This is a genomic window from Psychromonas algarum, from assembly GCF_004376845.1.
In the GTDB taxonomy this organism is placed as follows: domain Bacteria; phylum Pseudomonadota; class Gammaproteobacteria; order Enterobacterales; family Psychromonadaceae; genus Psychromonas.
Genome location: NZ_SNUW01000002.1, coordinates 288,358 through 346,028, shown reverse-complemented (window position 1 = coordinate 346,028; position 57,671 = coordinate 288,358). Strand labels below are relative to the sequence as shown.

Here is a 57,671-nt window from a genome sequence, read left to right as displayed (position 1 = left end):
GTTCACCAGTGATCGATGCACTTACTCAGCAATTAATTACAGCCGATACCCGTGAAAAGTTAGTTAATACAACAAAAGCGTTAGACCGTGTTTTATTATCTGAGCATATTGTTATTCCACAGTGGTATTTGCCTGCTTATCGTATTGCTTATTGGAATAAATTTTCGCACCCTAAAATTGCACCTTATTATAATTTAGGCCTGGATACTTGGTGGTTTAAAGAATTAACAGGGGTAGCTAAACAGGAAGAGAAAAAATAATGCATCAATATATCTTAAAAAGGTTACTGCTGATTATTCCTACTTTGCTGGGCATTATGACCTTGAACTTCTTTATTGTGCAGGTTGCTCCTGGCGGTCCTGTTGAACAAGCAATTGCTAAATATCAAGGTATTGAAGCTGATGCTACATCACGTGTTGCTGCGGGTACTAATAGTGAAATAAAACAAGGCAGTAATCATAATAGTAAATACCGAGGAGCGCAGGGCGTTGATCCTGAATATATAGCTGCACTTGAAAAATTATATGGTTTTGATAAACCCTTACATGAACGTTATTTTTCAATGTTATGGCGTTATATTCATTTTGATTTTGGAAACAGTTTTTATCGTGATAAAAGTGTTCTTAATTTAATTTATGAAAAGATGCCGGTTTCAATTTCTTTGGGTTTATGGACAACACTATTAGCTTATTTAATTTCTATTCCATTAGGTATTAAAAAAGCAACGGCGCATGGTAGTCAGTTTGATATTTGGACAAGCACAGTGGTTACCATTGCTTACGCCATTCCAGCCTTTATTTTTGCCATTATGCTAGTTGTGTTATTTGCTGGTGGTTCCTATTTTAGTTGGTTCCCGTTACGTGGTTTAACTTCCGATAATTTTGAGCAATTATCCTTATTTGGACAAATAAAAGATTATTTTTGGCATTTGGCTTTACCTATTTTTGCAAACGTTTTAGCGAGTTTTGCTACTTTAACCATGCTTACTAAAAACTCTTTCTTAGATGAAATTAATAAACAGTATGTGATCACTGCTCGCGCTAAAGGGTGTTCTAAAGCTCGTGTGCTATATGGGCATATTTTCCGAAATGCTATGTTATTAGTGTTGGCTGGATTACCTGCTGCTTTAATTGGTATTTTCTTTACTGGCTCAATGTTAATTGAAGTTATTTTTTCATTAGATGGTTTAGGCTTATTAGGTTTTGAGTCAGTAATTAATCGAGATTATCCGGTTATTTTTGGCACGCTTTATATCTTCACATTAGTTGGTTTGATACTTAAGTTGATCAGTGATGTAACTTATACCTTGATTGACCCACGTATTACTTTTGAGGGGCAATAATGTCGTTATTACTTACTTGGCAACGTATTAAAAAAAATCCAAGCAACCTACAACGATGGGGGCAGTTTAAAGCTAATAAACGAGGTTATTATTCGTTATGGGTTTTTAGTGTTTTATTTTTATTAAGCTTATTTGCGGAAGTATGGGTGAATGATAAGCCGATCATGGTGTCATATAAATCGAATTGGTATTTTCCCATTGTGCAAGATATCCCAGAGCAACAATTAGGGGGAGACTTTGATATCACTACGGACTATCGAGATCCTTATATGGCGGAGCAGATCAATAAAGAAGGGTGGATGATTTGGCCATTGATCCCATTTTATTATGATTCTATTAATTATGAATTAACTAGTGCAGCACCTTCAGCTCCCGATGCTTTAAATTGGTTAGGAACAGACGACCAAGGGAGAGATGTTGTAGCACGTTTGATCTATGGATTTAGAATTTCTGTTATTTTTGCTTTGACATTAACCTTAGTGAGTTCAGTTATTGGCGTGATTGTTGGCGCGATACAAGGGTATTATGGCGGCAAAATAGATTTAATTGGGCAGCGCATTTTAGAAATATGGGAAGGGCTTCCAATGTTATTTATGCTGATTATTTTAGCGAGCTTTGTGGAGCCTACCTTTACATGGTTATTAGGATTGATGATCCTCTTTAGTTGGCCTAGTTTAGTGAGTGTCGTACGCGCAGAATTCTTGCGTGGTCGTCATCTTGATTATGTTAAAGCAGCAAAAGCATTAGGGGTGAAAGATAGCAAAATTATGTTTAAGCATATTTTACCCAATGCCATGATTGCCACATTAACTTTTATGCCTTATTTATTTACAGGTGCATTAACCACATTAACCTCGCTCGACTTTTTAGGGTTTGGTTTACCACTTGGTTCTGCTTCTTTAGGTGAAATGGTTTCTCAAGGGAAAGATAACTTACATGCGCCTTGGTTAGCGATTACTGCTTTTATCTCTCTATCGAGTATCTTAGTGCTATTAGTATTTATTGGTGAAGCTGCCCGTGATGCCTTTGATCCGAGGAAAACATTATGAGCAAACAAACATGCTTATTGGAAGTTGATAATTTAGCGGTCAGTTTTTCAGATAAAAATATTTTATCGGGCATTACTTTTAATTTAGAACAAGGTCAAACGTTAGCCATTGTAGGTGAAAGTGGCTCAGGTAAATCATTAACGGCTTTATCTATTTTACAATTATTACCTTATCCCCATGCACATCACCCTGCAGGTGAAATTGCCTTTCAAGGTCAAGCGCTAATGGGGCAGCCAGAAAATGTGTTAGAAGCGGTTAGAGGTAATAAAATTAGCATGATTTTTCAAGAGCCTATGACCTCATTAAACCCGTTACATAGCATTGAAAAACAGATTGCAGAAACCTTATTATTGCATAAAGGATTAACAGGAAAAGCGGCCCATTTACGTATTCTTGAATTATTAGAGTTAGTAGGAATTGAAAATCCGCAGACACGTTTAAAAGCTTATCCTCATGAACTGTCAGGTGGGCAGCGTCAGCGAGTGATGATAGCGATGGCGTTAGCTAATGAACCTGATTTACTCATTGCAGATGAACCGACAACTGCATTAGATGCAACGATTCAAAAGCAAATTTTAAAATTACTAAAATCATTACAGCAACGTTTGAACATGGGAATTTTATTAATTACCCATGACCTCAATATTGTGCGCCAATTTGCAGATCATGTACTTGTTATGTGCCAAGGTGAACAAGTTGAGTATCAAACTACAGAATGTGTATTTGATGTGCCTCAACACGAATATACAAAAAAACTATTACAGGCGATCCCAACGGGCGAGATGCCGGTATTACTTGACCCAAAAGTGATCCTTGAAGCGTATAATATGAACGTGAGTTTCCCACTTAAAAAGAATTTTTGGGGTAAAACAATAGAGTCATTACAAGTTGTTAAGGATGTTTCGTTACAAATACATGAAGGTGAAACGCTCGCAATCGTCGGGGAAAGTGGTTCGGGTAAAACAACTTTAGCTCAAGCATTATTACAACTTAATAAAAATACTGGGCAAGTCGTTTATTTGGGGCAATCAATTCAAGCTTTAGAAAAGCCACAGCTACAAATGATACGCCAACAATTACAAATTGTATTTCAAGACCCGTATGCTAGTTTAAGTCCTCGTATGTCAGTACAAGATATTGTGGCAGAAGGAGTACATGTTTTTAATCAGCAGCAAAAATTAAGTGACCATGAAATTGCAGTGCAAGTGGCAGACGTTTTAGAAAAAGTGGGGTTAGATAAAAGCGCTGCTGAACGTTACCCACATCAATTTTCAGGTGGACAACGCCAACGAATAGCTATCGCAAGAGCATTAATCTTAAAACCAAAGTTGATTGTATTAGATGAACCAACATCAGCATTGGATAGAAGCATTCAAAAACAAATTATTGAATTATTAAAAGCATTACAAAAAGAGTTTTCACTAAGTTACCTGTTTATTAGCCATGATTTATCTGTTGTCAGGGCATTAAGTCATCGTGTATTGGTTATGAAATCAGGCGAAATAGTTGAGCAAGGAAATACTTCCGAAATATTTGAAAATGCTCAACATTTATATACACAGGAATTGCTTTCATCAACTACCCTATAAGAGGTTAGTTTGGTCTATTTGTTATTTTATTGAGAGATTATGAAAAAATTAATTTTAGCTTGTTTATTAGTATCAACCTCGAACTTAGTTAGTGCATTAAATTTGGATGTTCAGCGTGATATTTTTGCTAAAACATTATCATTACAAGAGCATTATCAATGGGTGGATGCTAATCACGAACTTGCTCGTATTCCTGATTATCCATTAACTTATTTAGCTGAATATAATTATTTAACTGCCCATCTTAATACACTCAATGATGAGACTATTTTAGGTTTTATAGAGTCACATAAAGGAACTGCTGCTAGTGATGATTTACAGCGTGCTTACCTATTTCATTTAGCAGAACAAAAAAGATGGCAGCAATTCTTAGTTGCTTACCCTAAATTACCAAATAATAGAACTTTACAGTGTCATTATTTACAGGCTTCGATTAAGAGCGGGCAAGCTCAGAAAGTATGGGCAGATGCTAAGAGAATATGGTTAAACAGTACTTCTTTACCAGATGCATGTGATGATGTTTATTCTTTTTATCAAGATCAAAATATTTTAACTCAAGCTGATATTTGGCAACGCTTCCACTTAGCTTATGAAAAAAACAGATCCGGATTAATGCGTTTTTTAATGACTAAGATGACAGATAAAAATGCCGCGTTAGCTTCTCAATTATATGATTTAAATAAAAAACCGGAAAACCTATTAAGTAGTCAATTGTTCACATCTCGTGATGCTGCAAGCTTTAGCTTTTTAGTGCCAACAATAAAACGTTTAGCAAGAAAAGATTTTGCGCAAGCAATGCAAGCTTATACACATTTTGAAAAAACAATGCCTTTCACTTTTACTGAAAATGTGCAAATAAAAATTAAACTTGCAACGATTATTGTGCAACAAGATAAAAGTGAATATTTGCCATGGTTAGATAAACAATTACCTTCGCTTGGTAATGTTTCATTGATTGAGCAACGTATTCGCTATGCCATTAAACGTGATGATTGGGATAATACGGCATATTGGTTAACGCAGTTACCAGACGAGAAACGTCATTCAACCTCTTGGTTATATTGGCAGGCTCGCGTATTAGAAAATTCAGGCGATTTAACTCAAGCAAGAGCCCTTTACCAACAAGTTGCTAAAAAACGCAGTTATCATGGTTTTATGGCTGCGCAAAAGCTAGGAATTAATTTTCCTTTGAATGCCGATATTGTTAAAGAAGAGCAGGGTAGTTTACGTTATTTGCATAAAGACTTGACGTTAATAGAGGAATTATTATTCCATAAGTTAAATTACCAAGCGAAAAGACAATGGAACCGTTTACTGAATAAACAATCTCTAGGGTTACAGCAGCAATTAGGTTTATATGCTTATGATCGAGGTTGGGCGTATTTGTCTGTTCTTGCGAGCATTAATTCTAAAAGTTGGGATGCTTTAAATATCCGTTTCCCTGATGCAAAACCAGAACTTTTTGTAGATGCGGCTGAAAAATATGATTTAGAAGAAACTTATATCTATGCAATAACTCGTAGAGAAAGCAGTTTTGATGAGCATGCTAGATCTCCTGTGGGTGCCAGTGGTTACATGCAGTTGATGCCAAGAACCGCAAAGGAAACGGCTAAGAAAATTGGGTTAGAGGAGTATAATGAAGTGTCTCAACTTGAGCAGGGAGAAGTTAATGTTCAGTTAGGTACCGCTTATTTTGATGGTTTATTGAAACGTTATAATGGTAATCGAATATTAGCGACAGCAGCTTACAATGCCGGCCCTACACGTGTTGATCAATGGTTTAGAGCAAATAAAGAAAATGGAGAACAGGGCATTGCGATGGACAGTTGGGTTGAAAGTATTCCTTACCGAGAAACCCGTGCTTATGTAAAAAACATATTAGTGTATAACGTTATTTACCAACATATATTAGATAAACCATTAAAATTCGTCAAAGATCAGGAGTTACTGGGGAGTTATTAATCGTTATGCTAGCTCTATAAGTGAGCCTCAATTAACCTCAAATTAATCCTTACACCGGACAATGCATTACTGTCTCCAACAGTGTGCATTGTCTGTTATCCCGTCACTTGTTTTTACGCTATTTTGATCAATGAATAGTGTTTTGCATGCATTTTCATCAGCATTTTGACTGCTGTTTGTTTTTACGGTTGCTTTCATTAAATAAGTACTTGCCGAGGCACTCTCAATACTAAAACTATAATATTGATGGTCAGAAGGTAAACCTGCAACGCTAATGTTATTAATATAACTTGCATGCATAATACGGTAACTGCTTTGCTCTATTTGCGCTTTGATTAACACATTTTGTGCATCTGCTCGTCGTGTTTCTATGATGAGAGTTTGGTAAGATGGATAAGCAATACCGGAGATTATTGCTAATATAGCTAGAACAATTAATAACTCGATTAAAGTAAATCCTTGAATTTTTATCATTTTATTCTCCTAATACTTAACAGTGTTTCAGAGAAGTTTAGGAAAATTTTTGTATAAGTAGAAAAATTAAGCGCTGTTTACTCTATTATTGCCATAATATGAGAATACGTTACTTGGAAGTAAAGCTAATCAAATAGTTTGTGTACAACGGCCAGTGTACCGTCAATTTTTTTACAGTTACTAGGGGTAATAAAAACAGTATCATCACCAGCAATTGTTCCCAAAATCCCTTCGGCCTTACCCATTGAATCTAATAAACGAGCAATAAGTTGAGCAGCACCAGGGCTAGTGCGAATAACAATTAAGCTTTCATTTCTGTCAATATCAACCACCAAGTTTTTCAGAGGGCTTGTAGTGGTTGGAATACCTAATTCTGCAGGTAAACAATATACCATTTCACCGGTGGCATTACGTGTTCGTACTGCACCAGATTTACTTAACATGCGTGAGACTTTTGATTGGTTGATCTGGTTAAATCCTGCATCAATTAATGCATCGACAATTTCACTTTGTGAGCTGAGGTGTTCTTTTTTTAGAAGGCTTTTAAAGAAATCCATTAGTTCAGAAGTCTGTCGCATGTGTTAATCCCGTTTATGCATTATTGTTAGCCTTATATATTAATCGAAATTGACCAAAGGTTAATAGATTAAATGCACTTTTTTTGCATATTTATTCGTTTTTATCAAATGATTGCATATAAATTGATCTCAGATACTCTCTTTAACGCACTTCTGTTAAACTTAGTGGGAAATTAACAATAGCAGGAACAACGATCATGACTTCTTTTTTGCGAAATATCGCGTTTATATTCATCATGTTTTCAAGTATTTCAAATGCTCAAGTGTTTGAGCGTTTACCTGTTAAATTTGTAACTGAAGCTAATTATTACCCTTTTGAATTCTTTTCTAAAAGTAAAAAAATTGAAGGTTTTGATATTGATATTGCTAAAGCAATTTGTGATCAAGTCAATTTGCAATGTAGTTTTGAACACCATCGTTTTGATGGGTTATTGCAGACCTTACAATTTGGTCGTTATGATGCAGCAATTGCCGCGTTAGATATTACAAAAGAGCGTCTTAAAGTTGTTGATTTTAGTGATAGTTATTATAAAACTGCCCCTGTATTTATTAGTAAAGAAGGGTTGCAAGGGGAGTTTTCATTAGCGGGGAAATTTATTGGTGTTCAGAGTAATTCTTCAAATCAAAACTACCTGAGCTTATCCTCGAAAGGGAAAAGTTATATTGTGCCTTATTTTTCATCTCAAGCTGCATTAGAAGATTTAAAGCAACATAAAATAGATGCTGTGTTTGCTGATTTTGCTGTCGTAAATAATTTTTTAAGTAAACAATCACCAGATACTAAATTGGTTATTACACACACTGAAGCGGTATTTGTTACTGAGTTCTCAAAAGGTTATGGCATTGCTGTGAAAAAAGGTAATAATAATTTACGTGAACGTTTAAATATAGGATTAAAATTAATTATTGAAAATGGTACTTATAAAAACATTTATCAACAGTATTTTCCATCATATGAATGATTTCAGCTCATAACTAACTTTCCATAAAAATAAAAGCGTCTTCTTTTCTGCATTGATCACAATTATTTAACATTTCCTATACATGCGTATTTATTCACTTTAGAATGTGACAGGTTAGTCTAATTATTCAGACGTTTTATTTCATTGGAGAAAAATATGAAAGTAGCTGTTCTTGGTGCTGCAGGCGGTATTGGTCAAGCATTATCATTATTATTAAAAACTCAATTACCAGCTGGTTCTGAGTTAGCACTATATGACGTTGCGCCAGTTGTTCCTGGTGTTGCTGTTGATTTATCACACATCCCAACTGCTGTTAAAGTAGAAGGTTTTGGTGCAGATGCGTTAGACAAAGCATTAACAGGTGCTGATATTGTTATTATTCCTGCAGGTATGCCACGTAAGCCTGGTATGGATCGTGCTGATTTATTCGCAGTAAATGCTGGTATCATCAAAACATTAGCAGAAGGTATCGTTGCTAACTGTCCTAAAGCATTAGTTGGTGTTATCACGAACCCTGTAAATGGCACTGTGCCAATCGTTGCAGAGGTATTCAAAAAAGCAGGTACTTACGATAAAAACCGTGTATTCGGTGTAACAACGCTTGATGTTATTCGTAGTGAAGCATTTGTTGCTGAACTTAAAGGCTTAGATGTTGCAACTGTAAAAGTGCCTGTAATTGGTGGCCACTCAGGTACTACAATTTTACCACTTCTTTCACAAGTTGAAGGAGTTACTTTCACTGAAGAAGAAGTTGCTGCATTAACTCCGCGTATCCAAAATGCAGGTACTGAAGTTGTAAATGCTAAAGCGGGTGGCGGCAGTGCTACTTTATCTATGGGGGCGGCAGCGGCTCGTTTTTGTTTATCTTTAGTGAAAGGTTTACAAGGCGAAGAAGTTGTAGATTACGCTTACGTAGATGTTGCTGATGGCGATGCTGCTTACTTTGCACATCCTGTACGTTTAGGTGCTAACGGTGTTGTTGAAATTTTATCGTACGGTAAATTATCTGCTTTTGAAGAAAAAGCGAAAAATGACATGTTAGAAACGCTTAATAAAGATATTCAAGAAGGTGTTGATTTCATCAACGCATAACCTGAATAATTTTGTGCTAATGAATTAAGCACATCCAGATAATAATGAATATAGAGGTCAGTTTACTGGCCTTTTTTGTGTCTATTATTAAGCATATAGCTATTTACTGGTTAAAGTAACTTACTTCTTTGTTATAAATTTTGTAAATAGAACAACTATTTATCTTAATTTGGCTTCGGATTGAATTACTTTTTCTGCTCAAAATTTAGATCGCATACTTAATGTAATTGGTATTATGGATATTATTTAGACTATATAAATAAATGTCATAATAAATGTGCTTAAAATCTTTTCTATTATATTAGTTATTCTTTATAGTATTTGCTTCTACTGCTTAACCTGAGATTGATATGGATTATCTTCCTATTTTTACCAAATTAAATAATCGTCACTGCCTTGTTGTAGGTGGGGGAGATATTGCTGTACGTAAAGTACATTTATTATTAAAAGCAGGGGCTACAATTACAGTTTGTGCACCTGAAATCTGCGATTCATTATTAGAGAAAGCCGAAAATAATCAGCTAACTGTTATTAATGATACTTTTTCTGATCAGTTAATCGAAGGCAAATGGTTAGTGATTGCAGCAACTAATCAGCGTCATATTAATGAACATGTTGCTCAATTAGCTGAACAAAAACAGATCCTCGTTAATGTGGTTGATGAGCCTGGGTTATGTAGTTTTATTATGCCATCAATTGTTGATCGCTCTCCTATTATCGTAGCCATTTCGAGCGGCGGCAAAGCGCCTGTTTTAGCGCGTTTAATCCGCGAGCGTTTAGAAGCATTATTACCTATGCATTTAGGACGTTTAGCACAAATTTCAGGTGAATTTAGGCATAGAGTTAAATCGGTGATCAGCAAAGAGTCTCTCCGTCGCCGCTATTGGGAAAAACTATTTGGCAATGGTGATTTAGCAAGCTTATTGCAAAAAGGGCAGATCCAACAAGCACAACAATTTATGGAAGATAATTTGACCGAAGATGTTGCTAAAGGTGATGTCGCATTAGTTGGTGCAGGCCCTGGTGATCCTTCTTTATTAACGTTAAAAGCGTTACAACTTATGCAGCAAGCTGATGTTGTTTTATATGATCGATTAGTTTCTCGAGAAATATTAGATCTTGTTCGACGTGATGCTGATTTAATTTCTGTTGGTAAAAAAGCTGGTAAACATGAGGTTGAGCAATCACGTACTAATCAAATGTTGGTTGAGTATGCAAAACAAGGCAAGAAAGTAGTACGTTTAAAAGGTGGTGATTCCTTTATTTTTGGCCGAGGTGGTGAAGAATTAGAAGAACTCGTAGAAGCAGGCATTGCATTTCAGGTTGTACCTGGAATAACAGCCGCATCAGGTTGTAGCGCTTATGCAGGTATCCCACTTACTCATCGTGATTATGCGCAATCTGTTACCTTTGTAACAGGGCACAGAAAAGAAAATGGACAACCATTAGATTGGAAAGCACTCGCGATACCGCATCAAACATTAGTTGTTTATATGGGCTTGTTACAAGCGCAAGAACTTGAAACTAAATTATTAATGCATGGACGTGATGGCAAAACGCCTGTTGCTTTAATTAATAAAGGGACGCGTCAGGAGCAACAAGTGATTACTGGTTGTTTATCTGAATTATCAAAATTAGGCGGTGGCTTAGAAGGAGCTACATTAATTATTGTTGGTGAGGTTGTTGAATTAGCGGATAAACTCGCATGGTTTAATCCAGATAAGAATCAAAAATTATCACGTGACCCATTTCTTGTTAATTTATCATAATTTTTATTAATACATAAATAATAAAGCCTGATTTTAAATCAGGCTTTATGGTTTTTACTAGTAGTGATTTAAATGTAATGCATTGTGATATAACCGTTCATAATGCTTAGCTGAATCAGACCAATAAAAGTGTGATTGCATCGCTTGTCTCTTTAATCGTAACATCTCTTCTGGTTGCTCAATGTAGAGTAATAATACGCGACGTAATAAGTTTAATAATTGGTTAGGATTTGCATCATAAAACATAAAGCCATTTGCATTGTCTGGGTCTTGGTCATAATCAATTACCGTGTCTTTTAAACCGCCTACGGCACGTACTATAGGTAAAGTACCATACGCTAAGCTATATAGCTGATTAAGGCCACAAGGTTCGAATATTGAAGGCATCATAAAAAAATCAGATCCCGCTTCGACAAGGTGTGATAATTGATTGCTATAGGTATTAACAAACTTAAACTTATCACTGTAATGAGCCGCTAATGCTGTTAAATGGCCTGTGATCCCAGGATCGCCTGAGCCAATAATAACAAGCTGTACGTTGTGTTTTAAGAAGCGTTCTAAAATAGGTAAGATTAAACCAAATCCTTTTTGATCTGTTAAACGGCATACCATACCAAACATAGGTATATCTGATGCAGCTAGACCGACTTCTTCCTGCAATGCTTTTTTACATTTTTCTTTGCCAGATAAGTCATTTTCATCAAAGTGAAAGGGGATGAGCTTATCTGTTTTAGGGCTCCAATCATTATAATCACAGCCATTTAATATCCCTTCAAAGTCATGAATACGTTCAATAAAATGCTCTGACATACCATGTGAACCTAATGTAGTTAATAACTCACTTGCATAATTAGGGCTAACGGTATTAATTTTATCTGAGTAAATCACACCTACTTTTAAGTAATTGATATAACTATAATTCTCTAGTACGCGATGATCCATGCATGAACTTACCTCAGGGATTAAATTTAATTGAGACTTTTCAAATATGCCTTGATAAGCAGAGTTATGACTAGTGAGTACTGTTTTGGTTTGTGCAAATTGTGGGGTTGAATGGAAACGTGTTTTTAATAAATATGGCACTAGACCCGTATGCCAATCATTACAATGAATAATATCAGGAGCGAAATCTTCTGCTAATGCGGTCTGCAGAGCAGCTAAGCTGAAAAATGCAAAGCGTTCACCGTTATCAGCATAAGCATTATTTTCTTCACCGTATAATCCAGCTCGGTCAAAATAGTGTGCATTATCAATCGTTAATACTTTGATACCTTGTAGCTCTAATTTTTGCACTGAAAAGTGAATATCAGGACGAGAGCAATCGGTATGTAAAGTAAGCTGATGTACTTTTTGAGCTTCTTCTCTGTGTGCAATAGTTCGATAAAAAGGGGTAATAATAATAACTTCATGGCCTAAACGTTGAAGTTCAATCGGTAGAGCTTTAGCAACATCAGCAAGTCCTCCAGTTTTAGAAAAACCTTCAACTTCCGATGATATAAAGAGAATTTTTAATTTACGCGGATCCAATGAGAACTCCTTCGACACTATATCGTGTATCCATAATAATGCGGTGTATAAAGTAAGGCTGTATGTAAAGTGAGTATAATATAAAGTAATGATACTCAGTAGATGAAGATAGTACTAAAAAGCCGCGCATAGCGCAGCTTTACATTTTTTAGATGATTAAAAGCCGATTTTAGCGCCTTTAGGGATAACAACTATGCCTTCGTCGGAAACGGTAAAACGTTTCTTATCGTCTTCCAGGTTAACACCTATTTGTACACCATCTGCAATTTCTACGTCTTTATCGATGATTGTTTTAGTAATAACACAGTTTTTACCTATGCTGATATCACCTAAGAAAACAGATTCTAATACATTAGAATTTTCTCCAACAAAACAGTTAAAGCCAAGCACTGATTTTTTGATCGTTGCGGCGGTGATCTGGCAACCATCAGAAATTAATGACTGACGTATGGTACAAGTTGTATCACCATTATTTTGGAAATTAGCTGCCGGTAATGCAGGATAATAAGTATGCATTGGCCAAGCTCGATTATAAAAATCAATCGGCGGTGTTTCTTTTACTAAATCCATATTAGCTTCCCAATAAGATTCAATCGTACCTACATCACGCCAGTAGGTTTCACCGCTTTCTTTAGGAATTGTATTAGTGGTGAAGTCATATACAAAGACTTTTCCACCAGGAACAAGGTGTGGAATAATATCTTTGCCAAAATCATGACTAGAATTTTCATCGGCAGCATCACGAATTAGCTCTGCTTGTAGTGCCTTTGAGTTAAAAACATAGTTACCCATTGACGCTAAAACATAATCAGGATCACCCGGGATGGTTTTTGCATCTTCTACAGCTGGTTTTTCAGCAAAACCGATCATACGTCCTTCTTCATCAACTTCGATAATACCAAAATGAAAAGCTTGCTCTTTAGGTAAGCGAATTGCTGATACCGTTAAAACTGCATTCTTCTCGTTATGGAATCGAATTTTTTGACGAATATCCATTTTGTAAATATGGTCACTACCAAAAACACAAACAATTTTAGCGGGGTCTGATTCGATAAATTGTATGTTTTGATAAATAGCATCAGCTGTACCGCTGTACCAATGTTTACCTGTACGCATTTGTGCAGGAATTGCATCGATAAACGTATCGGTAAAGCTGTTCAGCTCCCACGCCATACGTAAGTGCTCATTAAGTGATTGAGATTTAAATTGCGTTAATACATAAATACGCAATAAATCAGAGTTAACAAAGTTATTAAGCACACAATCAATTAAACGATAACTTCCTCCAAAAGGAACTGAAGGTTTAGTACGTGATTGAGTTAAAGGGTAAAGACGTGAGCCTTCGCCACCAGCTAAAACCATTGAGAGAACTTTTGGCATGATAAAAACCTATATTTTATATAATGTAAAAAATCACTGTTTTAATTAGCAATTATTTAAAACCTACACGGCTACCTTTTGCTATAACAACAATGCCATTTTCTGATACGGTAAAGTGCTTACGATCTTCTTCTAAATCTTCACCAATAATAGTACCTGGGGCAATCTCAACATTTTTATCTAAGATAACGTTAGTTAATCGTGCTCCTTCACCTATTTTAGCTTTGCCTAAAAAGACGCAGCCTTTGATATGTGAGCCTGAGCCTAAGCGACTTCTGAATCCTAAAACTGAATTTTCAATCGTTGCACCATTAATATATGAACCTGCGCCAATGTGAGATTTAGAAACATGAGTTTCCGTATCACCTTGGTCATGAAACGTTGCTGGCGGCAATGGTGGATGATAAGTATGTAAAGGCCAGTTTTTGTTATATAACGAGATCGCTTGATCGTCACTTAGCAGATCCATATGAGCTTCCCAATAGGAATCTATGGTACCTACATCTCGCCAATAGGCATGTTCAGGCTCACCTTCAATTTTATTATCACTGAAGTTATAAACGTGTACTTTACCTTGAGGAAATAACTTCGGAATAATATCTTTACCAAAGTCGTGGCTTGATCCTTCTGTTACTGCATCAATATCAAGTTCTTTTATTAAAATATCTGATTTAAAAATATAATTTCCCATTGAGGCAAGTACGTGATCAGGGTCCCCGGGAATTGTTTTTGCTTCTTCAATTGATGGTTTTTCTGCAAATCCTATCATGCGGCCTGCTTCATCTATTTCTATGATGCCAAAATGATAAGCGTGCTGTTTTTGTACTCGAATCGCTGCAACAGTTAAGTCACTACCAGTGTTTTTATGGTGATCAACCATTTGCTGAACATCCATTTTATAAATATGGTCGCTGCCAAAAATGCATACATGATCAGCTCCGCTTTTAGTGATAAAGCGAGAGTTTTGATAAATGGCATCAGCAGTACCAGAGTACCAATTTTTATTTACTCGTTGTTGTGCAGGAACCGCTTCGATGAAACGATCTGAAATACTTGAAAGTCGCCATGCACGACGAAGATGAATATTTAACGACTGAGATTTAAATTGCGTCAGCACATAAATCTTCATTAAATCAGCATTTACAAAATTATTTAATGCAAAATCTACTAATCGATAGTTACCACCAAAAGGCATAGCTGGTTTAGTTCTGGTTTGAGTTAGTGGGTATAAACGTGAGCCTTCGCCCCCAGCAAGAATCATAGCTAGAATGCCAGCCATAAGTGTCTCCATATATTTAGGAAAGGGAAGTTATGTCTTTTGACATAACACCTGTGCAACTAATCTAAATGTAGCCTGAAGACACTAACAAAAATAGTGAGGGAATAAAATGTGACTTTGATTATTATTTGATACAGCTCAATACTTTAAACTTATTGTTTTGTACATTTTCTATAAAACTTTTGTACGTTGATATCAAAAGCGGCTCATAACGTAAAAATTTATTGGCTACAATTGTTAATGAACCCTTTTTCTTTAAATGTTTAAATGATTGATTTATAAAGGTTTCTGCTGCTTCGTAGTTGGTTTTTTGACCCGAGTGAAAAGGTGGGTTTGAAAGTAATAAATCATATTCTTTTTGTACGTTTGAAAAAACGTCTGAAGCAAACACATTGGCATTTAAAGCGTTTTTCTCCAATGTTAGTTTGGCACTGGCTAATGCGTAAACATTTACATCAATTAAATCTAATGACAATTGAGGGTTCTTCTTTAGTAAATAACATGAGAGTACGCCTGCCCCACAGCCAAAATCCAACCCATCTCCTGTTAACTCATTAGGTAGATTATTGAGTAATAATTCACTTCCTTTGTCTAATTCACCAAAGCTAAATACACCTGGCAAAGAGCAAATTGTGAGTGATATCCCATTTAGGTTTAGCTGGTAATCTTTGATCCATTGCTGTTGATCAAAAGTGGCCACCGTTTTACTCAGTTGTCCGTAAATAATGCTGCAGTGTCGTGCTGAGTCAATTGCATTACTATGTTCGGCATAAGGTTTTAATAAATTACCAACACTTTTTATTCCGCACTTTTTTTCACCCACTAAAATTATGTCTGCATTTTCTTTTAAATACGGGGTTAGGTTGGCAAGTAAATATTCAATTTCATTTTTTGCTTTAGGAATATAAATTAATAGCAGATCAAACTTTTCTTGATCCTCTTTTGGCTGATAATTATCAGTAAAATGGATATCTGAAGTTGTTAGTTTATTTTTTAGTTTGTCATAATAGCGATAATCGTTAAAACAAAAACAGCTTGATGATGCTATTGTTTGTAATTGAATTGGGTAATCGTCATCTATATTGCCAGCAACTAATATAGACTTACCTGAAAATAATGACTCGTTACGTTGTAAAACTTGGCTTGGATTTGAGAAAGCTTGACTAGATGCCATTATTAATTCCTATTACAGCTTATTATTAAAAGCTTTAAATTATGGTGTTGTGTATGAGTAGAGCAGCATTATATTGTTATTTTAATGATTACTCACCTACTCAGGGAAAATAGTTTGTCACAAGGATGTTATGAAGTTTACTAATAAATTTACTTTTATTACTAGTGCGATAGTACTCACGTGTATTGTCTTGATACTTGCTGGTGGTGTGGTGAGTTTGCGCGCATTGGCATTTAAATATCATCAACAACGTATTGATAGCGTGATTCATATTATTGAAAGTCAGATAGAGAAACAAACGAAGGTAACCGAATTTGATCATTGGCTACCGGATGTTTTAGATGCATCAGGTATTGTCCGCTTAGAGGTAATACATAACGATGTGACTGTTTATAAAAGTTATTATGAAAGTCGTCAGTATTACCCCTCGGATAGTTTGCTACGTTATTCCCATGAATTAGAGCACTATCCTGGTGTTGAATTGGTTTTACATACTCGACAGCCATTTTCAGATATTAAGTTTACTTTCTGGCCTTTAGCTGGCGTGAGTATTGCCATTTTTTTAAGTTTAAGTTTGTTATGGTTTGCTTTACGTTGGATTAAACGTTCTTTTCATGGCGCTGAATTATTAGAGCGCCGTGCTCGTTATTTATTACAAAATAACCCAACTGCCCGTTTTGCTCAGCAAGGTGAGTGGCCTAAAGCTGTAAGTAAAGCATTAGATGTATTATCCGAAAGGCTAGAAAATAGCCGTAAAGAGCGCAGTGTGTTTGATACTCATATCCGTGGACAAGCATTTTTAGATGAAGGCACAGGTTTGGGTAACCGGCTTGCTTTTGAAAATAGACTAGATGCCGTTGCTATGGATGAAAACTTTTCATCAAATACACTGATGCTGATCAGCTTAACTGAACTGAGTAATGTTAAGTATCAATTTGGTGTTGCTGAAGAAGAAAAGATGATTCAACAGATGGTGGATATATTGCGCAACTTCTGTGAACGCTACAATGATAGCTTTTATGGACGCACTCAAAAATCTGAATTTGTTATTATCTTGCCGCAAATGTCTTACGCTGAAACGGAAGTTGCCGCTAAGCAATTAACTAAGTTACTTTATCAATTGCAATTGCCTGAGGAATCGTTAATTGAAAACTTTTTCCATGTGGGAGTTGTTAACTTTCCTTTTGGCTCCAAACCAATGCATATTATTGATGATGTGAATCGTTCTTTATTAGTTGCAGAGCACCAAAAAGTAAGTGGTTGGCATTTATCAGATGAAGATCTAAAACATACTGTGATTATTAAAGGCACTGTGCGCTGGCGTGCATTGTTAACTGATGTTCTAGAAAAGCAAGCACTGCTCATATATCGACAACATGTAATACAGCGTGATGCTATGACTATTTTATATTCAGAGTTATGGCCTCGCATTAAAGGTTATCAGCAAGAAATTATAGCTGCTGGAACTTTTATGCCAATGGCTGAAAAATGTGGTTTGAGTGATCAAATAGATCGTCAAATGTTAGAGAAAATATTAGCTTTATTAATCATGCGAGGTGAGGTTTCTGAACCTATTGCGGTTAATTTAGGATCTCATTTATTAATGAATAAAGAAAACCATAAATGGTTTATGTTTGAATTAATGCAACAGAGTCGACAAATTCGTCATAATTTAGTGATTGAAGTTTCTGAGCATCTCATCGAAAAAGATTATTTTTCATTGCGTTCTGCTTTGATCGCCTTACAAAAAATAGGCTGTAAAATAGCGATTGATAATGTAGGGAAGTCAGTTGTTAATACAGAATATATTTTAGATTTTAATATTGATTATTTAAAATTACATGCCAGTTTAATACGTGATATTCATATGCGGAAAACCAACCAAGTGGCGATACAAAGTTTAATGGCAAGTTGCTTAAATAGTCATGCAAAAGTCATTGCAGTTGGTATTGAGACTGATTTGGAGTGGGATTGTTTGTTGCAACTGGGGATTTATGCAGGGCAAGGCTCTATATTTTCTACACCACAACAAATGAATATCTAATAGCAAATTTTTAGCTTTTAAAAACCGTATTTATTTTTTAGCTAATACGGTTTTAAGTGAAATGTTTTTCATGGTTAATATTTTTTCTGTTCTTTTAAACCTGCTAAACCTTGTAAACCACCCGTGTGTAATGCAACGATATTAGCACCTGTAACAAAGTAATCTTGTTCAATTAATTGCCATAATGCATAAAGCATTTTCCCCGTGTAAATAGGTTCAATGGGGACTTTTGTTTGCTGTGTAAATTGAATACAAAAATCAGACAAATCTGCAGATACTTTTGCATATCCTCCTTCGTGAAATTGAGTATGTAAATGCCAATTGAGTTGTTTTGATTGAGGTACAAAGTCAGAGACAATCGGCGCTAAATACTGTGCATCTTTTAATACAGCAATACCGTGAACTTGTGTTGTAGGCGAATATTTTAATGCTCCACTAACCAGTCCAGATAGTGTTCCTGCGCTACCTGTTGCAGTAAAAATGTGATCAATTTTTTCACTGCTTTGTGTTATTAATTCAGCTATAACTTCTTCTACTCCAGGGATGGCAAGATAATTACTTCCTCCCTCAGGGATTATAAAAGTATTAGGAAATTGTAATTGTAAATTTTCAAGGAAGTCACTTTGTGTTTTTAGTCGATAAGTTTTCCTATCAACAAAGTTTAATTGCATGCCCCATTTTTTAGCTTGAGATAATGTTGGGTTTTTTATGTAGTGCTCCTCACCTCGAATAATACCTCTTGCTTTAAATTTCAAATGATACGCAGCGGCAGAAAGTGCGTGAATATGATTAGAATAAGCTCCACCAAAACTGAGTAACTGGTCAATGTTATTCGCTTCTGCATGTAGTAAGTTGTATTTTAGTTTTCGCCATTTATTACCTGAAATTTCGGGATGTAATAAATCATCTCGTTTGATAGATAAAGTGAGATTTCTAGCGGTTAATAATGGATGAGTAATTTTTTGTAATGGACTATGGCTTATATTTTCATTTAAAAATTTTTCTATAAAACCCATCAAATTCTCCTATATATCTCAAAAAAAATATATTGTTTTCTGTATAATAATTTTATTAAATTGACTATTCTATCCATAGCTTAAACTATTGTTATAGTCTTGATATATAAATTATTATTGGCACTTTATAAGGCATTATCGCTTTTATGTTTAAAAATATTTTTCCTGGTCGTATAAAAAGTACTATTAGCATCTATTTAGGGATGCATAAAGTGGCTATTTGTGAAGAAAAAAATGGTCAAGTAACGCTTATTGCAGGTGAGTTTATTCAGTCTGATGCTGAATGGCCAGCCGTGATTAAAAAAATGGTGGCTAAGTATGCTCTAAAACATGTGAACGTGTCTGTTGTGATTGCCAAAAATTTCTATCAAACTTTTGATATTGATAAACCTCAATTAGAGGAAAAAGAATTATTAGCGACCTTGCCTTTTACAATTAAAGATTTGGTGTCTGAAAGTGTTTTTGATCTTGTTGTCGATTATTTTGATAAACCACAACAAGTGCGTAAAAATCCACAAATTACCATTGTATGCTTACCAAAGTCACGTGTAATTGCTATTCGCGAAATATTAAGCAATAACGATTTAATACTCAAGCGTGTGACTACTGAAGAAATGGCAGCTTGCCAATTATTTGAAAATAGTGATGAAGCAAATATTTTGCTTTCTCAGCAAGGAAACGAATTACTTTTATCTGTCGTTAAAAATAGCCAATTATACTTTTCGTTGCGTATTCGTGGTTATAACGAATATTTGCCTATGATATTAGAAAATGTTGAAAGCCAGCTTGTTGAGGGACTGAGTTTGGAAATTCAACGTGCGTTAGATTACATAAACTCACAATTGGGTATACAAACTATTGGTTGTTTATATTTAGCATTGCAATGCCCTGATATTCAGCTGTTATCTGAAAAATTAGGGAGTTATCTTGATAAAACTGTTCAACCGTTTGATGAGCAATATGATTATCACTTTCTCTTTGCTTATGGTGGTTTTAATAAGGGATTAGCAGAATGAAAACAACACTTAATCTCTACCACGAAAGTTGCCGAGAGAGAAAACTAAACTTTAACTTTGCCCAGTTTATTGTATTGCTTATTGTTTGTATTTTGTTAGTAGGTCTTATTAAAGGTGTATTAGTAAATGAAGCGCATGAAATGGCAGAAAAGAAAACTGCTGCCGATGCTAAATTACTTGCAAAGAAACATGAATTATCGCAATTGTTAGTACAGCTACAAGCAAATAGAGTACCTGAAGAAAAACTAAGAAAGAAAGAACATTTGAGCAAGCAAGTTGCTGATAAACAGCGTTTAGTTACGAATTTGAATCAAATAGATTTAGGGTTGGTTGTTAGTTTTTCTGAATTAATGTTAGGACTATCTAAGGCTGATACAGAACAAATTAGTCTTTCTGAGTTTTCAATTGTTAACGGTAAGCTAAATATTAAAGGACAAGCATCGTATAGTGATTCAGTGCCTCGTTGGCTAACTCGTGTTCAAGCAACAACTGAATTACATATGGTGTCATTTACAACTGTTGATATTACCCAACAGAAAAATATCTTTCTATTTGAGTTAAGTAATATTGGCTTAAATAAAAAAACCAAGGATAGGAAATAATGAGAAGCTTTGATATTAAAGCGTTAGATAATCAATTTAAACAACTTACTCAACGAGAAAGAGTGAGTTGTTTTGCTGCATTATTAATTTGTACCTTGGCTGTTATTTATTTTTGGATGCTTGACCCTGCCGCGATTGCAACCACAAAAGCAGAAAAACAGCTTCAATCAACTTATACACAGCAATCTGCTGTTGATAATGAAATAGGGCAAGTCAAGTTGCGTTTGCAAGACGATCCTATTAAAAGAACAGATCAAGAGATAGTCGCGTTACAACAAACATTAACTTCTTTAAATGGGCAACTAAGCGAACGTTTAGGGAAATTTATTGCTGCTGATAAAATGGCTGAAGCACTTTCTCGGGTGTTAGCAAAAACGCCTGGTATTAAAATTAATTATTTAACTTCACTACCAGTTCAGTTATTTGATACTGATCCAGATGCAGCCGATAAGGATAAATCGGCACCGTTTTATAAACATAGTTTAGAGTTGCAGTTGACCGGTAATTATAGTGCTGTATATCAGTACTTATACAATTTAGAGAGCCTGCAAGATGAGTTTTTTTGGTATTCTTTAAAGTATGAAGTGACTAAATACCCATTAGCGAGTATCACTTTGCAAGTTTATACACTCAGTAATCAACAGGATTTAGTCAGTGGTTAAATATATCATTTCAATTTTAATCTTTAGTTTCAGTAGCGCTGCATTTGCAGAAAACGTGGTGTCACTCTCAACTGAAGAGAATAATGTAGAAAAGGCAAAGATTGTTAGTGACCCTACATTACCTCTTGGTTATAAAGCTAAAGTAAATAATAAAAAAGTTTATCGTCCACGTTTGCCTGTGTTGCAAAGCATTATTGTAGATAAAAGAACACAGCGAGCGGTGATGAACAATAAATCTTACGAAGTTGGTCAAAAAGTAGGTGGATATGAAATCAGTCGAATTGAAAAAGAGGCCGTATATCTTACTTATCGCTCCAAAATTTACGCTGTTAGCCTTTATTCAAATTCTGAGCGGTTCTCTCAATAAACGACTTAAAAATTTAATGGACTAAATACATGAAAAAAATCATTTTATTAACTTGCAGCTTATTTATATTGTCAGGTTGCCAAATCACTCAGAAGAATACAGCGAAAGATCAGAAAGAAGTGCTTGACCAAGCGCTTGTGGATGACGCCGGTGCCGATACCCTCATTCTTCCCGCTGACATCGAAGCAGAATTGTATGCAGATTTAGAGACTGAAACTGTATTAGATGAAGTGGAAGATAAACGAATTAATATCTCTGCTCGTGATGTAGATGCCCGTGTTTTCTTTGCTTCATTAATCAATGATTCAACTTATAGTGTGGCTATTCACCCTGATGTTTCAGGTACTATTACCCTGTCTTTAAGTGAAGTAACCTTACCTGAAGCATTAGCTGTTATTGAAAATATGTACGGATATGAAATTAAGCAATCAGGTCGTGTTTACCATATTTACCCGGCGGATATGCGTATTGCTAGTTTTACATTAGATTACCTATTTATGAATCGAGCAGGTGGTTCACGCACAAGTGTTTTATCTGGTCATTTAAGTAGCCAAAATGATGATGACGATGATAATGATGATAGTTCTTCAGGTTCATCTTCACGTTCATCATCTGCTCTTGGAAATGATGAATTCCTTGGTGAATTTAATAGTGGTGGGTTAGATGATGGTACTGAAATCACAACCATTACGAGTACTAATTATTGGGCTTACCTTGAGTCAAAATTAAAAACTTTACTAAAAAAATATGGTAAACGGGATATTATTATTAGTCCTATGTCTGGTGTTGTGACGGTACGAGCATTACCAAATGAAATACGTGAAGTACGAGATTTCTTAGAAAAAGAAACGGATCATCTGAATCGCCAGGTTATTTTAGAAACTCAAATTATTGAAGTAACATTAAGTGATGAATATCAACAAGGTGTGAGCTGGAGTAATATCCCTGCTGTGGCGGGGGGGGCAACCTCTAACGTTCTATTTAACAGTACTCACCAACTAGCTGATAGTTTGATACAAAGTACGATCGGTGGCGGCGGTACAGCAGCTTTCTCAAACGGGAACTTCTCTGCAGTTGTCTCTCTTTTAGAAACACAAGGTGACGTAAACGTCTTATCTAAACCACGTATTACTGCGATGAATAATCAAAAAGCAGTTATTAAGGTTGGTAGTGATGAGTATTTTGTTACTGATGTTTCAACAACTACCGTAAGTAATGGTTATGGTAGTGATACTATTTCTCCTAGCATCGAATTAACGCCTTTCTTCTCTGGGATTTCATTAGATGTAACACCAAAAATTAGTGACGATGACACAGTATTATTACATGTTCACCCTGCAATTATTGATGTTGAAGAGCAAGTTAAAACCATCAGTTTTGGATCGTCATCTATCAACGATTTAACTTTGCCGCTTGCTAAGAGTGATGTACGTGAATCAGATACTGTGGTTAAAGCAAAATCAGGTGATGTGATCGTTATTGGTGGCTTAATGAAAACAATGCAGAAGGATGTTGTTTCAAAAGTACCTTTTATAGGTGATATTCCTTGGCTTGGTGAGTTCTTTACAAACCGTCAAAAAGTACAATACAAGACAGAACTTGTGATCTTAATGAAACCTCAAATCGTGAAAAAAAATACTTGGAAGCAAGAAATTAAAAAATCATCAGAATTAGTTGAAAAGTGGTACCCGTCTAAATGATCTATTTACAGCATTTTGGTCTAGATAAAACGCCGTTTTCATTAACCGCAGACCCTGATTTTTTTATTGATTTTATTCCACATAAAGAAGCATTAGAAGTGATCACAACTGCACTCTCTTTAGGTGAAGGTATTCTCAAAATTACTGGTGAAGTTGGGACCGGTAAAACATTATTATGTAATAAATTACAGAGTGAATTATCTGAACAATATTTAGTTTGTACTATTGATAATCCCTATTTAAGTGCACATGAATTACGTTCTGCATTAGCGCTACATTTAGGGATTGATAAAAATCAATTAGATGACCAGTTTTTATTGACGGGTATTATTAAAGAAAGGTTATTAGCCTTACTTGCAGCAGGTAAAAAAGTATTAGTACTGGTTGATGAAGCGCAAGCCTTGCCAGATGCTTCTTTAGAAGCGTTACGTTTGTTTTCAAATTTAGAAACGGGTCCTGATAAATTATTACAAGTTGTTTTATTTGGACAGCCAGAATTAGATGTACGTTTAGGTGAAAGTCAATTACGCCAATTACGCCAACGGATCACTTTTTCGTATCAACTACGTGCATTGTCTGAATCAGAAATTGAACATTATATTCAGCAACGTCTAATGCGTGCAGGTTATCGTGGTGTGGCATTATTTAATCGCAAAGTATGTAAAAAAATTAGTCAAGCTAGTCGTGGTATTCCGCGTTTAATTAATGTGCTTTGCCATAAAGCGTTAATGATTAGCTATGGTCGACAACATTACACTATTACTCAAAAATTAATTAAAGAGGCGGTAGAAGATACTGAAGATGCTTACCCAGTACCTAGTCTAGGACGTTGGTGGGTAATTTTATTTTTGTTTGCTGTGATTAATGCATTATTGATAATGTGGTGGAAAGGATTGTTATGAGTATTATCAACAATATGCATAAAGACTTAGGGAAATCTGGTGACGTTCAGCCTGTGTTATCTGGCTTACCAAAACAGAAATCTAAGCAAAAAATATTATTACTGAGTGCCATTACATTTTTAGTTTTATGTGCTGTGGCATTAACCGTTATTATTGTGATTACTGAAGGCAACGAAACGAATTCAGCTAATTATATCGTAACAGAAAGATCGCCAGTTTCAGGGGCAAAAGAATCAGAACTTCAGGGGATTAAAATGGTTTCTCCTGAGCAAATTTATCAAGATTTAGAATCAAAAAATCAATTAGTGGAAGCTCCTTTTTCAACTAATGAAAATACTACAAATGATAAAACCTCTAATGATCCTGAACCATTCCAAGTAGTTAAAAATACCCTCCCTAAAGCTGCTTCAAAAACAACTGTCGAATCTGCATCCGACTTACCGAAAGCATTGCCTGAATCAGCGGTTGTTGTTGGTGAGGAAAAAGCGAAAGTAGTAGAGCCTAAACAAAAGGCGGTAGTTAAAAAAGCTAAACCTGTTGTTAAAACACCCAAAGCAGTAGCACCTAAAATAAATAAAATTGCTGAAACTCAACCTGTAAAAGCGCCTCAGTCTACAAGAGCTGCTCGTCCTGAAACATTAGCACCTGGGCACTTAAGTATTGAAGATGCACAACTGACGGATTTACAGCTTGCCAATATTTATTTAAAAGAGGCAAAAAAAGCGCAAGAAAATGGTCATAACGATTTAGCGGCTGAAAAATGGGAAAAGGCATTAAATGTTAAACCTGATTTAAATGAAGTTCGTAAATCACTCGCTATGTATTATTACAGTCAGGGTGATATTGATAAAACGACTACAGTTTTAAAAAAAGGTGGATTGATTTCACCTGAATATTCAGACTTTAATTTAATGTTGTCACGCATTGCTTTAAAAGAAAATGATCCTCAAAAAGCCTTTTTATATCTTGAACAAAATCCACCCAAAGTGGAGGGGAATGTTGATTATTACGTGAGTCATGCGATCCTTGCTCAAAAATTTAAAATGTATGAGCGCTCAGAGGAATTATATAAAAGTTTACTTACGCAGCGTCCGACTAATGGACGTTGGTTGATGTCTTTGGCTATCTCGCTGGATAGACAAAGTAAAAAAGCGGAAGCGATAGCTTCTTATCAAAAAGCCTTAAAACAGACTGATTTATCAATAAACGCTAAAGATTATATTACTAAGCGTCTCGCTTTTTTAAGTAAGGAGTAAACAATGCAGCCAGATGGAAAGCAGCCAAAGTTAAAAATGCGTTTAGGTGATTTATTAGTTGTTGAAAAGTTAATTACTGAAGCTCAATTGCAGCATGCTTTAAAAGAGCAGCGAGTATTAGGTTTAAAATTAGGGGCGACTTTAATATACCTTGGTTATCTCAGTGAAGAGCAAATTCTTACTTTTTTATCTCGTCAATTAGGCATTCAAATTGTTGATTTATTAAAAGTTGAAATCGACCCAAATGTAGTGCCTTTAATTCCAGAGGTACATGCTCGCCGTCTTCGTGCATTAGCGATTGGAGAGCATGAAGGTAAGATCACCTTAGTTGTTGCAGATCCTGCTGATTTACAAAGTTTAGACATCTTAGCTGATCTATTAAAAGGGCGTGAATTTGAATTAAAAATTGCACGTGAAGATCAACTTATTGAATCTTTTGATCGTGTTTATCGACGTACACAGGAGATTGCATCATTTGCGGTTAAATTAAGCGCAGAGCATGGTGAAAGTTTTGGGTTTGATGCTGCAAGTATCAATTTAGAAGCAGAAGGTGCTGATGCAACCGTAATGAAGTTGCTGCACTCTTTATTTGAAGATGCGATACAAGTTGGAGCTTCTGATATTCATATTGAACCTGATGAAGAAGTATTACGTATTCGCCAGCGAGTTGATGGCATATTACAAGAAACATTACTTCCTGAAAGTGGTATAGCAAGTGCGTTAGTTTTACGTTTGAAATTAATGGCTCATCTTAATATTTCTGAAAAACGTTTACCACAAGATGGACGATTCAACCTTAAGATTAAAGGGCGCAGTGTTGATGTGCGTATATCAACAATGCCGATTCAAGCTGGTGAATCAGTGGTAATGCGATTGTTAGATCAATCTACTGGTATTTTATCATTTCCTGAAATAGGCATTCCTGAGAATTTAATTGAACGTATTACATTACAATTAAAACGTCCTAATGGCCTTATTCTTGTAACAGGTCCAACAGGTAGCGGTAAAACCACTACCTTATATTCAGCTTTAAACATGCTTAATGCACCCGGTAGTAAAATAATTACCGTAGAAGATCCAGTGGAGTATCGTTTACCTCGAGTTAATCAAGTTCAAGTAAATAGCAAAATTGGTTTAGATTTCTCAAGTGTATTACGTACGGCATTACGTCAAGACCCAGATGTTTTGTTAGTGGGTGAGATGCGTGATAAAGAAACAATGGATATAGGTCTACGCGGTGCGTTAACTGGGCATTTAGTTTTATCCACATTACATACTAATGATGCTATCAGTAGCACATTACGTTTATTAGATATGGGGGCTCCTGGTTATTTGGTAGCAAGTGCACTACGTGCAGTGGTTGCTCAGCGTTTGATCCGTCGGTTATGTAATAACTGTAAATCAGTGGTAACTCCAACTTTAGAGCAAAATATATTGCTTGAACAAATTACTACACAAAGGTTATCAGATGTTGATTTCCATGCTCCACAAGGTTGCCAACGTTGTCACTATACTGGTTTCCGTGGCCGAATCGGTGTATTTGAATTGTTAGAGTTGGATGAGAAAATGATCGCTGCATTACGTCAGGATGATACGCAAGGGTTTAGCGTCGCCGCTAAGCAGTCTGTATTATTTCAGCCTTTAGCATTATCTGCGTTAGATTATGCAAAACAAGGAATTACTTCTTTGGATGAAGTGTTTAAATTAGTGGATCGTTTTGAAATACATGACAAAAAACAGGAGTATTCAACGCAGGAAGCATCAAGTTCTGAGCGTGCAGCAGAAAAAGATCCTAACCTGTTAGATTTTGAATAATTATGCCAATTTATAAATATGCAGGACGCGATCAATACGGTAAAGCTGTTACTGGAGAGCTAGAGGCTATTTCAAAGGATAGTGCTCTAGAATTAGTTATGGCACAAGGTATTATGCCTAGTGAAATTACCGAGAAAGCCATTATCGAAGGGGCTTTAGATTTTTCGGCTATTTTTGCTTCGAAGGTAAAATCTGCTGAACTGATCATTTTTACACGACAAATTTATTCATTAACAAAAGCTGGGATCCCAATCCTAAGAGCAATTAATGGTTTAGCTGAATCTACACATTCTAAGTTATTAGCAGATACGCTATTCGACATATTAGAAAATATGAAAAATGGTCATTCATTATCGGTGGCAATGGGGGCTCATCCTCGAGTTTTTTCACAGTTATATGTTTCTCTTGTGCAGGTTGGTGAAAATACCGGACAATTAGATAATATATTTTTACAGTTAGCGGAATATATAGAGCAAGAAGTAGAAACAAAAAAACGTATTAAAAGCGCAATGCGCTATCCAAGTTTTGTTTTAATCGCATTAGCATTTGCAATGGTTATCCTGAATATTTACGTTATTCCTACCTTTGCGAGTATGTTTGCAAAATTTCATGCTGAATTACCTTGGAGTACTAAGTTATTGCTTAGCACTTCTTCTTTCTTTGTTAACTATTGGCCATTTATGCTGGCATTTTTAATTGCCGTTATTATTGCTATTAAGCTTTGGTTAAGTACAGATAAAGGCGCTTATCAGTGGGATCGCTGGAAATTACGCATTCCAGTAGTTGGTTCGGTTATTGAACGTTCTTTGTTAGCTCGTTTTTCTCGTAGCTTTGCGATGATGTTAAGAGCGGGTGTACCGTTGAATAATGCACTCTATTTGATTGCATTTGCAGTTGATAATGATTATTTAAAAGAAAAAATGCTGGCAATGAGAACCGGGATTGAAGCTGGTGATACTTTATTAAAAACAGCCACTAATGCAGGTTTATTTACCCCTTTAGTATTGCAGATGATTGCAGTTGGTGAAGAAACAGGACAGGTTGATGAGCTTTTAAATGAATCTGCTGATTTTTATGAACGAGAAGTGGATTACGATTTAAAAAACATGACTGCCAAAATTGAACCTATTTTAATATCAATCGTTGCTGTGATGGTTCTTATTTTAGCGCTTGGCATCTTCACTCCTATGTGGGGAATGATGGGGGCAATGAAAGGTGGTTAGTGGTTGAGCACTTACCCATTTGAAATGTAATTGTTTTTAAACAACCTTTTTGTCTAAAGGCATCACAATAATTAAGTTAAACTACTACCTCAAATTAATTAACAGAGAAGACGTGAATATTATGGATGATTTATACGTACAGGCAATAACTGTGTTTTTAGGTTTTTTTGCAGTAATGAACCCTATTGCTAATACTGCTGCTTTTGCTGGCTTAGTTGGCGATAAAAGTAAAGCGGAGCAAATTAAAATTGCTGCTAAAGCATTAATTGTGACTTTTATTGTTATTCTTACTTTTTCACTTCTTGGTAAAGCGATTTTTCATCTGTTTGGTATTACGCTTTCAGCCTTAAGGATCACCGGTGGCATATTAGTCTTTTTAATCGGTTACCATATGTTAAATGGTAAAGCTTCTAAATTACATTCAGGCAAAGATGAAAGTGATAATGGAAGTGATGGTTCAGAAGCAGATATTGCTATCTCTCCTTTAGCTATTCCTCTACTCGCGGGACCAGGTACCATTGCTACAGCAATGAATTATTCATCTGCTGGTGGTCTTTCTGGCATTATTGTCACGGTTTCTGTATTTGCAGTGTTATGCCTTATTACTTTTGTTTGTTTTGTTTTTAGTTCAAATATTTTATCCGTGATCGGCAAAAATGGATTGAGTATGGTAACTCGTTTAATGGGACTTATTTTAGCTGTGATTGGTATGCAAATGCTAATTGTTGGTGTGACAGATGTTGTTGCGAGCATGCATTAATAACGATTTAATTCAATTGTTAGTACTCACTTACTAGCAATGTTCTTTGATAATGCTATTTAATTTAATGTGTTATCAAAGAATAACTCTTTTACCTGCTCTTAATTATTAAGCAAATCAATTTTGTAGCTGCTCATATTACATCTCTATTTATTTCTTGCCTATATCGATGTCCTTGATAAATGATACCAATGGTATTTCGCATGTGTTCTAAGTTTTACCTAGAAAAAACAATTCAATCGGTGAAAATTATAACGATCAAGTGAATTGTTTTAAGCAATAAATTTGATCTGCTATTTACTGCAATTGTTATGCGCTAGTTTATTTACTTCAATATGCAACCGATCTTCTTTTTTATTCCATGTAATTAGTCTTAATTTCTAAAAAATAGCTTAGCTTGTGATGGTCACTACAAATTAATTATTAAAATGATTAATTTATCATATCTAAATGGCAATTTTTTGGCTTGTTACTAACCTCATGATAATGAGTGAAGCTTAATTCATTTTTAGTTTCAACTATTACCCCGCAAATTGTTTAATCCTAATCTACATGGAGTTGAAAATGCTGAAGTCCTTTTATAAAAGTACCTTAATTGCAACGGTTGTCATGTTTACAAGTGCCAGTGCGTTTGCTGCAGATAAAGTTTATAGATTGAAATTAGCTGAATCTTGGGGGCCTAATTTCCCGATATTTGGTGATTCAGTTAAAAATATGGTGAAAATGGCTGATGAAATGTCCAATGGCCGTTTAAAAATTCGTGTTGATTCTGCAAATAAGCATAAAGCGCCATTTGGTGTTTTTGATATGGTGAAAATGGGGCAGTATGATATTGGGCATTCAGCAAGTTATTATTACAAAGGTAAAGTACCTAATACCTTGTACTTTACTACTATGCCATTTGGTATGACTGCAATGGAGCAATATGCTTGGTTTCAATATGGTGGTGGTCAGGAGTTAATGAATGAAGTATATGCAGAGCATAACTTAGTTCCTTTTCCTGGCGGTAATACTGGAGTGCAAATGGGCGGATGGTTCCGGAAGGAAATTAAGACGGTTGATGATCTTAAAAACCTAAAAATGCGAATTCCTGGTTTTGCAGGGGAAGTCTTAGCTAAGTTAGGTGCTACACCAGTTAACATTCCACCAGGTGAGCTTTATACATCTTTAGAGCGTAACACTATCGATGCGTTAGAATGGGTTGGACCGTCGCTTGATTTACGTATGGGCTTCCATAAAATTGCTCCTTATTACTACATGGGCTGGCATGAACCTGCTACTGAGTTGATGTTTATTGTGAATAAAAAGAAATTAGCATCGTTACCTAAAGATTTGCAGACAATTTTGGAAGTAGCAATGCGCAAAGCCTCTTATGATATGTATGTTCAATCATATGCTGAAAGTGCTAAAAACTGGGCGGTAATGAAATCAGAATATCCTGATATCCAAGTTAAAACTTTCCCTCCAGCTGTTATTAGTGCAATGAAAAAAGCCAATGATGAAATATTAACTGAAAAATCTAAAGAAGATCCTATGGCCGCTAAAATTATTAAATCTCAACAAGATTATTTAAAACTAGCGCGAGTTTGGACTGATATTTCTGAATTTGGTTACCTTGAAAGCACGAAAGAATAAATAACATATTTTAAAAAGGCTACGTTCTGTAGCCTTTTCTTTTTTATTTCTCTGTATCAATAAAAGGAATTATCTTTGATGGAAGGTCTACAAAACGTCTTTGATCGTTTTTCTGATTTTATCGGCAAAATGGCCGCTACATTGATGATATTGCTATTGGTCAATGTATTTTACGATGTTGTCGCTCGTTATTTCTTTAAGTCTAGTTCTATTGGTTTACAAGAGCTTGAGTGGCACTTATTTGCTTCTATGTTTTTATTGGGTATTGCCTATACCTTAAAAGAAGAGGGCCATGTACGGGTTGATATTTTGTATGAAAAGTTGAGTGGAAAAAAGCAAGCGTGGATTAATACCTTAGGTTGTTTATTTTTTATTCTGCCTTTTTGTGCATTGATTATCTGGTATGGCTATGACTTCACTCTTGAATCCTATCAGTTAGATGAAACAAGTGGCGACCCTGGTGGTTTGTCACATCGTTGGTTAATTAAAGCAATGATCCCCCTGTCAGCTCTGATGATTATTTTCAGTGCCTTGGGTGTATTAATAAAAAATCTGCGTTGTATTTTTGAGCAAGATAGCTAAAAGGGATTTTTCATGATTGGCATTATTATGTTTGGTGTAGCCTTAGTGCTGCTATTAACAGGTTTTCCCGTTGCATTTGTCTTTGCTGGTGTAGCGTTAGTTTTTGGGGTGTTTGCGGAGGGTTTTGAGCTATTTGCTTTTATGCCATATCGTATTATGAGTATCATGGAAAACTCTATTATGATGGCTGTACCTATGTTTATTTTCATGGGGAATGTATTACAAAAAACTAAATTAGCAGAGCAATTATTAGAAGCAATGGGGCAGTTGTTTGGCCGTATTCGAGGCGGTGTTGCTGTTTCTACTATTTTAGTGGGTTGTTTGTTAGCAGCTTCTACAGGGGTAGTTGGTGCTTCGGTTGTTGCAATGGGTGTTATCTCTTTACCGGTAATGCTGAAATATAATTATGATAAAAAATTAGCGACTGGTGTTATCTGTGCATCGGGGACTTTGGGACAAATCATTCCTCCTTCTATCATCTTAATTATCCTTGGCGATGTTATGGGAGTACCTGTTGGTGACCTCTTTAAGTCAGCCCTTTTACCGGGGGCGATGTTAGTTGGTGCTTTTATATTATACGTATTAATTTATGCTTATTTTAAACCTGAATCTGCACCTGCATTACCTGAGTCGGAATCAGCGGGACATGGTGTTAAACCTTGCTGGAATGCATTTAAGGCAATTGCTCCACCCTTAGCATTAATTTTTGCGGTACTTGGTTCTATATTTTATGGTATTGCAACTCCTACTGAGTCTTCTGCAATTGGTGGTGCGGGAGCTATTTTATTAGCTATGTTATATAGACAGTGCTCATGGAAAGTTTTATGGGAGTCATCTAAAGAAACCGTTAAAGTCACTTCTATGGTTTTTGCTATTTTTATTGGCGCAACAGCATTTTCGATGGTCTTTTCTTACACCGGAGGAGAGGAAATTATTGAAGAGCTAATGTTTAGTTTACCTGGTGAAAAATGGGGATTTTTAATTATCTCTATGTTGGTGATTTTAGTGCTAGGTTTCTTTATCGATTTTGTAGAAATCTCATTTATTGTTGTGCCTATGTTATATCCTGTTGCTCAATTAATGGGGATCGATTTAACTTGGTTTGCTATTTTAATTGCAATGAACCTACAAACCTCCTTCCTCACTCCACCCTTTGGGTTTAGTTTATTTTATTTAAAAGGAGTGGCACCACCTCAAGTGAAGACTACGGATATTTATAAAGGAGTTATTCCCTTTATTCTGATACAACTATTAGTACTTTCTTCGATTATTGTTTTCCCCGGCTTTTATGGATTTGATTAAACTAAAGGTGTTATTTCAATGTTGTTAGCTTATTCGCTAGCAACATTGTTTTTCCGCGCAAAATTTAGATCTCATATTTAATGACATTGGTATTACTCTGCAGATGATACAGAATAAAGTTAATGTCTTAACATTCCGCTACTGCGCCAAAATTATTCTCTCCAGCTTTGTTATTAAATGTCTATTGTTATTAAAATATATGTAAAATGTGAGCACTTTGTTGTAAGCCTATATTCTATAAATCATATTTTTAATGAATCATCACTTATGATTCAAAATACAGTTTTAGTGCTGTTTAAAAGGAATTTAATGTTAGAAGTTATTGTTATTTATCTTGCTGCCGCTATTGCCGCTGTACCTATCGCAAAACGTCTTGGTTTAGGATCTGTTCTAGGTTATTTATTAGCAGGTATGTTAATTGGGCCGTTTATTTTAGGGTTGGTTGGCGACCAATCTGAAGTGATGCATTATGCTGAGTTTGGCGTGGTCATGATGTTGTTTTTAATTGGCCTTGAACTTCAACCTCGCCGTCTTTGGAAGTTACGTCACTCTATTGTATTGCAAGGTGGTTTACAGCTTGCGTTAACGACATTGGTGATTTGGGCTTTCTGCTATTTTGTTTTTGCTCTACGTTGGCAGACAGCATTAGCTTTGGGGGTCATGCTAGCGCTTTCATCAACCGCGATTGTTTTACAAACTTTGAGTGAAAAAGGCTGGATAAAACAACCAGCAGGTCAAAATGCATTCTCTATTTTGTTATTTCAAGATATTGCCGTGATCCCTATTATGGCTTTATTGCCGTTATTAGCATTTACAGATATTACTTCAAGCATAGAAAATCATGATAGTTTAATTATGGGATTCCCTGTTTGGGTGCAAGTTGTTATTTCTGTTCTTGTTATTAGCAGTATTTATTTTGTTGGAAAATATATTTCAACTCCTTTATTTCGTTATATTGCAGAAACAAGGTTACGCGAAATTTTTACTGTATTTGCGTTATTTTTAGTTGTTTCAATTGCATTGATAATGGAAAAAATTGGTTTATCACCTGCATTAGGTACTTTTTTAGCTGGTGTTGTCTTAGCCGAAAGTGAATTTAGACATGAATTAGAAACTGATATTGAACCCTTCAAAGGATTGCTTCTAGGATTGTTTTTTATTGCAGTGGGAGCGTCGATTGATTTTTTATTATTAGCTGAAGAGTTGCTTTTAATTGTTTATTTAGTGATCGGGCTAATTCTATTGAAAGCCTTGATTTTATATTTTATCGCGTTTGTTTTCAAATTAAAGTCAAAGCAAAAAATACTCTTTACCTTTGCTTTGGCACAGGGGGGAGAATTTGCTTTTGTATTGATTTCATTAACTGGCAGTTTGTACATATTAACGCCAGAGCAATCTAAAATAACAACCTTAGTTGTTACCATTTCAATGCTTTTTGCTCCTATCTTACTCATGCTCTATGAACGCTTCTTGTTAACCGACAAAGTAAATAATGAGTATGACGACCCTGCGCAAATTGAACCAACCAATAATGTGATAATTGTTGGTTATGGTCGCTTTGGACAAGTGGTTGGACGTTTATTAACAGCACAGGGGTATCACCTCTCTATTTTAGACCATAGTCCTGCTCAGATTGATCTGGTACGTCGCTTTGGTGTGAAAGTCTTTTATGGTGATGCTGCAAGAGGGGATTTATTGAAAGCGGCAGGAGCAAAGCAAGCTAAGTTATTAGTGATTGCGGTTGATGATGCAATTAAAGCGCTCGAAATTATTGATATTGCCCAAAAATACTTCCCTAATTTAAAAATAGCAGTTCGTGCAACTGATAGGACTCACGCTTATGAAATAATGAATAAAGGCGTTACTACTTTTAGGCGAGAAAGTTTTGATTCCGCCATTAATTTAGGTGTGGATGCGTTATCTTTATTAGGTGAAGAACCTGATGTTGCACAAAAAGCGGGGCGTTTATTTAAACAATATGATGAGAAAGCATTGCTGGAGTTGTCTTCTGTTTGGGGGGATGATAAACATTATGGTGCGGCAGTGCGCCAACATTTAGAGGATTTAAAACAGATCCTTGATAAGGACAAAGCACAACAGAAAAAATTGAATGTATGTGAAGAAGATTGGTTAGCACGTAAGGTTGTTATTAAAGATAATGTTCCAGAAAACAGTGTCTTAAAATTAAAAAAGCCTGCTTTAAAAAAACAGGCTTTTTAATGTGTCTTAGGGGGATAGTTTAAATAAAAATTATTTAACTTCTTTACCTGATGCTTGTAAATCTGCGTGGTATGAAGAGCGAACCAATGGTCCACATGCCGCATGCTCAAAACCAACTGATTTTGCCATTTCACCTAATGCATCAAACTCTGCTGGTGGAACGTAGCGCTCTACAGCAAGATGTTGCAAGCTAGGTTGCAGATATTGGCCTAACGTTAACATAGTCACACCATGAGCGGCTAAATCTTTAATGACAGTTTCAATCTGTTCATTAGTTTCACCTAAGCCCATCATTACACCTGATTTCGTTGGTACTGTTGGGTGCTGCTCTTTGAATTTTTTCAGTAATTGTAATGACCATTTGTAATCTGCACCAGGACGTACTTGCTTGTATAAATGTGGTGCTGTTTCTAGATTATGATTAAATACATCAGGTACATCTTTTTCAAAACAAGCTAATGCTTTGTCCATACGACCTTTAAAATCTGGTACTAAAATTTCAATTTTAATTTCTGGATTTAATAAACGGATTTCACGAATACAATCAGCAAAATGTTGCGCGCCACCATCACGTAAATCATCACGGTCAACAGAAGTAATAACAACATACTTGAGTTTCATATCTTTGATCGTTTCAGCTAATTTCTTAGGCTCATTTTCATCAACAGCAAGCGGTTTACCATGGCCAACATCACAGAAAGGGCAACGACGTGTACAGATATCACCTAAAATCATAAAGGTTGCAGTACCGTGGTTAAAGCATTCATTTAAGTTAGGACAAGATGCTTCTTCACATACTGAGTGCAATTTATTTTTACGTAATGCAGATTTTATTTCATTAACACGAGTATTATCAGCAGCTAATTTAATCTTCATCCAAGACGGTTTTTTTAAAATTGTATTTTTGTCTGAAGGGATCACTTTAATAGGAATATGAGACAGTTTATCTGCATCGCGTAATTTATTGCCCGCAGTTAATTGACTTGGTTTATTGTTCATTAATAAAACTCTCTATCTGTGTGTATTGTAAATTTTGATTTAATTTTTCAATCAATACCGGTGCTAATTGTGCGACAGAAGATGCTATTCCTAGATCGCGACACTGGGTCATTTCTAATCCAGCATAACCACAGGGGTTAATTTGTAAAAACGGGGTTAGATCCATATCCACATTTAATGCTAAACCATGAAACGAACAACCTTTACGAATTTTTAAGCCTAATGAGGCAATTTTTTTACCATCAACATAAACACCTGGAGCATCAGGTTTTGCAACAGCAAGTACATTATGCTCAGCCAGCAGGTCGATAATAGCTTGTTCTATGATGCTCACTAAACGACGCACATTAAAGTCTTTGCGGCGAATATTAATAAGTAGATAAGCAACCAATTGGCCTGGTGCGTGATAGGTGATTTGTCCACCTCGGTCACTTTTAACAACAGGGATATGACTATGAGTTAATAAATGTTCTGCTTTGCCTGCTAAACCCTGTGTAAAAACTGGCGTGTGTTCCACTAACCAGATTTCATCAATTGTTTTATCGTCACGTTGTTCCGTGAAATCACTCATTGATTGCCATATTTCTTGGTAGGGTTGCAGCCCTAAATGGCGAATAATTAACTTATCTTGAATTGCTGTCATAGGAAGTGGCTTATAAAATATAACGAACAAGATCGAGTTTGTTTAAATCACTGTAGATTTCTTCGATTTGTTTTTTACTTTTGACCACCACTGGAATCGCCAATGCATGGTAATTGCCTTTTGAACTAGGTTTGACGGTTGGTGCGTAATCACCTGGTACGATTTTTTGAATCACCGCTAATACATCAGGAATAAGTTGTGGATCAGCTACACCCATTATTTTAAATGATAAGCTACATGGAAATTCTAATAATTCATCAAAATGCGTATTTAATGCCATGCTTTACTCCTGAGCAAAATACATATTGAAATTAAAAAGTGAGGCTAAGCCTCACTCATAAATAATGATTCAACCTTAATAGTTAAATATTAAGGTTGAATATGGGGATCTTTTTAACCAAACCAACCAATAAATAATAATTTAATATAATCGATCATACGGCTAAAGAAACCACCTTCTTCTACTGTTTCTAAAGCAACTAAATCGTAACTTGCAACAGCTTCATCAGATAGAGTGTAATTAACTTTACCTACTACATCTCCTTTTTGAATTGGTGCACGTAATTCATTATCAATAACAAAGTCAGCTTTTAAGTTTTTAGATTGGTTGCGTGGTAATGTTAGTGTCGTATTAACAGCAACACCTAAACGAATATTGGCTTGTTTACCCATCCAGATACGTTCACTTGCTAATTGATCGCCTGCTTTATAAGGAGTTATAGTTTCAAAGAAGCGGAAACCCCAGTTAAGTAGTTTTTTGCTTTCTGTTTGACGTGCATTATCAGAGTGAGTACCCATTACAACACTGATTAAACGCATACCATCTTTAGTTCCTGATGAAACTAAACTATAACCTGCAGCGCTTGTGTGTCCTGTTTTAATACCATCAACGTTTAAGCCTTTATCCCATAATAATTTATTACGGTTGTATTGAAGAATACCGTTATATTTAAATGATTTGATTTTGTAAAGCTCGTATTCATCTGGCACATCTCTAATCAAGGCTTTAGCAAGGATCGCCATATCATGTGCAGTACTGTAATGTTCTTCTGAATTTAATCCGTGAGAGTTTACAAAGTGAGTGTCATTCATGCCTAACTGTGCAGCCCATGAATTCATTAAATCTGCAAATGCAGCTTCACTACCAGCAATATGCTCAGCCATAGCAACACATGCATCATTACCTGATTGAATAATAATACCGTGATTCAAATCAGCAACAGTGACTTGCTTGCCTACTTCAATAAACATTTTTGAAGAGTCAGGGAAGTTTTTAGACCAAGCATTTTCTGAAATGGTCACTTTATCATCTGGGCTTAAGTTTCCTGACTTGATTTCTTGTCCAATAATGTAGCTTGTCATCATTTTAGTTAATGATGCAGGTGGTAAAGCTTCATTACTATTTTTTTCTGCCAGAATTTTTCCTGAGTCATAATCAATGAGTAAAAAACCTTTGGCTGCAATAGACGGGACTTTAGGGATAATCGTTGGCGCTGCTAAAACATTAATACTAAAGCAGAAAGTGATAAGCAGTAGGCTTATTTTTTTCATGTTGCATACCTTTAAGGTTGTGTGAGTCAAAAATTGTTACGCACTATAGCAGATGAAGCTTTATTTGCTAAGGGGGTAAGAGGGATTTGTTGTTTAATTGTTATGCCTTTTTATCTGTTTTTAATAAATGATAGATCTACTCTTCAGTGCTGGTGATTGCTCCTTAGAATGAACTTAATATATTTGGGCATGTAAATCGTAATTAAGTTCGATACCGATATGTTACATATTAGTGCGCTCTATTTTGTTTTGGTGCACTGAATTGGTGCATTTGATGGGTGGTGTTTCTTTTTTGTTTATTTAAGTTGTTGTAATTAAAGATTTATTTTTTTTGGCACGTTAGTTGTAAATAGAAACACATAAGCAAGTATTAATTACACATTGAAGGAATATATGATGAAAATGTTAACCGCTATTATTAAGCCATTTAAATTAGATGAAGTACGTGAAGCTGTGATGGGAATTGGCATTGCTGGTGTCACTGTTTCTGAAGTAAAAGGTTTTGGACGTCAAAAAGGTCACACTGAATTATACCGTGGCGCTGAATATCAAGTTGATTTCTTACCAAAAGTTAAATTAGAAATCGCGGTTAAAAGTGAAGATGTTGAACGTTTAGTTGAAGCGATTACTAGTGCAGCTAATACAGGGAAAGTGGGTGACGGTAAAATCTTCATTCAACCGTTAGAGCAAGTTGTTCGTATTCGTACCGGCGAACTAGATGAAGAAGCACTTTAAACCAAATTTATTACGTTAAGGATTAAGATTATGGAAACAACAGTTACAGAACTACGATTTGCGTTAGACACCTTTTACTTTTTAATCTCTGGTGTCCTTGTTATGTGGATGGCAGCAGGTTTTGCCATGTTAGAAGCGGGTTTGGTTCGCTCTAAAAATACCACTGAGATTTTAACTAAAAATATCGTACTTTATTCTATTGCTTGTACGATGTTTTTATTAGTAGGTTACAACATCATGTATGTTGATAACTCTGCAGGCGGATGGTTACCTTCATTTGGTTCATTAATTGGTTCTCAAGCAGCGGGTGCTGACCATTCTTTAGAGTCAGACTTTTTCTTCCAAGTTGTATTTGTTGCAACTGCAATGTCAATTGTATCTGGTGCGGTAGCTGAACGTATGAAGCTATGGGCTTTCTTGATTTTTGCTATCTTCCTAACTGGTTTTATCTATCCAATGGAAGGTTACTGGACTTGGGGCGGCGGTTTCTTAAGTGAAGCTGGTTTTAGTGACTTCGCTGGTTCTGGTATCGTTCATATGGCAGGTGCAGCAGCAGCATTAGCAGCAGTATTATTGTTAGGTGCTCGTCGTGGTAAATACGGTAAAGATGGTAGTGTTCATCCAATTCCTGGTTCAAACATGCCACTTGCTACATTAGGTACATTCATTTTATGGATGGGTTGGTTCGGCTTTAACGGTGGTTCTCAATTACTACTTTCTGATGCTGAAAATGCAACGGCAGTTAGTCAAATCTTCCTTAATACAAATGCAGCTGCAGCAGCTGGCTCTATCGGTGCATTATTAGTAAGTAAATTAAAATGGGGTAAAGCTGATTTAACGATGATCTTAAATGGCGCATTAGCTGGTTTAGTTGCAATCACTGCCGATCCTCTATCTCCATCACCATTATTCTCTGCAGGAATTGGTCTAGTTGCTGGTGTTATCGTGGTTTACAGCATCATCACTTTTGATAAATTTAAAATTGATGATCCAGTAGGTGCTATCTCTGTACATGGTGTGTGTGGTCTATTTGGTTTATTAGTTGTTCCTATGACTAATAGCGATGCATCACTAGTAACGCAATTATACGGTGCAGCAGTAATCTTTGGATTTGTATTTATTGCTTCTTGGATTATTTGGTCAATTATCAAAGTGGTAATGGGGATTCGTGTAACAGCTGAAGAAGAAGATGCTGGTATGGACTTACATGACTGTGGTGTTGAAGCTTACCCTGAATTTAAAAATTAATAATAACTTCTACTCTCTTCATAAAACGTGAGAAAGTACTGAGTTAATTTAAAATCCTTCTCTTATAAATTAGAGAAGGATTTTTTTTAGTTTAAGTTTTCTTAAATCCGCCTAAACTAGTACCTAGGACAATAATTCAACATCGATATTTTAATTTTTAATTAAGGAATGATTATGTTTAAAAAAGTACATTTATTAAGTTTACCGGTAATTGTTTTATTAAGTGCTTGCTCTAATAACAATCCCACTCAAGAAACAGCGATTGGTACGATCCCAACGTGGATTTTAAACCCTCAAGTTGAAGATGGTATTGCAGTCTCTGAGTGTGTTTTATGGTCTGGTAATATGTCGATTGATAAACAGCAAGCAATGGCAAATGCACGTACTTCTTTAGCGCAACGTATCGAAACACGTGTAACGGCCATGGATAAAACGTATCGAGATAAAGTTGAATCTATTGCAGGGACTCAATCGGGTTCTACTTTCACAAGTATATCGAAACAAATAACAGAGCAGACCTTAGTGGGGACTTCTCCAATGAAAACAGATGTTGTAAAGATTGCTGACAAAGATAATTTATGCGTGTTAGTTGGAATAGGTCAAGAATCAACTAAAGCAATATTTGATGAGTTAGTTAAAGCGGCTGATCGTCCAATGAGTCCGGGACAAAAAGATACTTTATATCAAGAGTTTAAAGCTAAACAACCTGAACAACAAATGGATGATGAATTAAAAAAACTTGAAGCACAATAAATCTAATCATGGTGATTATGTGTTGAAATTATCGAGGCATTAGCGTTTTGTTAATGCCTTTTTTATTGTTTATTCATTATTGTTAAGTTGTCTTGGTAAGCCTGAGGCTTATTGAATTGTTGATATGTAAATTAATCATTTTAGTATTTCTAATTATTTTCTAACCTTCCCCTATTCTGGCAGTTACTCCTCTGCTTTTTCTATGATAGGATTCGTCACATTTTATGACATTAAATGCCATTATGTGGTAATTATGCTTTATTGTGTCTTTTTTATCGCTGAAGGTAAGCCTGAATGCTGCAGTGCAAAAACTTAACTTGTGTTCGTGAAGAGCGAGTTTTGTTCAATAATTTAAACTTTACCCTGACTTCTGGTGAAATTCTGCATGTTGAAGGGCCGAATGGTATTGGTAAAACTAGCCTATTTCGATTGCTGGTTGGTTTATCTTCACCTTATTCGGGTGAGATTTGTTGGCAACAGGAAAATATTCTGAGTGATCGTGAATCCTATTATCAGCAGATGCTTTATCTTGGGCATAAATCAGGTGTAAAACCAGAATTAACTGCGCTTGAAAATCTACAATTCTTTCAGCGTTTATATAACCCAAGTGTTGAGTTTGATGTATGGGAAATACTCACTCAAGTGGGTTTAGTGGGTTATGAAGACGTATTAACAGGGCAACTTTCTGCAGGTCAGCAACGTCGTGTTGCATTAGCAAGAATGTGGTTTAGTGATTGCCCTTTATGGATATTAGATGAACCTTTTACAGCTATTGATAAAAATGGTGTAAAAGTAATTGAAAATTTATTAATTAAGCATGTGCAAAATGGTGGCATGGTTATTTTAACAACACATCAAGATTTATCGATCCCCGCTGAGTTATATAAAAACCTGACGTTACAGAAACCGGCATTTGGAGAGCAATATGTTTAATGCTTTCGCGCAGATAGTCCGTAAAGAGTTGTTAGGTGCATTTCGACAGCAAAGTGATATTTTAAATCCTATTTGGTTTTTTGTTATTGTCGTGACCTTATTCCCATTAGGTATTGGTACTGATCCTGTATTATTAGCGCGTATTGCGCCAGGTATTATTTGGGTTGCTGCTTTATTAGCTGCTTTATTATCTTTTGAACGTTTGTTTAAAGATGATTTTATTGATGGGTCTTTAGAGCAGATGATGCTTGCTCCTTATCCATTAGCTTGGTTAGTGAGCGCGAAAGTATTTGCACATTGGTTGTTAACTGGGTTGCCTATTTTATTAGTCTCTCCATTACTTGCTATTTTTTTATCATTAGAAGCAAATACTTTTTGGGCTTTATTTTTAACTTTATTAATTGGCACGCCGATATTAAGTTTATTAGGTGCCATTGGTGTCGCTTTGACCATAGGATTACGAAAGGGAGGTGTGTTATTAAGTTTAATTATGTTACCTCTGAGTATTCCTATTTTAATTTTTTCAACCATGGCAATTGATGCTGCAGCGTATGGGCAATCCTATATCGGTATGCTTGCGTTATTAGGCGCTATGTTAGTCGGAGCAATTACTTTAGCTCCTTTTGCAATTGCTGCTTCATTGAGAGTTAGCGTTAGTTAGTCATTAGTTTAGGTAAATAAGAAGCGTTATTTATTTTAACAAGGATAGAGATTTAATTATGTGGAAATGGTTACACCCGTACGCAAAATCAGAAAAAAGTTATGCGTTATCTGGCAAATTGATGCCGTGGTTTTTAGTGACAGCGGTGATCACTTTTGTGGTAGGTATGGTATGGGGGTTAGCATTTGCACCTGCTGATTATCAGCAAGGTGATAGCTTTCGAATTATTTATATACATGTTCCTGCTGCAATGATGGCAATGGCGGCTTATTCAACTATGGCAATTGCCGCTTTTATCGCATTAGTGTGGCAAATTCGTTTAGCTGAAATGACGGTGGCGGCAACGGCACCTATTGGCGCGGTATATACTTTCATTGCTCTATTCACCGGCGCTGCTTGGGGAAAACCTATGTGGGGCGCTTGGTGGGTTTGGGATGCAAGATTAACTTCTGAATTAATCTTGTTATTTGTCTACCTTGGGATTATTGCTTTATACAATGCTTTTTCCGACAAAGTGTTAGCAGGACGAGCGGCTTCTATTTTAACGCTAGTTGGTGTTATTAACTTACCTATTATCCATTTCTCTGTGGTGTGGTGGAATACCTTACATCAAGGTGCAACGATCACTAAATTTGATAAACCATCAATGGATACAGCGATGTTATATCCTTTGCTGATCATGATTATTAGTTTTGCAGCATTTTTAGGATTTATGAGCTTATATCGATTTCGTAATGAAATTTTACACCGAGAAAGCCATCGCCCTTGGGTTATTTCATTAGTACAACAATCTTCTACTCAAATTAATAAGCGAGGTTAACGTGGCATTTTCATCATTTTCAGAGTTTCTCGCCATGGGTGGTTACGGATTTTATGTTTGGCTAGCTTATGGTGTTTCACTATTAAGTGTCATTTTCTTAATTATCGATACCGTGTATCGCCGTAAAAAAATATTCAATCAAGTTGAACAACGTTTACAACGTGAGCAACGCATTAAAGCAGCAGAAAATAAAAAAGGTACATTATGAATCCAAGACGTAAAAAGCGTTTAATTATTACTTCTTCGTTGATCGCTGGGTTATCGTTAGCGATTGGGTTAACGTTATTTGCTCTGCAGCAAAATATTGACTTATTTTATACGCCGTCTGAGATCATCAATGGTAAAAATGAAACGGGTACAAAACCTGAAATTGGTCAACGTTTACGTGTTGGTGGCATGGTGGTAAATGGTTCGGTTTCGCGAGATCCTGAAAGTCTTAAAGTGAGCTTTGACCTTATTGATAATAAAGCAGGTATTGTGACTGTTTACTTTGATGGTATTTTGCCTGACCTATTCCGTGAAGGACAAGGGATCGTGGCTCAAGGACATTTGAAATCAAGTAATGAAATTGATGCTTTTGAAGTACTTGCAAAACATGATGAAGAATATATGCCACCTGAAGTTGCTGATGCGCTGAAGGGAATGGATCACCTTAAAACAGAACAATCAAAATAAAAGGGTTAGATAATGCTTCCTGAAATTGGCCAATTTTCCTTAATTCTGGCGTGTATATTGTCATTATTACAAACGGTTTACCCATTGTATGGGGTTCAAACTGGGCATCAAGGCGCTATTCGTAGTGCTAAAGTTTTTACTATTTTACAGTTTGTAGCGGTCGCTTTTTCATTCTTCATTTTAAGTTACCTATTTTTAATGAATGATTTTACTGTTGGGTATATCGCTACTAACTCTAATTCAGCTTTGCCTTGGTATTATCGTTTATCTGCGGTATGGGGCGCGCATGAAGGCTCTTTATTATTATGGGTTTTCTTATTAGCAGGTTGGAGTATTGCCGTTGCGTTAATGAGTAAACGTTTACCTGCAGAATCAGTGGCACGAGTACTTGCTGTATTAGGTTTGTTATCTTTTGGCTTCTATCTGTTTGTCATTTTAACCTCTAACCCATTTTTACGAACTCTACCGTACTTCCCTATTGATGGGCGTGATTTAAATCCTTTATTACAAGATTTTGGGTTAATTATTCATCCTCCTATGTTGTATATGGGATATGTTGGTTTTTCTGTGGCCTTTGCCTTTGCTATTGCTGCGTTATTAGAAGGTCGTTTAGATAGTGCTTGGGCTAAATGGTCTCGTCCTTGGACAATGGCTGCCTGGATGTTTCTCACGGTTGGTATCGCATTAGGTAGTTGGTGGGCATATTACGAATTAGGCTGGGGCGGTTGGTGGTTCTGGGATCCCGTTGAAAATGCTTCATTTATGCCATGGATTGCGGGTACTGCATTAATACATTCTTTAGCGGTAAGTGAAAAGCGTGGCGTGTTTAAATCATGGACAGTATTACTTGCGTTAAGTGCTTTTTCGTTAAGTTTATTAGGTACATTTTTAGTTCGTTCAGGTGTGTTGGTTTCTGTGCATGCTTTTGCCAGTGATCCTACACGAGGGCTGTTTATTCTTGGTTTCTTAGTGTTAGTGATTGGTGGTTCATTATTGTTGTATGCAATTCAAGCATCAAAAGTAAAAAGCCGTGGACGTTATGAATTAGCATCACGTGAAAGTATTTTATTAATTAATAACATATTACTGATTGCGGCATTAATTGTGGTGTTATTAGGGACTTTGTTACCACTCGTACATAAAGAAATTGGTTTAGGTAGTATCTCCATCGGCGAACCTTTCTTTAATCGTATGTTTAGTATTTTAATTGTGCCATTTGCATTGTTTGTTGGTGTCGGTTCATTATTTCGTTGGAAGAAACAAAAGTTAAGCGATTTAAGAAAACCATTAATTGTTATTTTGTTATTGAGTGTTGTGTTAACCATTGCCTTTTTATTGGTATTTGCACCGTCTTTCACTTGGTTAGCATTAATGGGGGTGTTCTTAGGTTTTTGGATCACTGCGGGTGTTGCCTATGAAATCTACTTGCGTGCGACACATCGACATTCATTTCGAGAAGGTATTACTAAATTAGGTAATAGTCATTGGGCAATGAGTTTTGGGCATTTTGGTCTAGCGGTGATGATCATCGGTATTACCATGACACAAAACTACTCAATTGAAAAAGATGTGAAATTAGCTGTAGGTGATCATATCGCTTTTGAACATTACGATTTTCACTTTGATCAAGTTAAAGATTTAAACGGTCCAAACTACACGGGAACAGTGGGTGTATTTACCGTTAAACATGACTTAAAAGAAATTGCGGTGATGAAAGCTGAGAAACGCATTTATACCGTTCAGCGTATGCCAATGACAGAAGCGGCTATTGATGCTGGATTCACTCGTGATCTTTATATCGCAATGGGAGAAGTGTTACCTGATGGTGCTTGGGCAGTACGTATCTATTACAAACCCTTTATTCGTTGGATTTGGTTAGGCCCTTTATTAATGGCTTTTGCTGGTTTACTTATGATCTGTGATCGTCGTTATCGTGGTAAAAAAGTAGCTAAAGAAACATTAGAGCCAAAAGCAACAGTACTAGGAGATAAAAATGCTTAATAAACGTCGTGTATTCACTTTATTAATTCCATTTATTATTTTTGTGATTGGTGCTGTTTTTTTAGCAACCCCTCTATTAAAGGGTAGTGACCCAAGCAAATTAGAATCGGCATTAATTGGTCAACCGGTACCTGAATTTACGCTACAAGATATCTACGATAAAGATAAGCAACATGATGCGAGTATTTTTAAAGGTCAAAAGATGCTGTTAAATGTATGGGCGACATGGTGTCCAACTTGTTATGCAGAACATACTTATTTGAATAAATTATCTAAACAAGGTTTGTATATTGTTGGTATGAACTATAAAGATGACCGTCAAAAAGCAATTCGTTGGTTAAACGATTTACATGACCCTTATAAAATTAGTTTGTTTGATAAAAGCGGTATGTTAGGAATGGATCTTGGTGTGTATGGTGCGCCTGAAACTTTCTTTATTGATAGTAAAGGGATTATTCAGTACCGCCATGTGGGAGATCTAAACGAGAAAGTCTGGAATAACAAGTTATTAGCAATTTATGAGGGTATGCAATAATGACGTTATTAAATCATGTTCTTAGCCTAACGGCTTTACTGTTATTGCTGAGTTTTATGCTCTTTAGTCATAATAGTCATGCAGCAATTGAAACATTTGATTTTGATAACGCACAGCAAGAACAAACATTTCATGACTTAACCAAGATTTTACGTTGTCCTAAGTGTCAAAATCAAAATATCTCAGATTCAAATGCTGAGCTTGCAAAGGATTTACGCGATAAAACTTATGAGTTAGTGATGCAAGGTAAAAGTGAAGATGAAGTCGTTGATTATATGGTTGCTCGTTATGGAAACTTTGTTCGTTATGATCCTCCGATGACTCCAGCAACCATATTTTTATGGCTAGGGCCATTATTATTTATCATATTCGGTTTGTTAGTGTTGTTTAGACAAATTAAAAAACAGCCTGCTAAAGAAACTAATTTAGACGATCAAGAACAACAAAAATTACAGCAGTTATTGAAACAACATGCTAAGGATAAAAAATCATGATTTTACAATTTGTTATTGCCGCATTGTTATTATTAGTGTTTTTTGGCATAGCGATGGTTATTCCTTTTATTCGAGCTAAATCGACTAAAAGCATTGATCAAGAACGTCGTAATCAACTTAATCATGAACTTTACGATATACGAGTTAAGGAAGTAGAAGAAGATATTGATCAAGGTGTGGTTATTGATAAAGAAACCATGATTGCTGAATTACAATACAATTTACTCGATGATATAAATGAAAATGAGCAAGCTAAAGTTAATAACTCTCAGTGGATTTGGATCCCTGGTCTTGTCTTTTTAGTGATTGTAAGTGTTGGGTTGTATTGGTCAGTGGGGGCATATAAAGAAGTTAATGATTGGCAAGGTGCTTTACAACGCTACCCTGATATTCATAAAAAATTATTTGAAGAACCAGATGCTCGTCCAAGTGAAAAAGAACTTAATGATTTAATGTTAGGTTTACGAACACATTTAGCTAATCAACCTTCAGATGCGCAAGGTTGGGTTTTATACAGTCGTTTAGGACGTGTTTTCCAAGATAAAGAGCTTGCCTTAGATGCAATTAAAAAAGCAGTGCAAGGCGCTCCTGATGATCAAGCAATTCAATTGGAATATATTGAGTTAAAAATGAAAATTGGCGATGAGTATTCTCAATCTGTCGCTCCAGTTATGCTTGCTAAGTTTATACAGAAACATCCTGAAAATTATGATGCTTGGTCAATGTATGGTTTCATGGCTTTGCAGCAAGGGGACTTTGCCGCTGCGATTTATCGTTGGCAAAAAATGCTAGCTTTAGTAGGGGCAAATAGTGATAAAACTGCTATGTTGAACAGCAGTATTGCTTATGCAAAAGAGCAATTAGCTTTACAAAAAAAAGCACAGTCAGAGCAAGTGAATACAGTTGAAAAAACTGCTGAGCCTGAAAATGCTGTTGCCGTTGATGGGCCTGCTTATCATGTCAATATCACGTTAAGCAATGATGTTAATTACACTAAAAATGCTACGTTATTTGTTTATGCTCAATCTGCTGGTGGTCCTGCAATGCCAATTGCGGCAATCAAATTGCCGATCACAGGCTTTCCTACTAGTGTGGTTTTGTCAGATGCAAATGCAATGATGCAAGGTGTTAAGTTAAGTGACCATAAACAGTTTTTAATAAAAGCGCGTATTGCTGAGGATGGTACGGCCAATAGCTCTGCTGGACAATGGTTTGGTCAAAGTGATGTTATTGACGCTGGTGAAGCGGCTGCTATTAATATTGAAATTAATCAAAAGTCTTAATGAGCTACTTTATTTAAGGTAACCACTAAATACCCACTACAAAAAATAAGTGGGTATTTTTTTGTCTTAATTTTGTATCTGTAATAAACAATTTATTATCTTAGTGATTTTCTTAATCAAATTGATTAGGGTATAAGATATTATTCATAAAAATGATCTAATCACCAATTGGGGTTAAATATGCCAGTTTCAAATCTAATTACCGTTGATGGTCCAAGTGGATCTGGTAAAGGCACTGTGTGTCACATCTTAGCGAAAAAATTACAATGGCATCTTTTAGATAGTGGGGCGCTATACCGAATTCTTGCTTATGCTGCACTACAGAAAAATATCATTTTGAGCGACTCAAGTGCATTAGCTGACTTAGCCTTGACGTTAGATGTTTCTTTTGTTTCAAATGGAAGTGGTGTTGATACGTTATTATCAGGTGAAAATATCGGTGACAAATTACGAACTGAGATTGTTGGTCAAGCTGCGTCTGAAGTTGCTTCGATTGAATTGGTACGATCAGCTTTGTTAGCGCGCCAACAAGCTTTTTTACAAGCACCTGGATTAATTGCCGATGGACGAGACATGGGAACCGTTGTATTTCCTGATGCTGCAGTTAAAATTTTCTTAGATGCAAGCGCTGAAGAGCGAGCTACGCGTCGTTTTAATCAGTTGCAAGGTAAGGGCTTTGATGTTAGTATCGCGCAAATTTTAAGCGAGATTAAAGAGCGTGATTTCCGAGATCGTAACCGAGCTGTTGCTCCTTTACGCCCTGCAGATGATGCTTTTGTGATCGATTCAACATCATTAACTATTGATGAAGTTGTAGAGAAAATATTAACTTTTACTGAACTTAAATTGAATATTTCAACTGAATAATCAGTTGTTTAATAAAGCTGCTTTATGGATGAAGTGGTAATCTTTCTTGCCTCCCGTACGAATGGATTGTATGTGGTTGTATAAAATAAGTGTGAATAAATAGATGATGGAATCTTTTGCTGAACTATTTGAAGAATCTCTTCAACAAGTAGAAACTCGCCCAGGTACAATTGTTAAAGGTACAATCGTACGCATTAGCAACAACTTAGTATTCGTTGATGCAGGTCTTAAATCTGAAGCTGCTATCCCAGTTGAAGAATTCAAGAACGCTGCTGGCGAAATTGAAGTTGAAGTTGGCGATGTTTGTGATGTAGCTCTAGACGCTGTAGAAGATGGTTTCGGTGAAACTAAACTTTCTCGCGAAAAAGCTAAACGTCATGAAGCTTGGATCCAATTAGAGAAAGCGTACGAAGACCAAGAAACTGTTATCGGTGTTATCAACGGTAAAGTTAAAGGTGGTTTCACTGTTGAATTAAACGGTATCCGTGCTTTCCTTCCTGGTTCATTAGTTGACGTACGCCCTGTACGTGACACTGCTCACCTTGAAAACAAAGATATTGAATTCAAAGTGATCAAGTTAGACCAAAAACGCAACAATGTTGTTGTATCTCGTCGTGCTGTTATCGAAACTGAAAACAGTGTTGAACGTGATGAGCTTCTAGAGAACCTTCAAGAAGGTCAAGAAGTTAAAGGTATCGTTAAAAACCTAACTGACTACGGTGCTTTCGTAGACTTAGGTGGTGTAGACGGCCTATTGCATATTACTGATATGGCTTGGAAACGTGTTAAGCACCCAAGCGAAATCGTAACTGTTGGTGAAGAAATCAACGTTAAAATCCTTAAGTTTGACCGTGAGCGCACTCGTGTATCTCTAGGTCTTAAGCAATTAGGTGAAGATCCATGGGTTGCAATCGCTAAGCGTTACCCAGAATCAACTCGTCTAACTGGTAAAGTGACAAACTTAACTGATTACGGTTGTTTCGTAGAAATTGAAGAAGGCGTTGAAGGTCTTGTTCACGTTTCTGAAATGGATTGGACTAACAAAAACATCCACCCATCTAAAGTTGTTAACTTAGGTGATATGGCTGAAGTTATGGTTCTAGATATCGATGAAGAACGTCGTCGTATTTCTCTAGGTCTTAAACAGTGTAAAGCTAACCCGTGGGAAGAGTTCTCTTCAACACACGATAAAGGTCAAAAAGTTTCTGGTAAGATTAAATCTATCACTGACTTTGGTATCTTCATCGGTCTTGACGGAAACATCGACGGTCTAGTTCACCTTTCTGATATTAGTTGGGAAGTTGAAGGCGAAAAAGCTGTTCTTGAATACAAAAAAGGCGACGAAATCGAAGCTGTTGTATTACAAGTTGACCCAGAGCGCGAACGTATCTCTCTAGGTATCAAGCAAATCGCTGCTGACCCATTCAATAACTACTTAGCAGAATTCAAGAAAGGTACTATCGTTACAGGTACTATTTCCGAAGTTGATGCTAAGGGTGCTACAGTTACTCTTACTGAAGGTGTTGAAGGTTACATTCGTGTTGCTGATATCTCTCGTGACCGTATCGAAGATGCATCTACAGTATTAAAAGCTGGTGAATCTGTTGAAGCTAAATACGTTGGTGTTGATCGTAAAAACCGCGTAATCAGCCTATCTATCAAAGCGAAAGATGAAGCAGATGAAAAAGATGCTATCGATAGCTTGAAGCAACAAGACGAAGCAAGCATGGGTAATGCAATGTTAGACGCATTTAACGCTGCTAAAGGTAAATAATTAAATGTGGCTGGCAACAGCCACGTTTAAAGCATTAACTGGAAGTCTGTTTTAATTTGTATTCACATAATACGAGGTAAGTTATGACTAAGTCTGATTTGATCGAAAGACTAACCAGCAAACACTTTCAATTGTCGGTTAAAGAAGTTGAAGATAGTGTAAAAGAAACATTAATGTTGATGACCAATTCTCTTGCTTCTGGCGATCGAATTGAAGTTAGAGGCTTTGGTAGTTTTTCTTTACATTACCGTGCACCACGCGTTGGCCGTAATCCTAAAACAGGAGATAAGGTTGAATTAGGTGGTAAGTATGTTCCTCACTTCAAACCGGGTAAAGCATTGAGAGAACGAGTTAATGCATTAAATACCTAAATAAAAGTGGTGCTGAAAAGCACCATTTTTTTATCTACAGTTTAAGTGGATACTCGCTTTCCTCACTATTCCCCTAAAATAGCATTAATTTTCTCAATATCTGAGCCATAATACTAAACGATTCATATCAATGATTTATTCCATGATTGATTTATAATACACTCATCTATTCTTATTTTTGTGTGGGTATCAGTATGAAACGATTTCTAACTATATTAATCACAGTCTTATTTTTTGTTGTTGCCGTTATTTTAGGTTTGAAAAACCAACAATTAGTTACATTACATTATTTGATCGCTCAGAATGAATTACGTCTATCAACACTATTAGCGATTATTTTTTCATCTGGTTTTTTAGTGGCGGTTTGTTTAGCAAGTTATTTTTATTTAATATTGAAAATGAGAAACCGCAAATTACAAAAATTAAATATAAAACAGCGAAGAGAACTTAATGATTTACGTGCTAAAACAGAAAAAGATTAACTCTTAGTGCAAGAAATATTCTTTCTCCTGCTTCCCGTCGCAGCCTTCTATGGTTGGTATATGGGAGTGCGCAGTGTTTATCAAAAAAAGCAAAAAAAGGGTAATCAGCTCAGTCGCGATTATGTACAAGGGTTAAACTTTTTACTAAATGAACAACCTGATAAAGCTGTCGATCATTTTATTGCTTTATTAGATGTTGATGATGAAACCATTGAAACCCACCTTGCTTTAGGTAATTTATTTCGTCAAAGTGGCGAGGTAGATCGTGCTATACGTATTCATCAGAACCTTATTGCTCGCCCTTCTTTAACCATTGAACAACGTGATTTAGCTATGTTGCAGCTTGGTAAAGATTTTTATCAATCTGGTTTATTTGATCGTAGTGAAGAAATTTTTATCCAACTCAAAGAATCTCCTGAATATAAACAAGTTGCTCTAGAAAATTTATTACTTATTCATCAGCAGTTAAAGGAATGGAAAGAAGCGGTTTCCTGTACTGAGCAATTAAATAAGATGGGCAAAGAACATGCCAAACCAAGAACATTATCTTATTTGTATTGTAGCTTAGCGGATCAAATGAAAAAGCCTGAGCAACAAAAACAAGCCATTAAATTATATGAAAAGGCATTACATACTTTTCCAGAATGTATTCGTGCATGTATGGCGATGGCTAATTATTATGATCGTAATCAACAGCCTGAAAAAGCATTAAAAATACTACAAACTATCCCTGAATTAGATATTGATTTTACAGAAGTCATTTTAGATAAACTGTATGCGCTACATAAAAAATTACATACAGAAAATGAGTTAATTAATTATTTATATCGTATTGTTAGTTTAGGCGGAGGGGCAAGTGCGGTTATTTTATTATCTACATTGATTGCTGAATTTAGAAGTGTAGAAAAAGCACAAGCCTTTATGTTGCAGGAGTTACGCCGTAATCCAACGATGAAAGGCTTTAATCATTTGATGACTTATCACTTGCGTTTAGCGCAATCTGATAATGAGCGAGAAAGTTTAACCTTTTTACATCAACTCGTTAGTGAACAAATTAAGTTTCGTCCACAGTATCGCTGCCAAAAATGTGGTTATTCCATTAAAAAATTATTTTGGCTGTGTCCATCTTGTAAAAGTTGGGGACGTATTAAACCGATTAGAGGTTTAGATGGCGAATAACATTTTTATTATTAATACAGTAAATTAATACCGTTTTAGATAGGAAACAAAATGAATCAAGTTACAGATCCTAAAGTTGTTATCGCTCTAGATTATGATAACAAACAACAAGCATTAGCTTTTATTGAACAGTTAGACCCTAGTACATGTCGTTTAAAAATTGGTAAAGAGATGTTTACTCATTTTGGTCCTGATTTTGTAAAGCTAGTGGTAGCAAAAGGGTTTGATGTATTTTTAGATTTAAAATTTCATGATATTCCAAATACTGTTGCTAAAGCAGTAAAAGCGGCTGCTGATTTAGGTGTTTGGATGGTTAATGTCCATGCTAGTGGTGGTCGTCGTATGATGGAAGCCGCAAAAGAAATATTGTTACCTTATGGTGACAAAGCCCCATTATTAATTGCTGTGACAGTATTAACTAGTATGGATCAAAGTGACCTTACAGAATTAGGTATAAATCTAACGCCTGCAGAGCAAGTAAAGCGTTTAGCTACCTTAACTAAATCATCTGGTTTAGATGGTGTTGTTTGTTCTTCACATGAAGCAGAAGAGCTTAAAGCGTTATTAGGTGAGTCATTTAAACTTATTACCCCTGGTATCCGCCCTGCGGGATCTGATGCGGGTGACCAACGTCGTATTAAAACACCAAAACAGGCTATTGAAAGTGGTTCTGATTATTTGGTGATTGGACGTCCTATTACTCAGGCGCAAGACCCTGTGGCAATTTTAAATGAAATTAACGCTTCATTAATTTAATAAAAACGCCTTAAGGGAAAGCCATTTTTTATGAAAAAAATAGATATTAATAAATACAAAGCAGATTTGATGCAAAAATTTGCTTTTGATTTTAAAGAGTGGATGTCACCTGCGATTCGAGACTATTACTCTTTATTTATTAAGAATGCACATAATAACCGTGCACAATTAATGTCATGGATAAAAGAATATTCAGTTTTAGAAGATGGTCAATCAATAAAAGTTGCGCAGAAACCTATTCAAGTTTCAGTTGAAGCAAGAGAACTTTTTTTAACCTTGCAAACTCAAATTGGAGAAGAGGTTCATGTTGGAGACTGGTACACCATTACTCAAGATCGTGTCGATCAGTTTTCAAATGTCACTGAAGATCACCAATGGCTGCATAACGACGTAGAGCGTGCAGAAAAAGAATCTCCATTTAAAACAACGATTGCGCATGGTTTTTTAACTTTATCATTATTACCACGTTTAACTGATAGTGTGGATGCAAGTCGTCCCGCTTATCCAAATGCAAAAATGACTGTGAATTATGGATTAAACCAGGTGCGTTTTCCTTATCCTGTGAAAACGGGCAGTGTTATTCGCGCTCATAGCCGTTTAATTAAAGTTTCTCCCATTAAACGTGGCTTAGAAATTGAGAAAGAAATTTCAATCGAAATACAGGGTACACGCCGTCCTGGTTGTGTGGCTGTATCCGTAGTACGCGTATATTTTTAATCTTTAGATTTATTTTTTGCGTCAATAAAAAGGCATTATATATAAAAATATAATGCCTTTTTGTTATTTGATGTGAAACCTTAAAGTAGACTCCTTTTCCTTACTCTTTCTGAGTAGTAAGTTGTTTTTTACAGTTTAATTTATGATGAAATAATTATAAATTAAACTTGTAAATAGTAATTGTTATCATTAAACTCTGTCGCACTTGATAATTACTATTATTTATGGAAGAAAATATGTCTATTAAAAAAAGTTTCACCGTTTTATTAGCTGGTGCATCTGCTCTAGCAAGTTCAATGTCTTATGCCGCTGAAGAAGTCAATGTTTATTCATACCGCCAACCATTTCTAATTGAACCTATGATGAAAGAGTTTACTGCTGAAACGGGCATAAAAGTAAATATTTTATTTGCTAAAAAAGGTTTAATTGAGCGTATTAAACGTGAAGGCAAACTATCAACTGCAGACCTTATGCTAACATCTGATTTTAGTCGTTTAGCATTATTTGCTAAAGATGGTTTAGCACAACCTGTTGCGAGTGATATTTTAAATAAAAATATTCCAAGTAAATTCCGTGGTAAAGAAAATCAATGGGTTGCATTAACAAGTCGTGTACGTAACATCTATTCATCTTCTGAGCGTGTTGGTCCTGCGCCTAAAATTACTTACCAAGATTTAGCAACACCTGAATTTAAAGGTAAAGTATGTATGCGCTCTGGTAAACATCCTTACAATGTCTCGTTATTAGCTTCTATTATTGCACATGAAGGTGAAGCTAAAGCAAAAGTTTGGTTAGAAGGCTTGAAAGCAAATTTAGCACGTAAACCACAAGGTAATGACCGTGGCCAAGTTAAAGCAGTTAAAGATGGTGTATGTGATTATGCATTAGGCAACAGCTATTATTTAGGAAAAATGGTTAACGATCCAAAACAAGTGTCTTGGGCAGAAGCAGTTAACATTAACTTCCCTAACCAAGCGACAACAGGTTCGCACTTAAATGTGAGTGGTATTTCTTTAGCTAAATACTCTCCAAATAAAGAAAATGCTATTAAATTAATGGAGTTCTTATCTGGCGATGTTGCTCAGCAAATGTATGCAGAAATTAATTTTGAATATCCTGTAAAAGAGAATGTACAACTATCTAAATTAGTTGCATCATGGGGCACATTTAAAGCAGATGATATCGCATTATCTGATATAGCTGCACAGCATGAAGCTGCTATCAAGTTACTGGATGAAGTGAAATTTGATCTCTAAGTCGTTTAATCTCTACAAGTTACTGCCTTGGGTGGTAACTTGTATTTTATTATCTCCAATTATTGCCATTGTTTTAAGTGCGTTTGTTATTGATGACAGCGGTAGTTTTCAACATTTGCTTGATACTGTTTTATTGACTTATATCAGTAATACCCTTCTATTAATTCTCTGTGTCGTTTTATTTAGTATCTGCTTTGCTATGCCTTGTGCTTGGTTTGTTGCTTGTTGTGAATTTCCAACTCGTAGAACTTTGCAATGGGTATTAATGTTACCTTTAGCGATGCCTCCTTACATTATTGCCATTGTTTATACTGACTTATTAGATTTCTCAGGTCCTGTGCAACGAACCTTGCGGCAGCTTTTTGGTTGGCAATCTGCCAATGACTACTACTTTCCTGACATCCGCACCTTATTAGGTGCTTCTGTCATTTTGGCATTAGCGTTGTTTCCTTATTTATATTTATTGTTACGTGGTGCTTTCTTAGCCCAATCAGGTGGTTTATTTCAAGCAGCTAGAAGTTTAGGGCTTTCGCCATTAAGAGCCTTTTGGCGAGTCAGTATCCCTTTATCACGTTCTGCAATGGCTGTTGGTATCTCATTAATTGCAATGGAAACATTAGGCGATTTTGCGACTGTGAACTATTTTGCTGTGAGTACATTAACAACAGCCATTTATGATACTTGGTTGGAATTAGGTAGCTTAACAACGGCGGCAAAAATCTCCTCTGTGATGCTGTTGGTATTAGTTATTCTTATTTCCTTGGAAAACTATAGTCGTCGTAAGCAAAAAGTTTATCAACGCAACGGTAGTGTAAGTACAGATATTCGCTTTGTATTAACAGGTTGGAAAAAGTGGGGGGCGCTTACTTTTACGTGGTTGTTAATAAGCTTGTCATTATTTATCCCGATTGCTGTATTACTTTATTATGCCGTTCATTATTTTGCTGAATCTCTAAATGATGATCTCATCAATTATACGATAAACAGTTTATGGTTAGCTTTTTTGGTTGCCATACTTGCATTAGCTGTTGCTTTGGTGGTGAACTTTTACCAACGATTAAATCCCGGTCTTGGGGCTAAGTCTGCAGTTCGTTTATCTTCGCTTGGTTATGCCGTCCCTGGTACGGTTGTTGCCATTGGTGTTTTAATCCCTCTGACGAATATTGATCTTTGGCTAAATGACTTATTCATTAGTTGGGGATTGTCTTCATTAGGATTAGTGCTATCAGGGTCGCTGTTTATTTTGGTTTTAGGTTATTTGGTACGATTTAGTGCAATCGCTGTGGGCAGCGTAGATAGCAGCTTAGTGCAAGTCTCTCCATCATTAGATCTTGCATCGAGAACATTAGGGCATGGTCCAGCTAAAACTATTTGGCGAGTTAATCTTCCTTTAATTAAAAAAGGTTTGTTAACAGCCTTCATTTTAGTTTTTATTGAAGCGATGAAAGAATTACCAGCCGCTTTATTATTACGACCTTTTAATTTTGAAACATTAGCAACCTATGTATATCAATTTGTTTCTGATGAAATGATTGAATATGCAGCATTGCCTGCATTAATGATTATCGTATTAGGTTTAATTCCGTTTATTGTAGTAAATAATATGTTGGAGAAAAGGTCTTAATGAGTGCTTTAGATATTCAGAACCTAAGTTGTTCG

Annotated in this window: 56 protein-coding genes (2 of these 56 only partly in view); 45 read left to right on the top strand and 11 right to left on the bottom strand. The window is 35.8% G+C overall.

What is annotated here, in order from left to right; all coding sequences use genetic code 11:
* The 5 genes in view from E2R68_RS01575 to E2R68_RS01555 are tightly spaced (at most 39 nt apart) and all read left to right on the top strand, a layout consistent with a single transcriptional unit that may run on beyond the window.
* Nucleotides 1-260 carry the 3' end of an extracellular solute-binding protein gene (locus E2R68_RS01575; RefSeq protein ID WP_243834572.1) on the top strand. Its footprint begins 1,561 nt before the window's first position, so only the last 260 of its 1,821 coding nucleotides appear in the window; its start codon lies off the left edge, out of view; the stop codon is at nt 258-260.
* On the top strand, nt 260-1,342 hold the full coding sequence (locus tag E2R68_RS01570) for a microcin C ABC transporter permease YejB (RefSeq protein ID WP_134275752.1): 1,083 nt from the start codon (nt 260-262) through the stop codon (nt 1,340-1,342). Before E2R68_RS01575 ends, E2R68_RS01570 begins: the two co-directional genes overlap by 1 nt.
* Nucleotides 1,342-2,391 carry an ABC transporter permease gene (locus E2R68_RS01565; RefSeq protein ID WP_134275751.1) on the top strand — a complete coding sequence of 350 codons (1,050 nt, stop codon included), beginning with the start codon at nt 1,342-1,344 and terminating at the stop codon, nt 2,389-2,391. Before E2R68_RS01570 ends, E2R68_RS01565 begins: the two co-directional genes overlap by 1 nt.
* Entirely contained in the window at nt 2,388-3,980 is a 1,593-nt protein-coding gene (locus E2R68_RS01560; RefSeq protein ID WP_134275750.1) for an ABC transporter ATP-binding protein, read from the top strand. Before E2R68_RS01565 ends, E2R68_RS01560 begins: the two co-directional genes overlap by 4 nt.
* Nucleotides 3,981-4,019: 39 nt before the next feature.
* Complete coding sequence (locus E2R68_RS01555) at nt 4,020-5,942, top strand: transglycosylase SLT domain-containing protein (protein WP_134275749.1); 1,923 nt, start codon at nt 4,020-4,022, stop codon at nt 5,940-5,942.
* A 66-nt stretch (nt 5,943-6,008) separates the two neighbouring features.
* On the opposite strand, the gene E2R68_RS01550 is transcribed toward E2R68_RS01555, so the two are convergent.
* Entirely contained in the window at nt 6,009-6,416 is a 408-nt protein-coding gene (locus E2R68_RS01550; RefSeq protein WP_134275748.1) for a type IV pilin protein, read from the bottom strand.
* 125 nt (nt 6,417-6,541) lie between these two features.
* On the bottom strand, nt 6,542-6,994 hold the full coding sequence (argR, locus tag E2R68_RS01545; RefSeq protein ID WP_134275747.1) for a transcriptional regulator ArgR: 453 nt from the start codon (nt 6,992-6,994) through the stop codon (nt 6,542-6,544).
* A 197-nt stretch (nt 6,995-7,191) separates the two neighbouring features.
* Here argR and E2R68_RS01540 point away from each other — a divergent pair, with 197 nt between their 5' ends.
* From E2R68_RS01540 to cysG, 3 genes are all read left to right on the top strand, one after another.
* Nucleotides 7,192-7,956 carry a transporter substrate-binding domain-containing protein gene (locus tag E2R68_RS01540; RefSeq protein ID WP_134275746.1) on the top strand — a complete coding sequence of 255 codons (765 nt, stop codon included), beginning with the start codon at nt 7,192-7,194 and terminating at the stop codon, nt 7,954-7,956.
* Nucleotides 7,957-8,112: 156 nt separating this feature from the next.
* The gene (mdh, locus tag E2R68_RS01535) at nt 8,113-9,048 is read left to right on the top strand and encodes a malate dehydrogenase (protein WP_134275745.1); all 936 of its coding nucleotides are present in this window, start codon (nt 8,113-8,115) and stop codon (nt 9,046-9,048) included.
* Nucleotides 9,049-9,398: 350 nt separating this feature from the next.
* A complete protein-coding gene (gene cysG, locus E2R68_RS01530) occupies nt 9,399-10,817 on the top strand; it encodes a siroheme synthase CysG (RefSeq protein ID WP_134275744.1) in 1,419 nt (472 codons plus the stop codon).
* Between the two features lie 57 nt (nt 10,818-10,874).
* Here cysG and glgA read toward each other — a convergent pair whose 3' ends face one another.
* The 4 genes from glgA to rsmC all read right to left on the bottom strand — a co-directional run bounded on the left by glgA (nt 10,875) and on the right by rsmC (nt 16,177).
* Nucleotides 10,875-12,344, bottom strand: coding sequence for a glycogen synthase GlgA (gene glgA, locus E2R68_RS01525; RefSeq protein ID WP_134275743.1), 1,470 nt, complete (start codon nt 12,342-12,344; stop codon nt 10,875-10,877).
* Nucleotides 12,345-12,500: 156 nt separating this feature from the next.
* Nucleotides 12,501-13,724, bottom strand: a complete 1,224-nt coding sequence (gene glgC, locus E2R68_RS01520; protein WP_134275742.1) for a glucose-1-phosphate adenylyltransferase — start codon at nt 13,722-13,724, stop codon at nt 12,501-12,503.
* A gap of 52 nt (nt 13,725-13,776) precedes the next feature.
* A complete protein-coding gene (gene glgC / locus E2R68_RS01515) occupies nt 13,777-15,015 on the bottom strand; it encodes a glucose-1-phosphate adenylyltransferase (RefSeq protein ID WP_279587465.1) in 1,239 nt (412 codons plus the stop codon).
* Between the two features lie 112 nt (nt 15,016-15,127).
* On the bottom strand, nt 15,128-16,177 hold the full coding sequence (gene rsmC, locus E2R68_RS01510) for a 16S rRNA (guanine(1207)-N(2))-methyltransferase RsmC (RefSeq protein WP_134275740.1): 1,050 nt from the start codon (nt 16,175-16,177) through the stop codon (nt 15,128-15,130).
* 130 nt (nt 16,178-16,307) lie between these two features.
* Between rsmC and E2R68_RS01505 the strand changes: the two genes are divergently transcribed.
* Nucleotides 16,308-18,221, top strand: a complete 1,914-nt coding sequence (locus E2R68_RS01505) for an EAL domain-containing protein (RefSeq protein ID WP_134275739.1) — start codon at nt 16,308-16,310, stop codon at nt 18,219-18,221.
* 74 nt (nt 18,222-18,295) lie between these two features.
* On the opposite strand, the gene E2R68_RS01500 is transcribed toward E2R68_RS01505, so the two are convergent.
* Entirely contained in the window at nt 18,296-19,237 is a 942-nt protein-coding gene (locus E2R68_RS01500; protein ID WP_134275738.1) for a 1-aminocyclopropane-1-carboxylate deaminase/D-cysteine desulfhydrase, read from the bottom strand.
* A gap of 146 nt (nt 19,238-19,383) precedes the next feature.
* On the opposite strand from E2R68_RS01500, the gene E2R68_RS01495 reads away from it, so the two are divergent.
* The 14 genes from E2R68_RS01495 to E2R68_RS01430 all read left to right on the top strand — a co-directional run bounded on the left by E2R68_RS01495 (nt 19,384) and on the right by E2R68_RS01430 (nt 35,279).
* Nucleotides 19,384-20,253 carry a hypothetical protein gene (locus E2R68_RS01495; RefSeq protein ID WP_134275737.1) on the top strand — a complete coding sequence of 290 codons (870 nt, stop codon included), beginning with the start codon at nt 19,384-19,386 and terminating at the stop codon, nt 20,251-20,253.
* Nucleotides 20,250-20,855, top strand: a complete 606-nt coding sequence (locus E2R68_RS01490) for a PilN domain-containing protein (RefSeq protein ID WP_134275736.1) — start codon at nt 20,250-20,252, stop codon at nt 20,853-20,855. The genes E2R68_RS01495 and E2R68_RS01490 overlap by 4 nt, the downstream gene beginning before the upstream one ends.
* Nucleotides 20,855-21,517, top strand: a complete 663-nt coding sequence (locus tag E2R68_RS01485) for a type II secretion system protein M (RefSeq protein ID WP_134275735.1) — start codon at nt 20,855-20,857, stop codon at nt 21,515-21,517. Before E2R68_RS01490 ends, E2R68_RS01485 begins: the two co-directional genes overlap by 1 nt.
* Entirely contained in the window at nt 21,510-21,884 is a 375-nt protein-coding gene (locus tag E2R68_RS01480; protein WP_134275734.1) for a hypothetical protein, read from the top strand. The genes E2R68_RS01485 and E2R68_RS01480 overlap by 8 nt, the downstream gene beginning before the upstream one ends.
* Before the next feature lie 29 nt (nt 21,885-21,913).
* Nucleotides 21,914-23,584 (top strand): pilus (MSHA type) biogenesis protein MshL, encoded by a 1,671-nt coding sequence (gene mshL, locus E2R68_RS01475; protein ID WP_134275733.1) that lies wholly within the window; start codon nt 21,914-21,916, stop codon nt 23,582-23,584.
* Nucleotides 23,581-24,486, top strand: coding sequence for an ExeA family protein (locus tag E2R68_RS01470; protein ID WP_279587464.1), 906 nt, complete (start codon nt 23,581-23,583; stop codon nt 24,484-24,486). The genes mshL and E2R68_RS01470 overlap by 4 nt, the downstream gene beginning before the upstream one ends.
* Nucleotides 24,483-25,742 carry a tetratricopeptide repeat protein gene (locus E2R68_RS01465; RefSeq protein WP_134275732.1) on the top strand — a complete coding sequence of 420 codons (1,260 nt, stop codon included), beginning with the start codon at nt 24,483-24,485 and terminating at the stop codon, nt 25,740-25,742. The genes E2R68_RS01470 and E2R68_RS01465 overlap by 4 nt, the downstream gene beginning before the upstream one ends.
* 3 nt (nt 25,743-25,745) lie before the next feature.
* Complete coding sequence (locus tag E2R68_RS01460; protein WP_208380082.1) at nt 25,746-27,557, top strand: GspE/PulE family protein; 1,812 nt, start codon at nt 25,746-25,748, stop codon at nt 27,555-27,557.
* Nucleotides 27,558-27,559: 2 nt separating this feature from the next.
* Nucleotides 27,560-28,780 carry a type II secretion system F family protein gene (locus tag E2R68_RS01455; RefSeq protein ID WP_134275731.1) on the top strand — a complete coding sequence of 407 codons (1,221 nt, stop codon included), beginning with the start codon at nt 27,560-27,562 and terminating at the stop codon, nt 28,778-28,780.
* Nucleotides 28,781-28,901: 121 nt separating this feature from the next.
* Complete coding sequence (locus tag E2R68_RS01450; RefSeq protein WP_134275730.1) at nt 28,902-29,540, top strand: MarC family protein; 639 nt, start codon at nt 28,902-28,904, stop codon at nt 29,538-29,540.
* 564 nt (nt 29,541-30,104) lie between these two features.
* Complete coding sequence (locus E2R68_RS01445) at nt 30,105-31,175, top strand: TRAP transporter substrate-binding protein (protein ID WP_208380080.1); 1,071 nt, start codon at nt 30,105-30,107, stop codon at nt 31,173-31,175.
* Between the two features lie 78 nt (nt 31,176-31,253).
* On the top strand, nt 31,254-31,757 hold the full coding sequence (locus E2R68_RS01440) for a TRAP transporter small permease subunit (RefSeq protein ID WP_134275728.1): 504 nt from the start codon (nt 31,254-31,256) through the stop codon (nt 31,755-31,757).
* Nucleotides 31,758-31,769: 12 nt separating this feature from the next.
* A complete protein-coding gene (locus E2R68_RS01435; RefSeq protein ID WP_134275727.1) occupies nt 31,770-33,059 on the top strand; it encodes a TRAP transporter large permease in 1,290 nt (429 codons plus the stop codon).
* 309 nt (nt 33,060-33,368) lie between these two features.
* Nucleotides 33,369-35,279 carry a monovalent cation:proton antiporter-2 (CPA2) family protein gene (locus E2R68_RS01430; RefSeq protein WP_134275726.1) on the top strand — a complete coding sequence of 637 codons (1,911 nt, stop codon included), beginning with the start codon at nt 33,369-33,371 and terminating at the stop codon, nt 35,277-35,279.
* A gap of 30 nt (nt 35,280-35,309) precedes the next feature.
* On the opposite strand, the gene lipA is transcribed toward E2R68_RS01430, so the two are convergent.
* The 4 genes from lipA to E2R68_RS01410 form a co-directional block, all read right to left on the bottom strand.
* Nucleotides 35,310-36,278, bottom strand: coding sequence for a lipoyl synthase (gene lipA, locus E2R68_RS01425; RefSeq protein ID WP_134275725.1), 969 nt, complete (start codon nt 36,276-36,278; stop codon nt 35,310-35,312).
* Nucleotides 36,268-36,921, bottom strand: a complete 654-nt coding sequence (lipB, locus tag E2R68_RS01420) for a lipoyl(octanoyl) transferase LipB (RefSeq protein WP_134275724.1) — start codon at nt 36,919-36,921, stop codon at nt 36,268-36,270. Before lipB ends, lipA begins: the two co-directional genes overlap by 11 nt.
* Nucleotides 36,922-36,931: 10 nt before the next feature.
* Nucleotides 36,932-37,201 (bottom strand): DUF493 family protein YbeD, encoded by a 270-nt coding sequence (ybeD, locus tag E2R68_RS01415; protein ID WP_134275723.1) that lies wholly within the window; start codon nt 37,199-37,201, stop codon nt 36,932-36,934.
* 113 nt (nt 37,202-37,314) lie between these two features.
* Nucleotides 37,315-38,472, bottom strand: a complete 1,158-nt coding sequence (locus E2R68_RS01410) for a serine hydrolase (RefSeq protein WP_134275722.1) — start codon at nt 38,470-38,472, stop codon at nt 37,315-37,317.
* 396 nt (nt 38,473-38,868) lie between these two features.
* On the opposite strand from E2R68_RS01410, the gene E2R68_RS01405 reads away from it, so the two are divergent.
* The 22 genes from E2R68_RS01405 to E2R68_RS01300 form a co-directional block, all read left to right on the top strand.
* Nucleotides 38,869-39,207: a P-II family nitrogen regulator gene (locus tag E2R68_RS01405; RefSeq protein WP_134275721.1), complete on the top strand. Its 339-nt coding sequence runs from the start codon at nt 38,869-38,871 to the stop codon at nt 39,205-39,207.
* A gap of 30 nt (nt 39,208-39,237) precedes the next feature.
* Nucleotides 39,238-40,455 carry an ammonium transporter AmtB gene (gene amtB / locus E2R68_RS01400; RefSeq protein ID WP_134275720.1) on the top strand — a complete coding sequence of 406 codons (1,218 nt, stop codon included), beginning with the start codon at nt 39,238-39,240 and terminating at the stop codon, nt 40,453-40,455.
* Between the two features lie 174 nt (nt 40,456-40,629).
* Nucleotides 40,630-41,208 (top strand): LPP20 family lipoprotein, encoded by a 579-nt coding sequence (locus E2R68_RS01395; protein ID WP_134275719.1) that lies wholly within the window; start codon nt 40,630-40,632, stop codon nt 41,206-41,208.
* Nucleotides 41,209-41,502: 294 nt separating this feature from the next.
* The gene (gene ccmA, locus E2R68_RS01390; protein WP_134275718.1) at nt 41,503-42,141 is read left to right on the top strand and encodes a cytochrome c biogenesis heme-transporting ATPase CcmA; all 639 of its coding nucleotides are present in this window, start codon (nt 41,503-41,505) and stop codon (nt 42,139-42,141) included.
* Nucleotides 42,134-42,802 carry a heme exporter protein CcmB gene (ccmB, locus tag E2R68_RS01385; protein ID WP_134275717.1) on the top strand — a complete coding sequence of 223 codons (669 nt, stop codon included), beginning with the start codon at nt 42,134-42,136 and terminating at the stop codon, nt 42,800-42,802. The genes ccmA and ccmB overlap by 8 nt, the downstream gene beginning before the upstream one ends.
* Nucleotides 42,803-42,860: 58 nt before the next feature.
* The gene (locus tag E2R68_RS01380) at nt 42,861-43,622 is read left to right on the top strand and encodes a heme ABC transporter permease (protein WP_134275716.1); all 762 of its coding nucleotides are present in this window, start codon (nt 42,861-42,863) and stop codon (nt 43,620-43,622) included.
* Between the two features lies 1 nt (nt 43,623).
* A complete protein-coding gene (gene ccmD, locus E2R68_RS01375) occupies nt 43,624-43,830 on the top strand; it encodes a heme exporter protein CcmD (RefSeq protein WP_134275715.1) in 207 nt (68 codons plus the stop codon).
* Nucleotides 43,827-44,297 (top strand): cytochrome c maturation protein CcmE, encoded by a 471-nt coding sequence (gene ccmE, locus E2R68_RS01370; RefSeq protein ID WP_134275714.1) that lies wholly within the window; start codon nt 43,827-43,829, stop codon nt 44,295-44,297. The genes ccmD and ccmE overlap by 4 nt, the downstream gene beginning before the upstream one ends.
* 12 nt (nt 44,298-44,309) lie before the next feature.
* The gene (locus E2R68_RS01365; RefSeq protein WP_134275713.1) at nt 44,310-46,298 is read left to right on the top strand and encodes a heme lyase CcmF/NrfE family subunit; all 1,989 of its coding nucleotides are present in this window, start codon (nt 44,310-44,312) and stop codon (nt 46,296-46,298) included.
* Nucleotides 46,291-46,833 (top strand): DsbE family thiol:disulfide interchange protein, encoded by a 543-nt coding sequence (locus E2R68_RS01360; RefSeq protein ID WP_134275712.1) that lies wholly within the window; start codon nt 46,291-46,293, stop codon nt 46,831-46,833. Before E2R68_RS01365 ends, E2R68_RS01360 begins: the two co-directional genes overlap by 8 nt.
* On the top strand, nt 46,833-47,327 hold the full coding sequence (locus E2R68_RS01355; protein ID WP_134275711.1) for a cytochrome c-type biogenesis protein: 495 nt from the start codon (nt 46,833-46,835) through the stop codon (nt 47,325-47,327). The genes E2R68_RS01360 and E2R68_RS01355 overlap by 1 nt, the downstream gene beginning before the upstream one ends.
* Nucleotides 47,324-48,610 carry a c-type cytochrome biogenesis protein CcmI gene (gene ccmI / locus E2R68_RS01350; protein ID WP_134275710.1) on the top strand — a complete coding sequence of 429 codons (1,287 nt, stop codon included), beginning with the start codon at nt 47,324-47,326 and terminating at the stop codon, nt 48,608-48,610. Before E2R68_RS01355 ends, ccmI begins: the two co-directional genes overlap by 4 nt.
* Nucleotides 48,611-48,790: 180 nt before the next feature.
* Nucleotides 48,791-49,477: a (d)CMP kinase gene (cmk, locus tag E2R68_RS01345; RefSeq protein WP_134275709.1), complete on the top strand. Its 687-nt coding sequence runs from the start codon at nt 48,791-48,793 to the stop codon at nt 49,475-49,477.
* Between the two features lie 103 nt (nt 49,478-49,580).
* Nucleotides 49,581-51,251, top strand: a complete 1,671-nt coding sequence (gene rpsA, locus E2R68_RS01340) for a 30S ribosomal protein S1 (protein WP_134275708.1) — start codon at nt 49,581-49,583, stop codon at nt 51,249-51,251.
* Nucleotides 51,252-51,334: 83 nt separating this feature from the next.
* Nucleotides 51,335-51,622, top strand: a complete 288-nt coding sequence (ihfB, locus tag E2R68_RS01335) for an integration host factor subunit beta (protein WP_134275707.1) — start codon at nt 51,335-51,337, stop codon at nt 51,620-51,622.
* Nucleotides 51,623-51,816: 194 nt separating this feature from the next.
* Complete coding sequence (locus tag E2R68_RS01330) at nt 51,817-52,104, top strand: LapA family protein (protein ID WP_134275706.1); 288 nt, start codon at nt 51,817-51,819, stop codon at nt 52,102-52,104.
* 6 nt (nt 52,105-52,110) lie between these two features.
* On the top strand, nt 52,111-53,283 hold the full coding sequence (lapB, locus tag E2R68_RS01325; protein WP_134275705.1) for a lipopolysaccharide assembly protein LapB: 1,173 nt from the start codon (nt 52,111-52,113) through the stop codon (nt 53,281-53,283).
* A 51-nt stretch (nt 53,284-53,334) separates the two neighbouring features.
* Entirely contained in the window at nt 53,335-54,039 is a 705-nt protein-coding gene (pyrF, locus tag E2R68_RS01320; protein WP_134275704.1) for an orotidine-5'-phosphate decarboxylase, read from the top strand.
* A gap of 30 nt (nt 54,040-54,069) precedes the next feature.
* Nucleotides 54,070-54,756 carry a MaoC family dehydratase gene (locus E2R68_RS01315; protein WP_134275703.1) on the top strand — a complete coding sequence of 229 codons (687 nt, stop codon included), beginning with the start codon at nt 54,070-54,072 and terminating at the stop codon, nt 54,754-54,756.
* A gap of 236 nt (nt 54,757-54,992) precedes the next feature.
* Nucleotides 54,993-56,012 (top strand): Fe(3+) ABC transporter substrate-binding protein, encoded by a 1,020-nt coding sequence (locus E2R68_RS01310; protein ID WP_134275702.1) that lies wholly within the window; start codon nt 54,993-54,995, stop codon nt 56,010-56,012.
* A complete protein-coding gene (locus tag E2R68_RS01305) occupies nt 56,002-57,636 on the top strand; it encodes an ABC transporter permease (protein WP_134275701.1) in 1,635 nt (544 codons plus the stop codon). Before E2R68_RS01310 ends, E2R68_RS01305 begins: the two co-directional genes overlap by 11 nt.
* A protein-coding gene (locus E2R68_RS01300) for an ABC transporter ATP-binding protein (protein WP_134275700.1) crosses the window boundary here: on the top strand, nt 57,636-57,671 show its 5' end (the start). It continues 1,014 nt past the right edge of the window; 36 of the gene's 1,050 nt are visible here — the first part of the coding sequence; it begins with the start codon at nt 57,636-57,638; the stop codon falls past the right edge of the window. Before E2R68_RS01305 ends, E2R68_RS01300 begins: the two co-directional genes overlap by 1 nt.

Bases quoted from the DNA above. Each gene is read 5' to 3' on its own strand.
- E2R68_RS01570 (WP_134275752.1), top strand. From the start codon at position 260: ATGCATCAATATATCTTAAAAAGGTTACTGCTGATTATTCCTACTTTG.
- E2R68_RS01565 (WP_134275751.1), top strand. From the start codon at position 1,342: ATGTCGTTATTACTTACTTGGCAACGTATTAAAAAAAATCCAAGCAAC.
- E2R68_RS01560 (WP_134275750.1), top strand. From the start codon at position 2,388: ATGAGCAAACAAACATGCTTATTGGAAGTTGATAATTTAGCGGTCAGT.
- E2R68_RS01555 (WP_134275749.1), top strand. From the start codon at position 4,020: ATGAAAAAATTAATTTTAGCTTGTTTATTAGTATCAACCTCGAACTTA.
- E2R68_RS01550 (WP_134275748.1), bottom strand. From the start codon at position 6,416: ATGATAAAAATTCAAGGATTTACTTTAATCGAGTTATTAATTGTTCTA.
- argR (WP_134275747.1), bottom strand. From the start codon at position 6,994: ATGCGACAGACTTCTGAACTAATGGATTTCTTTAAAAGCCTTCTAAAA.
- E2R68_RS01540 (WP_134275746.1), top strand. From the start codon at position 7,192: ATGACTTCTTTTTTGCGAAATATCGCGTTTATATTCATCATGTTTTCA.
- mdh (WP_134275745.1), top strand. From the start codon at position 8,113: ATGAAAGTAGCTGTTCTTGGTGCTGCAGGCGGTATTGGTCAAGCATTA.
- cysG (WP_134275744.1), top strand. From the start codon at position 9,399: ATGGATTATCTTCCTATTTTTACCAAATTAAATAATCGTCACTGCCTT.
- glgC (WP_134275742.1), bottom strand. From the start codon at position 13,724: ATGCCAAAAGTTCTCTCAATGGTTTTAGCTGGTGGCGAAGGCTCACGT.
- glgC (WP_279587465.1), bottom strand. From the start codon at position 15,015: ATGGAGACACTTATGGCTGGCATTCTAGCTATGATTCTTGCTGGGGGC.
- rsmC (WP_134275740.1), bottom strand. From the start codon at position 16,177: ATGGCATCTAGTCAAGCTTTCTCAAATCCAAGCCAAGTTTTACAACGT.
- E2R68_RS01505 (WP_134275739.1), top strand. From the start codon at position 16,308: ATGAAGTTTACTAATAAATTTACTTTTATTACTAGTGCGATAGTACTC.
- E2R68_RS01500 (WP_134275738.1), bottom strand. From the start codon at position 19,237: ATGGGTTTTATAGAAAAATTTTTAAATGAAAATATAAGCCATAGTCCA.
- E2R68_RS01495 (WP_134275737.1), top strand. From the start codon at position 19,384: ATGTTTAAAAATATTTTTCCTGGTCGTATAAAAAGTACTATTAGCATC.
- E2R68_RS01490 (WP_134275736.1), top strand. From the start codon at position 20,250: ATGAAAACAACACTTAATCTCTACCACGAAAGTTGCCGAGAGAGAAAA.
- E2R68_RS01485 (WP_134275735.1), top strand. From the start codon at position 20,855: ATGAGAAGCTTTGATATTAAAGCGTTAGATAATCAATTTAAACAACTT.
- mshL (WP_134275733.1), top strand. From the start codon at position 21,914: ATGAAAAAAATCATTTTATTAACTTGCAGCTTATTTATATTGTCAGGT.
- E2R68_RS01470 (WP_279587464.1), top strand. From the start codon at position 23,581: ATGATCTATTTACAGCATTTTGGTCTAGATAAAACGCCGTTTTCATTA.
- E2R68_RS01465 (WP_134275732.1), top strand. From the start codon at position 24,483: ATGAGTATTATCAACAATATGCATAAAGACTTAGGGAAATCTGGTGAC.
- E2R68_RS01460 (WP_208380082.1), top strand. From the start codon at position 25,746: ATGCAGCCAGATGGAAAGCAGCCAAAGTTAAAAATGCGTTTAGGTGAT.
- E2R68_RS01455 (WP_134275731.1), top strand. From the start codon at position 27,560: ATGCCAATTTATAAATATGCAGGACGCGATCAATACGGTAAAGCTGTT.
- E2R68_RS01450 (WP_134275730.1), top strand. From the start codon at position 28,902: ATGGATGATTTATACGTACAGGCAATAACTGTGTTTTTAGGTTTTTTT.
- E2R68_RS01445 (WP_208380080.1), top strand. From the start codon at position 30,105: ATGCTGAAGTCCTTTTATAAAAGTACCTTAATTGCAACGGTTGTCATG.
- E2R68_RS01440 (WP_134275728.1), top strand. From the start codon at position 31,254: ATGGAAGGTCTACAAAACGTCTTTGATCGTTTTTCTGATTTTATCGGC.
- E2R68_RS01435 (WP_134275727.1), top strand. From the start codon at position 31,770: ATGATTGGCATTATTATGTTTGGTGTAGCCTTAGTGCTGCTATTAACA.
- E2R68_RS01430 (WP_134275726.1), top strand. From the start codon at position 33,369: ATGTTAGAAGTTATTGTTATTTATCTTGCTGCCGCTATTGCCGCTGTA.
- lipA (WP_134275725.1), bottom strand. From the start codon at position 36,278: ATGAACAATAAACCAAGTCAATTAACTGCGGGCAATAAATTACGCGAT.
- lipB (WP_134275724.1), bottom strand. From the start codon at position 36,921: ATGACAGCAATTCAAGATAAGTTAATTATTCGCCATTTAGGGCTGCAA.
- ybeD (WP_134275723.1), bottom strand. From the start codon at position 37,201: ATGGCATTAAATACGCATTTTGATGAATTATTAGAATTTCCATGTAGC.
- E2R68_RS01410 (WP_134275722.1), bottom strand. From the start codon at position 38,472: ATGAAAAAAATAAGCCTACTGCTTATCACTTTCTGCTTTAGTATTAAT.
- E2R68_RS01405 (WP_134275721.1), top strand. From the start codon at position 38,869: ATGAAAATGTTAACCGCTATTATTAAGCCATTTAAATTAGATGAAGTA.
- amtB (WP_134275720.1), top strand. From the start codon at position 39,238: ATGGAAACAACAGTTACAGAACTACGATTTGCGTTAGACACCTTTTAC.
- E2R68_RS01395 (WP_134275719.1), top strand. From the start codon at position 40,630: ATGTTTAAAAAAGTACATTTATTAAGTTTACCGGTAATTGTTTTATTA.
- ccmA (WP_134275718.1), top strand. From the start codon at position 41,503: ATGCTGCAGTGCAAAAACTTAACTTGTGTTCGTGAAGAGCGAGTTTTG.
- ccmB (WP_134275717.1), top strand. From the start codon at position 42,134: ATGTTTAATGCTTTCGCGCAGATAGTCCGTAAAGAGTTGTTAGGTGCA.
- E2R68_RS01380 (WP_134275716.1), top strand. From the start codon at position 42,861: ATGTGGAAATGGTTACACCCGTACGCAAAATCAGAAAAAAGTTATGCG.
- ccmE (WP_134275714.1), top strand. From the start codon at position 43,827: ATGAATCCAAGACGTAAAAAGCGTTTAATTATTACTTCTTCGTTGATC.
- E2R68_RS01365 (WP_134275713.1), top strand. From the start codon at position 44,310: ATGCTTCCTGAAATTGGCCAATTTTCCTTAATTCTGGCGTGTATATTG.
- E2R68_RS01360 (WP_134275712.1), top strand. From the start codon at position 46,291: ATGCTTAATAAACGTCGTGTATTCACTTTATTAATTCCATTTATTATT.
- E2R68_RS01355 (WP_134275711.1), top strand. From the start codon at position 46,833: ATGACGTTATTAAATCATGTTCTTAGCCTAACGGCTTTACTGTTATTG.
- ccmI (WP_134275710.1), top strand. From the start codon at position 47,324: ATGATTTTACAATTTGTTATTGCCGCATTGTTATTATTAGTGTTTTTT.
- cmk (WP_134275709.1), top strand. From the start codon at position 48,791: ATGCCAGTTTCAAATCTAATTACCGTTGATGGTCCAAGTGGATCTGGT.
- rpsA (WP_134275708.1), top strand. From the start codon at position 49,581: ATGATGGAATCTTTTGCTGAACTATTTGAAGAATCTCTTCAACAAGTA.
- ihfB (WP_134275707.1), top strand. From the start codon at position 51,335: ATGACTAAGTCTGATTTGATCGAAAGACTAACCAGCAAACACTTTCAA.
- E2R68_RS01330 (WP_134275706.1), top strand. From the start codon at position 51,817: ATGAAACGATTTCTAACTATATTAATCACAGTCTTATTTTTTGTTGTT.
- pyrF (WP_134275704.1), top strand. From the start codon at position 53,335: ATGAATCAAGTTACAGATCCTAAAGTTGTTATCGCTCTAGATTATGAT.
- E2R68_RS01315 (WP_134275703.1), top strand. From the start codon at position 54,070: ATGAAAAAAATAGATATTAATAAATACAAAGCAGATTTGATGCAAAAA.
- E2R68_RS01310 (WP_134275702.1), top strand. From the start codon at position 54,993: ATGTCTATTAAAAAAAGTTTCACCGTTTTATTAGCTGGTGCATCTGCT.